Here is a 56509-nt window from a genome sequence, read left to right on the forward strand (position 1 = left end):
CGACCGCCACCGCGGGCCGGACTGGCTCGCCGAGGGCTCGGACTCGGTGTTTATCAACGGACAGCCGGCGGTGCGCAGCGGCGACCGCACCACCTGCGGTGCGACCGTGGCCGCCGGCGCCTCGCCCGACGTGATTATCGGCGGCCGCGCCCGGGTGGTGCGGCAAATCCGCAGCGGCACCACCCCGTGGCTACTGCCGGCCGCGATGCTGCTGCCCCTGATGCGCGGGCGCCCCGGCGCGGTGCTGAAAAACCTGCCCTGCATGCTGTACCGCGCCGGCGGCGGCATGGCGGCGGACCTGCTGATAAACGCCGCCTTCGCCAGTCCGGACCCGGTGCACGCCGCCAGCGGCGCCAAGGTACTTAATGGCGACGACGACCTCGACTTCGTGCTGCCTGGCCGCCTGCCGCTGCGCTGGCAGCGCTGCTACAACAGCCGCTCGCGGACGGCCGGCATTTTCGGCCGCGGCTGGATGACCGCCTTCGACAGCCGCATCGAGCTGCGCGGCGACGACGCGCTGTGGCTGGACGAAACCGGGCGCGGGCTGCGCTTCACGCTGCCGCCGCCTGATGAGCCGCTGTTCAGCCGCGGCGATGGGCTAATTTTTCGCGCCGGACCGGGCGGCGCACTGGCGGTGGCCGACGACGGCGGCCTGTGGCGGCTGTACCGGCCACTGCGCGGCAACCCGGCGCGGCTGCGGCTGGCCTCGCTCAGCGACGAGTACGGCAACCGGCTGGAGTGCGAATACGACGACGACGAACGGCCGGTGCGCATCCGCGACGAGCCGGGGGCGGTTAACCTCACCCTGCACTACGATAGCCCGGACTTCCCGGCGCGCGTCACCGCCCTCAGCCATCACGACGGCGGGCGGCGGTGGCCGCTGGTGCGCTATGGCTACGACGCGGGCGGCCGGCTGGCCTCGGTGACCGACGCCGCCGGGGTGGCCACCCGCGGGTTTCGCTACGACGGGGCGGGCCTGATGGTCTGGCAGCGGCTGCCCGGCGGGCGCGAGTGCGAATACCGCTGGCGGCGGCACGACCACTGGCGGGTGGTCGCCGCCCGCAGCAGCGGCGGCGCGGCCTGCGAAATCAGCTACGACCTGCCCGCCGGGCTGACCACCGTCACCGGCGGTGACGGCGCGGTGCGCCGGCACAGGTGGGATCGGCAGCAGCAGGTCACCCACTATACCGACGCACGCGGCGAAAGCTGGCTGTTCACCCGCGACGACGACGGGCTGCTGACTCGGCTCATCGACCCCGCCGGCCACGCCACGCTGTACCGCTATGACGACGCGGGCAACCTGGTGGAGGAGGAGGATCCCGCCGGTCACGTGCGGGCGACGGAGTGGCTGGCGCACCGCGCGCTGCCGGCCAGCATCACCGACGCCGACGGCGGCGTCACCCGGCTGGCGTACGACGCGCACCACGGGCTGGCGGCGGTGACTGACGCCTGCGGGCAGACCACGCGCCTTGAGCGCGACGAGTACGGGCAAGTGGTGGCGGTGACGGACGCCAACGGCGGGATCAGCCGCCGGGACTACGATGACGCAGGGCAGCTGACGCGCGTCACCGACTGCACCGGCAGCAGCACGCGCTGGCGTTATCATTCGCGGGGCTGGCTGCAGGCTGAAATGCTCGCCGACGGCGAGGAGACCCGGCTGGAGTACGACGCGGCGGGCCGCCCGCTGCGGGTGAGCCGGGCGGAGGGGTGGCAGGAAAGCCGGGAGTACGACGCGCGCGGCCTGCTGAAAACGCTCACCGACGCCACCGGGAAGCGCCACCACTTCCGCCACGACGCCTGCGGCAGGCTGGTGGCCACCCGCAATCCGGAGGGGGGTGAGGTGCGGCGCGAGTACGACGCGCAGGGGCGGCTGGCGGCGCTGGTGAATGAGAACGGCGCGCGGCACCTTTTCCGCTGGCGGCCGGGCGGCCTGCCGGAGAGCGAAACCGCGCCGGACGGCGTCACCACCGCGTACCGCCACGACGCCGCCGGGCGGCTGGTTTCGCGAGCGCTGTCGGCGGAGGGCGCGGCGCCGCTCGCCGAGGAGTATGAGTACGATGCGCGCGGGCTGCTGGCCGCGCGGCACACCGCGGACGGCGTCACCCGCTTTGAGCACTCGCCGGGCGGGCGGCTGCTGCGCGCCGTCACGCACCCGCACGGCGGCGGGCCGCAGGCGTTGGGGCTGGAGTACGACCGCTGCGGCCGCACGGTCGCGGAGTGTGGGGAGAACGGCCGGGTGGAGTACGCCCACGATGCCGCGGGCAGCCGCACGGCGGTGACGCTGCCGGACGGGCGGCGGCTGAAAAACCTGTACTACGGCGGCGGGCACCTGCTCGGCATCGCGCTGGACGGCCTTGCGATAAGCGACTTTCGCCGCGACCCGCTGCACCGCGAGGTGAGCCGCAGCCAGGGGGCGCTGACCAGCCGCACGGCGTACGACCGGCACGGGCGGCTGCGCAGCCGCGAGCTGTTACGCGGCGGGCAGGTGCGCCCGGCGCCGCGCCAATGGTCGCGCAGCTGGCAGTATGACAACGCGCACCGGCCGGTGCGCGAGGAGCATGACGACAACCCGCACGCGTGGCGCAGCTGGCAATACGACGGCGCGGGGCGGCTGCTGGCCCAGGGCGGCGGGCTGGCGGACCATGAGCGCTGGCGGTGGGACGCGGCGTCCAACCCGGTCGACTCGGGCGCGGGGGCGGTTGCCGGCAACCGGGTCACGCAGCTGAACGGCGTGCGCTGGCGGTATGACGCGTACGGGCGGGTGGCGGAGAAGGTCAGCGGGCGCGAGCGCTGGCGCTACCGCTACGACGGGGAGCAGCGGCTGGCAGAGGTGGTGCACGACACCCGCGACGACCGGGGGTTGCGGCTTCACGTCGGCTTCCGCTACGACCCGCTGGGGCGGCGCGTCAGCAAAACCCGCTGGCGGCAGGATGCGTCGGGTGAAGTCTGCGGGGAGCCGCAGACCACGCGCTTCGTCTGGGAGGGGCTGCGGCTGCTGCAGGAAATTGAGGACGGGGTACCGCTGACTTACGTCTGGGCCGGGCCGGGAAGCTACGAGCCGCTGGCGCGGATTGACGGGGCGGAAAACCCGGCGGTTTACTGGTACCACTGCCGCCCGGACGGCACGCCGGAGGCGCTGACCGACGAGGCGGGCGCGGTGCGCTGGCGTGCGGGAAACGGCGCGTGGGGCAAGCTGCTGCGTGAGACGCGGCAGGACGCGCCGGACTTTGCGCAGAGCCTGCGAATGCAGGGGCAGTACCTCGACAGGGAAACCGGGCTTCACTACAATCTATTTCGCTACTACGATCCCGACTGCGCGCGGTTTACCCAGCCGGACCCGATTGGGTTGGCGGGCGGGCTGAATCTGTATCAGTATGCGCCGAATCCGCTAAGCTGGATTGATCCGCTTGGTCTAACAGGTTGGCAAATAGATGGTGATAGAACAACTGCTATTTTGCAAGGTGGTCCTTTTAAAGAGAAATATTATAGAGATGGACAAACTGGATTGTGGTGGTCTAAAGATACTACCGGTCATGGCGGATCTGCCTATAAAGTATTTAGAGAAACATCAACATCCTTAGAATGGATTGCTGACGCTGATAAACATGGTCAGTTCATACCTGATAAACATAAAGGTAATACAGGAAAAAGTATTCCTAAGAAAAGTTGCAATAGTATTACTATTAAATGAGCCAAAGACATGATAAATACAACATCTGAATTCATAAAGTTGAGAAATAGTGACATCCCTGCTGAATATAACAGGACTGGTATAGAAGAAGCACCCATTGATGTTTGGATGGAACTGATTGAAAACCATCCAGACATGAAAGTTTGGGTTGCAAGAAATAAGTCAATCCCTATGGAGATAATTAATATTCTTTCTCTTGATAACGATCCGGTAATTAGGGATGCTATATCCTCAAAATACCCTTTGGATATTGAGATTTATCAATTATTTTCTAAAGATGCAGACGAGGGAATTAGAGCAAAATTAACTTACAATAAAGGTTTGCCACTCTTTATTCTAAAGGATATGGCTAAAAACGACCCAAGCGAATTTGTAAGAACTGAAGCAAAGTCTAAATATGATAAACGAATGAAATAACTTCAAAGATAAGCCAAAAGAACCAGATTCTATGAACTGCGATACAAAAATGATGGTGAATTACAACCGACGCTGATAGTACGATCCGAACGGCGGACGCTTTACTCAACATGACCCTGTGGGGCTGGCGGGGGGATTAAACCTCTACGCCTACGCTCCAAACCCACTCAGTTGGATCGATCCACTGGGTTTAAGTTTTATAGATATTATTGGCGATGCAGCTCAGACAACTGGGAAAAAATATCAAGGGGCTGAGATTTATAAAATCACATCCAAAGTTAAAGTTGGTGATGTTACCTTTAAAAACGGAGATTATTTCTATTTGGATAATTTGCATAAAGATCATTATGAGACATTTTCTTCATTGGGTAAGTCTAAGGGTGTCTTTAATTTAGATGGCTCTTATAATGAGAGAAAATCCGGAAAAGCAGCTAAAAGAAAAGGGCCGGGGTGTTAGATGAATATTGTTCTTAAAGAAGAAATCCTTAAAAACAGAAATGATCTTATTGAGGGTACTTTTTGTTTCTCATTGTTTGAGGAAGCATTGTTCTATCCTTCTTTATTGGATGACTTGATTGATAACTCTATGCTATTTATAAAGGAGAACGGAAGTGATACAGAGGTAAAGGATTTTTTATCCTGGGTGGTTAATTGTGTTGATCAGTGTTTTTTATCACATAAAGATGAAGGTGATCTTTACACTATTAAGAACTATTCATCAGAAATAGAAAAAAATTGGATGAATGTATGGAAGCCAAAAATTAATGAGATAAATAATTAGATATGTTTCAAATAATATCTGAAAAGATCTTCCCGGCTTTTTTTAGCTGCCCGTTATGGCGATAGCATGTCCGGGGCAAAAGTGTACGTCGGGGCTGCCGGGTTAAGCAGCGGCTCCTTACGTGAAAAACCGCCCCTGAAAAGCTATCCCCATCAGTAAGTTAAGTGCAATGAACAACCCCGCCGCAAGCAGCGGGGTATCAAAACCACAGTCAACAGCGAGAGTTGAACGCCCCAAGGGGCGGGGAATTCGACCCTCAGAGATTAAAAAGTACGATGGCACCGGAATCATCCCTATGATCCGATTGGGCTGGGAGGTGGGTTAAACACATACGCCTACGCTCCAAACCCATTGAGCTGGATCGATCCGCTTGGGTTGAGTGGTGATAATGTATTTATACATTATACCGACAAGGCTGGTTTCGAGAGTATAATGAAAACGGGTGTTCTTGAAGCGAATGCTAAGGGCAAGGTTTATATAACGGATATATTAATGTCTCCAAAGGATGTTATGAGGGATATTCTTATCAATGATCCTAAGCACGTAGGAAGAGGAGATTATGCGATTATCTTTAAAGCAGACCCTGTTCAAATGGGCAACATAAAAGCCTCATCAGCCCTTGAATACATACATTCAGGCAGAATAAAATTGAATGACGTACTCTACTCAGGGAGCAACCCTTACTCGTTAACATCCAAAATGGAGTATGAAACTCGTAATAAACTAACTACGAATCAGATGAATGCAAGAGGTAAGTGTAGTGGCTGAGAATGAGAAAAAAATAAATATTACACAAGATGAGATTAGTGCGCTCAAAAAACTCATTATGTATATTAAGTTCTCTTGTGATGATGTCGAGTCATTACAATATGCTGGAAGTTATGCGATCAATAACTTCTTTGATAAGCTTATTGAGGCTGACTATCTTGGTGAGTATGAAAAGAAATTTTATAGTAAAAGAAATTTAGATAATGAAGTTATTGTAATGAGTAAAATCAAAGCACACGAAGATGAATCTATTAATAAAATGAGTGAAGACACATTGCAAGAAGTGTTTAAAGAGTGTCTTCATCCATTTAAGTCTGAGTGAATAACATTATTATGATCTTGTAATAAAAAAGAGAGGGTAAGCATAGAGTTGCTCTCTCATGTTTTTACATCCATTTAATATTGCTGTCAGTTTTAATAACCACCAGGTCGGGGATCTCGCTAATCTCCAGTGATGCCCGGTCAGGTCGATTTGCGTCAGTCAGTCCCCCGCCAGATACAGCTCACCGCTATCCCGCACCCAGTCCGCATTGAGTTGAGTGATATTTCTGTACTCAATAAGTCTGTGCTTAATTTACTATTTGATATTAAATAATTTTATACAGATAAAAACTATCATGGTAGGGCGATAGCATATGAACTATGATACAAAATACCTGACCCATTACGACCCCAATAGGCAGTGCGATCTGCAAATCGGGCGGTTTACGTAACAAGATCCGATTGGGCTGGCGGGCGGGCTGAATCTGTATCAGTATGCGCCGAATCCGCTAAGCTGGATTGATCCTTGGGGATTGACGGCTTGCTCAATTACGAGTCGAGTTAAAGAAGAATCGGCTCTATTGAAAGAAGCCCAGAAATTATCGCAAGATGAAAGTCGAGGGATTAATTCTCTCTTAGCACAGGTTCGTCAAGGAAATATGAATCCTGGCATAGGTACTAAAGTTTTTGATGGTATTACCGAATTCAGACACAGGAGCGGCGGACGTATTTATGCTATTGTGATTGGCAGTAAAGTTCAAATTATTGGTTATTCAGGAAAAGGTAATCAGCCTAAGGTGATTAATATAATTAAAGAAATATATAATGGGAGATTATAATAATGCATTCTAATAATTTTCAACTTGAAGTATGGCGTGAGTTCGGCAATTCTGAAGATATTGAATTCTATATATATTTTAATGGGGTGAGATTTTACGGATGGGCTTTTACTTTAAAAGGAGTAGAGGCAGTAATGAAAAAAGACAAAATTACTGATGAGAGTGCCGGAGGAAAGTATTTCTGGGCAGAGAACTTTATTATAATAGATGTTATCACAGAAGATTGCCTGAAGGCAGTGATTTCTGATCTAATCCGTTCAGACCCTGAAGTATTAGGGACGATTTTTTCAATTGTATAATTTATAACGTGAGTTGTAGGGGCAGAAATGATAATTATGCACCCTGTGAATCTTTACTTTTAACCATCTGTATTCAAGCTCAGTCAAGTCGCTTAGCTACATCAATCTCTTGCGCAGAGCCTGCGAATGCAGGGGCAGTACCTCGACAGGGAAACCGGGCTTCACTACAATCTATTCCGCTACTACGATCCCGACTGCGCGCGGTTTACCCAGCCGGACCCGATAGGGCGGGCTGAATCTGTATCAGTATGCGCCGAATCCGCTGGAGTGGGTGAACCCGCTGGGGTTAGCAAAAGTTATATGTGCAGGAACACCAAAGGATGCACTAAAGAACGTTAATAGAGGTCAGGGACCTAAAGATATCAACCGCATTGATGAGCCAGAACAAAGTGTTCCTCGGTGTCAATGGCATGCTCATCAGACAAAGCCCGAAAAAGGTAAACATCCGGCATCAAACCAGTATGGCTCAATTCATGATGGTCCCCCCTTATTTACTAAGGAGGCTTTAAAATGGCTAGCTTGGGTGAGTATATATTTAAGAATGCTCACATAACTTAAATTGACTATTAAGATGAATGGCAGCCAATAGCCTGGATGTGAGAGAAGTTAAGTGGATTTATGACAGGGAAATGACGATAGTGATTTAGTCTCTCTTCAGGAAATGTCATTACTGGTAAATATTGATAAATCAGAATGCTCATTCAATTTCATCATACATACGATTAACCTGATGGAAGAATATAATGATAACTTTGGTGACGACATAACTCAGATTTTGCAAGCTCAGCAAAGCATCAAGATATTATCATAATCATATAAAATAAGTGGGAAGCGACTCTTTCGATTTTTTAGCTTCAGCCGACTTGACCTGGGCAGAATCTGACAACCTTTCCTCAATATTGATAGATTGGTTCGGCACAACTACCGTCATGGGTTGCCTGAGCTGATATGCAAAATTTTTAATTGAATCTTCCCCCTGTCTTCAACCTTCCCGTGCCACCGTCTTCAGTTTCAGCTACACTTAAACCTCTACAAGATTTAAGGGGTTGTACAACTATGAGCGATAAAATTCCAATTGGCATCAGTGCTTGTCTGCTTGGTGACAGCGTCCGTTTTGACGGCGGTCACAAACGTTTTGCTTTTGCCACTGATGAACTCGCTCCTTTTGTGCGCTTTGAACCGGTTTGCCCTGAAGTCGCCATCGGTTTACAGACGCCGCGTCCGGCGCTGCGGCTGGTGAAAGCGCAACAGGATGAGGTGGCGCTCTGCTACAGCAAGCAGGGTGGTGACGATATCACCGATAAGATGCAGGCATTCTCCAGGGAAAAGGTGGCGCATCTACACCATCTGTGCGGCTATATCGTCTGTGCTAAATCACCCAGCTGCGGGATGGAGCGGGTGCGGATTTATGAATCCGACACGAATAACAATCGAAAAGCCGGGACAGGGATTTTCACCCGCGAGCTGATGCGCGCAATTCCCTGGCTACCGGTTGAGGAAGATGGGCGGCTGCATGACGATGCCATCCGGGAAAATTTTGTCGAGCGGGTTTACGCGCTGTATGAGTTTAATCAGCTGTGTAAGTCAGGCCTGACCCGCCACGGCCTGATGGAATTTCACAGCCGTTACAAGCTTTTGCTGTTGGCGCATTCTCAACCACAATATCGCGAACTGGGCCGTTTTGTTGCCGCGATGGAGCAATGGGAGTCGCTGGAGGAGTATGCGGTTGAGTATCGTAATCGTCTGATGAGCCTGCTGGCACAGCAAGCGACGCGCAGTAATCACACTAATGTGCTGATGCATGTTCAAGGTTATTTCCGTAAGCAGCTGACTTCGCCACAACGGCAGGAGCTGGCGACGCTGATTGACCGCTATCGGCAGGGGATCCAGCCGCTGCTGGCGCCGATTACCTTACTTAAACACTATATGGCGGAATTTCCGGATGCTTATCTGGCTCAGCAGCGCTATTTCGAACCCTATCCGGAAGCGCTGCGTTTGCGCTACGGTCACTGATACGGCAGGAGTTTTATGACCACCCATCTGGTCTGGCTGCGTAATGATTTGCGCGTCAATGATAATACCGCGCTGTACGCCGCGTGCCGCGACACTAAGGCGAAAGTTATCGCCCTGTTTATTGCCACCCCGGTACAGTGGCAGCAACATCAGATGGCGCCGCGTCAGGCGGCGTTTATTTATGACAATCTGCAGTTGATGCAGCAGGAGCTGGCCGGGCGTGGTATCCCGCTGCACTATTTACAGTGCGATGATTTTGCGGCGTCGGTAGAGCAGCTGGCTGAATTTTGCCAGCAACATCAGGTCGATCGCCTGTTCTATAACTATCAGTATGAGGTTAACGAACGGCAACGCGATGCGGCGGCGGAAAAATTATTGTTCGATCAGGATATTATTGCTCAGGGATTTGATGACAGCCTGCTGTTGCCGCCGGGCAGCGTGCAGACGGGTAATCGGGAAATGTACAAGGTGTTTACGCCCTTCAGCAAAGCTTTTGTTAAACGCCTGCACCAGGGCTTGCCGGAGTGCGTGCCCGCACCGCAAGCGCGTGAGGGCGCACCGCTGAAAAAACTCCCCCGGCTGGAGCCGTTCGACTACCCACGACAGTCTTACGATCAGCAGCTTTTTGCTGCCGGCGAGCAGGCGGCAATTAAACAATTGCGTCATTTCTGCCAGCAAGCGGTGACTGACTATCCCAGCCAGCGCGATATTCCGGCGACAGATGGCACCAGCCGACTGTCGGTGTATCTGACCACCGGTGTGTTATCGCCGCGTCAGTGCCTGCATCGATTGCTGAAGCAACATCCGAAGGCGCTGGAAGGTGACGACAGCTTTATCTGGCTGAATGAGCTGATCTGGCGCGAGTTTTATCGCCATTTGCTGGTTGCCTATCCGTCACTGTGCCGCCATCAGCCCTTCACCGTCTGGACTAAAAAGGTCAAATGGCGTCATGATGACAGTCAGCTGAAGGCCTGGCAGCAGGGTAAAACCGGCTATCCGATAGTTGATGCTGCCATGCGTCAGTTGAATACACTGGGCTGGATGCATAACCGTTTGCGGATGATCACCGCCAGTTTTCTGGTTAAGGATCTGCTGATCGACTGGCGCGAAGGCGAGCGCTACTTTATGTCACAGCTGATCGACGGCGATCTGGCGGCTAATAACGGTGGCTGGCAGTGGGCGGCGTCTACCGGCACCGATGCGGCACCCTATTTTCGTATTTTCAACCCGATTACTCAGGGTGAACGCTTTGATAGTAAAGGCGAATTTATTCGCCACTGGCTGCCGGAACTCCAGCAGGTGCCAGACGACGCAATTCATCAGCCGCAGCTGTGGGCAAAGAAAAATCAGCAAAAACTCGATTATCCTGAGCCTTTGGTAGACCATAAGGAAGCACGTAAAAGAACACTGGAAGCCTTTGAGGCAGCAAGAAAATAGGCAGGTAAAACAATGCGCAATTCCGAACTGGAACAGATCGTCAACCAGCAGCTCAACACCGCGGCCTTTAGCGATTACGCACCGAATGGGCTGCAGGTGGAAGGTCGCTGCGAGGTGAAGAAGATTATTACCGGCGTCACCGCTTGTCAGGCATTGCTGGATGAGGCCGTGCGTCTGCAGGCCGACGCGGTACTGGTTCACCATGGTTATTTCTGGAAAAACGAAGCCCCGGTGATCAAGGGGATGAAGCGCAATCGCCTGAAAGCGCTGCTGGCAAATGACATCAACCTTTATGGCTGGCATTTGCCGCTGGATGCCCACCCGCAGCTGGGCAATAACGCCCAATTGGCGAAACTGCTGCAAATAGAGGTGCGCGGTGAGATTATGCCATTGGTGCCATGGGGCGAACTGAAAGAAACGCTGACCGGTGAGCAGCTGGCGCAGCGCATTACTGAGGTTCTCGGCCGCACGCCACTGCACTGTGGTGATAATGCTCCTCAGCATATCCGTCGCATCGCCTGGTGCAGCGGCGGTGGGCAGGGTTTTATTGATGACGCGGCGGAGTTTGGTGTGGATGCATTTATCACCGGTGAAGTCTCGGAAAAGACCATTCACAGCGCGCGCGAAAACGGTCTGCACTTTTTTGCCGCCGGTCACCACGCTACCGAGCGCGCAGGGATTAAAGCGCTGGGCGAGTGGCTGGCGGAAAGCTACGGCCTCGACGTTACCTTCATCGATATCGACAATCCTGCCTGATTCTCGTCTGTTACTCCTTCACTTCTGCCGGAGCTGAAGGAGTAAAATGATTGACACCCATATACTTGTTAAGCATAACTGTTTGCCTTAAATGAATAAGCTAATACCCAAAGGGTCTGATATTGCTGCAATTTCAGGCGTTAAGGATGTGTTTTTAGTCTGTCAGGAGGTGCATATTGCAACGAGCACGCTGTTACCTGTTAGGGGAACGCGCGGTAGTGCTTGAACTGGATCCCCCGGTGTCCCTTGCCAGCCAGCAACGGATTTGGGGGCTGAGCGAGCGCCTGAAGAGTCATCCGGATGTGGTGGAATCCATTCCGGGAATGAACAATTTGACCGTGGTGTTGCATAACCCGCAGCAGACCGCGCTGGATGCGATAGAGCGTCTGCAAAGCTGGTGGGAAGAGAGTGAGGCGGTGCTGCCTGAGTCGCGCCAGATAGAAATTCCGGTGATTTATGGCGGTGAGGCTGGTCCCGATCTTGAAGAAGTGGCGCGTCATCATCAGTTAACCACGCGGCAAGTGGTGGAGTTACACGCTTCAGCGGATTATGTGGTCTATTTTATCGGTTTTCAGCCGGGTTTCCCGTATCTGGGAGGGCTGGACAAACGGCTGCACACCCCGCGTCGTGCCGAACCCAGGGTGGTCGTGCCAGCCGGGTCGGTAGGAATTGGCGGCAGCCAGACCGGTATTTATCCACTGGCCTCACCGGGTGGCTGGCAGCTGATAGGCCGCAGTAATCTGCAGCTGTTTAATCCACAGCATCAGCCGCCAACCGTGCTGCGTCCTGGCGACAGCATTCGCTTTGTGCCTCAGAAGGAGGGCATATGCTGACCATTCTTCGTGCCGGAATCAGCACCTCAATCCAGGACGCGGGCCGTACCGGCTGGCGTCAGTATGGCATTGCCCTCAACGGTGCGCTGGATATTCCGGCGATGAAAACCGCCAATCTGCTGGTGGGCAACGCGCAGGATAGTGCGGTACTGGAGATTACGCTGGGGCAGTTCAGCGCCGAATTTGGCCGTGACGGCTGGATTGCGCTGACCGGTGCCGGATGTCACGCCAGTATTGATGGCAAGCCGGTGTGGACCGGCTGGCGTACGGCGGTTAAAGCCGGGCAAACGCTGACGCTGGCGAAGCCGGTACACGGCATGCGCAGTTATCTGGCGCTGGACGGTGGCTTTGATATCCCGCCGCTGCTTGGCTCAGTCAGTACCGATCTGAAAGCCGGTTTTGGCGGTCAGCACGGGCGTCGGGTTGAAGATGGTGATCAGTTGCCGCTGGGTCAGCCTACTGACCGCTTTCGCAAAGCGGCCGGCGTGCGTCAGCTGCTGTGGGGCAATCGCCTGCGCGCGTTGCCAGGACCTGAGTATCACGAATTCAGCCGTGAATCTCAGGAAGCCTTCTGGCGCACCTCATGGAAGCTAAGCCCGCAAAGTAACCGTATGGGTTACCGCTTGCAGGGGCGTATCCTGGCGCGTGACAGCGATCGTGAGCTGCTGTCGCACGGCCTGCTACCGGGGGTGATTCAGGTTCCGCCAAATGGTCAGCCGATTGTGCTGATGTCTGACGCGCAAACCACCGGGGGCTACCCGCGCATTGCCTGCGTTATCGAAGCCGATCTCTATCATCTGGCGCAAATTCGCCTCGGTGAGCCGATCCATTTTGTGCACTGCACGCTGGATGAAGCGCTGAAAGCCAAACAGCAGCAGCAGCGGGCAATCGACCAGATGGTGTGGGGATTAGAAGATGAAAATTGATCTTAACGCCGATCTGGGCGAGGGCAGCGGCAGCGACCAACAGCTGTTGCAGCTGGTCACCTCCGCTAATATCGCCTGCGGTTTTCATGCCGGCGATGCGCAAACCATGTTGCAGTCAGTTCGTTGGGCGCTGGAGTCTGGAGTAGCGATTGGCGCACACCCAAGCTTTCCCGATCGGGAAAACTTTGGTCGCACCGCGATGCAGCTGCCGCCAGAGACGGTATACGCCCAGGTGGTGTACCAGATTGGGGCACTGAAAGCGATAGTTGAGAGTGAAGGCGGCAAGCTGGTTCACGTCAAGCCGCACGGTATGCTGTATAACCAGGCGGCAGTCGATAGCCAACTGGCGGACGCCATTGCCCGCGCGGTTCAAGCGGTCGATCCTTCACTGATTCTGGTCGGGCTGGCAAACAGCGAACTGATCGGTGCCGCTGAGCGACTGGGGCTGGTGGCGCGTCAGGAAGTGTTCGCCGACCGTGGCTACCAGGCCGACGGCACGCTGGTGCCGCGCAGCCAGCCCGGCGCGATAATTGAAAGCGAGCAGCAGGCCATTGAGCAGACGCTGAACATGGTACAGCACGGAAAAGTGTTGAGCATCAGCGGTGAGGAGGTGGCGGTGCGGGCAGACAGCGTTTGCCTGCATGGTGACGGTGCCCATGCGCTGGTCTTCGCTCGTCGGCTGCGCGCAGCCTTTGCTGAACAGCACATCAGCGTAACCAGCCAACAATAATTATTCTGCTGTATTTTCTCCGGCTATCAGGCCGGAGAGTTTTATTACTCCCTGGAGAGTCATCATGGAAACTGCTGTTAATCTCTGGCCGTTGATTGGTATCGCGGCGATCATTATCGGCTTCTTATTACGCTTTAACCCGGTACTGGTGGTGATTGCTTCCGGTCTTATTACCGGTATTGCCGCCAATATGCCAATTGATACCATTCTGGAAAAGTTGGGATCCGGCTTTCTTAACACCCGTAATCTGGCGTTAATCCTGCTGCTGCCGCTGGCGGTAATTGGTCTGGTCGAGCGTCATGGCCTGAAAGAGCGGGCGCAAGGTTGGATTGCCCATATCAAAAGCGCTACCGCCGGTCGCCTGCTGATTGTCTACCTGTTTGTACGTGAAGCCACTGCGGCGCTGGGCTTAACCAGCCTTGGCGGCCATCCACAAATGGTGCGTCCGCTGCTGGCACCGATGGCCGAAGGCGCAGCTCAAAGCCGCTATGGCGAGTTACCGCCGCAGGTGCGCTACCGTTTGCGTGCCATGTCGGCGGCGACCGATAACGTCGGCCTGTTCTTTGGCGAGGATATCTTTGTAGCTTTTGGTGCCATCATCTTTATGCATAACTTTATGCTGGAGTCCGGCGGGATTCAAACCGAGCCGCTGCATATTGCACTGTGGGGCATTCCGACCGCCATCTGCGCGTTTATCATTCATGCCGTCCGCTTACACCGGCTGGATAAAACCCTCGCCGCTGAACTGGCGTCGCTGAATGCACAAGCGCAGCAAGCGAAAGGAGATCGCTAATGTTCCAGCAACAATATCTTTTCTGGCTGGCAGGGGTGATCCTGCTGATCGTGGCGATCATGTCCTGGCGCGACAAGGCGAATCCACGTCGCCTGACAACCGGACTGTTCTGGGGGCTGTATGGCCTGGTATTTTTGATCGGTGACTGGGCCTATTCGCTGATGAATCAGTTTGCCGGTTCCGCTGCGGAAGGCCAGCGCTGGCTGAATATCACCGTTGGCGTGCTGGTGGTGATTATGGCGCTGGTTGCTGGTCTGGGCGGCGTTAAACTTGGGCGCTATCACCAACGAACGGATGAACAGCGTAAAGAGAGCGCCAGCCGCCTCGGCAATAAACTGTTTCTGCCGGCACTCTCTATTCCGATAGTCACTGTGGTGGGCGTGCTGTCGTTTAACTACATTCCCGGTTTAAAAGAGGCGTTTTTTGGGGAAGGTAATCACTCAACGCTGATTACACTGTTCTCGATGGCCGTTGGCTGTATTGTCGGCTGGCTGGTGGCGATGAAACTGACGCGCGAAGCGCCGGCTCAGTCACTACAGGAAGCGCGCCGCCTGCTCGACTCCATTGGCTGGGCATTTATTCTGCCGCAAATCCTCGCCACTCTTGGCCTGCTGTTTACTACCGCTGGCGTTGGCGTGGCGATTTCTCACCTGACTGAAAGCTATCTGGCGGTCGATAACCGCTTTGTGGCGGTGGCGACCTACGTTATCGGCATGGCGTTACTGACGATGGTGATGGGTAACGCTTTTGCCGCCTTCCCGATTGTGACCGCCGGGATAGGTATTCCGATTCTGATTTTGCAACACGGCGGCAATCCGGCGGTGATGGCGGCTATCGGTATGTTCTCCGGTTATTGCGGCACGCTGATGACGCCGATGGCGGCTAACTTTAATATTGTCCCGGTGGCGCTGCTGGAACTGCCCGATCGCAACGCGGTGATCAAAGCTCAGGTGCCAACCGGCGTGCTATTGTTAATAGTTAACGTATTCCTGCTCTATTTCCTGATGTTCCTGTGAGGGTGTAATGAAAACGGTACTGATTACCGCATTTGAGCCATTTGGTGGCGAACAGATCAACCCGTCCTGGGAAGCGGTGCGTCAGCTTAATGAGCAATTGCTCGGCGGGGCAAAAATTGTCGCCCGCCAGCTACCTTGTGTGTTTGGCGAAGCGCTGAAAGCGCTGTACAAGGAGATGGATGAGCTGCAACCGGCTCTGGTGATTGCCGTGGGCCAGGCGGGCGGGCGCAGTGATATCAGCATCGAACGTGTGGCAATCAATGTCGATGATGCGCGAATCCCGGATAATCAGCAAAACCAGCCGATTGATGAGCCGATTGTGGCCGGGGGGCCAGCGGCCTACTTCTCAACGCTACCGATTAAAGCGCTGGTGGAGGGGATACGCGAAGCGGGTATTCCGGCTTCGGTGTCACAAACTGCCGGAACCTATGTCTGTAACCATGTGATGTATGGCCTGTTGCACCGGCTGGCAGAGCAGGGCGACGGTGTGCGCGGTGGCTTTATTCATATTCCATATCTGCCGGAACAGGCGGCAAAACTGCCCGGAATGCCGAGTATGGCAGCGGCGACGGTGATTCTGGCGCTGGAAATGGCGATCTCTGTCGCATTAAGAACCGAACAGGATATCCGCCTGGTGGGCGGAGCTACGCATTAAAGCAGGGAGTTGTTATGCCAGAAGGTCCGGAAATTCGACGGGCGGCTGATAAACTGGAGCGCGCCATTCTGGGGAAAAAGCTGACCGAGGTCTGGTTTGCTTACCCGCAACTGAAAACCTACGAGCCTGCACTACTGGGAGAGAAGGTGACGGCGATTGAAACGCGCGGTAAAGCGCTGCTGACCCACTTCTCTAATGGCCTGACGCTGTACAGCCATAATCAACTGTATGGCGTCTGGCGGGTGGTGAAGAGTGGCGCTGAGCCAGAGACCAATCGCGTGTTACGCGTGCGGCTGGCCAGTAAGGATCAGGCTATTTTGTTGTACAGCGCCTCGGATATTGAGCTGCTGAATAGCGAAACGCTGGCGACGCATCCGTTTTTACAACGCGTTGGGCCGGACGTGCTGGATATGAGCCTCACCACCCAGCAGGTCGAGCAGCGACTGCTGTCGACACGTTTTCGTCGACGGCAGTTCAGTGGTCTGTTACTGGATCAGGCATTTCTGGCCGGACTGGGCAATTACCTGCGCGCTGAGATTCTCTGGCAGGCGCAGTTGTTGCCGCAACATAAAGCGCAGGATTTAGCGCCGGAACAGCTGGCGGCTTTTGCTGATGCACTGCTGGCCATCCCTCGTCACTCTTATCAGATGCGCGGCACCATGGATGAAAATGTTCATCACGGTGCGGCCTTCCGCTTTAAGGTATTTCACCGCACCGGTAAACCCTGTGAGCGTTGCGGCACCACCATTGAAAAGAGCACGCTGTCATCGCGGCCATTTTATTGGTGTCCGGGATGCCAGCATTAAGAGTTGCCGTAAGTGTGTAATATTTGCCTGATCGCTCAGTTCAGGCAAACCTCATTGTGTGATATCAGTTACCATCTGATTTAATTGATTTTTTCCTTTCTCCAGAACTCTATATGATCAAAAGACTTGGAGCTTTGATTATCAGGAGTTTATCTATGGCTAACAACGGTCTGAGATTTAACGGAGAACGGCGCGATGCCGTCAGTCAGAATTATCATTTGGGCAATGGCTACCGCGCGTATAATCCAGCAACGATGCGTTTTAACTGCCCGGCCAGCTGGAGCCCGTTTGGCGCGGGCGGCATTAATCCGTATGCATATTGTGCCGGCGACCCGGTTAACCGGGCCGATCCATCAGGTCATTTCAGCTGGCAGGCCGGGCTGGGAATGGGGCTGGGAATTCTTGGTATTATCGCGGCAATTTTTACCGGCGGCGCTTCGATTGCTGCGGCAGGGAGCCTTAGCGTAGCACTGGCTGGCGCTGAAACGATGACATTAGCCATCGGCACCTCAGCCTTTGTAGCCGATGTGACCGGAGTCGGCAGTTCCGCCATTGAGCAGAGTCGCCCGCAAGCATCAGCAGTTCTGGGCTGGCTCTCTTTTGCCGGCGGAATGCTCAGTTGTGGCGTTGCGCTGGGCGCGGGTGGATACCGTATGCTCAATGAGGCCAGCAGCGAATTAAGGCAGCGGCTGGGAAATATCCGGGAAGTCGGGCTGAGCGGACGTGGGGCAGCTGGCGGTTCCGCCCTGATCCGCTCCAGCTCCCTGACCGATTTTAATACGCTATACCGCTATGATCAGCGCTCACCCAGGGAAATCATGAGTTCGGGTTTTCAGGGAACCAGAACCCATTTTACGCGACATGTTTATGCTGCTTTCCAGCAAGAAACGGTATTTTCCAGTCGGACGCTAGCCGGTGTGAATGAATTTCACAGTATTATCCAGGATGAATTATATTCTCAGGGATTCAGAGAGTTCACCCATAATCCCAACCGATATTTTTTACTGTATAAGATTAACCCGCAAGGCAGGAACTTCGTTGATTTCTCCAGCGAGTACCTGGTAAAAGGGAAAAGATTTATTAAAGAAATCGCCAGAAATAGTGATATGCATATTTACGGCCATTTGAATTTTTCGGATCTCACCTACAAAAGTCTGCGTTACAAAATACCCGACTCATTTGTTTGGGTGCGTGAGGTTCAGATTCAGGGGCCAATCACCCCCGATAAAATCACGCCAGTTTTCCCACGTCGGCTTGATTATCTGGATCTGGCCTGGTGGTAATGATGCCAGCCTGGCTGACTGCAATGAGCCAGCACTCGATACGCAACAGCAAAAAAAATCCGTAATCCAACGGGATTACGGATTTCTGTTGATAACGATAACGCTGAGGTTATTTTTTCTTCAGCTGTGAAGAGAAATCACGCTTATCGTAACCGGTATACAGCTGACGTGGACGGGCAATTTTAATGCCGTCATCGTGCATCTCTTTCCAGTGAGCAATCCAGCCTACGGTACGCGCCATCGCAAAGATCACGGTGAACATCGAAGAAGGAATACCCATCGCTTTCAGAATAATGCCAGAATAGAAATCGACGTTTGGATAGAGTTTACGCTCGATAAAGTACGGGTCGTTCAGCGCAATATGTTCCAGCTCCATCGCTACTTCCAGCAGGTCATCTTTCATACCCAGCTCGTTCAGCACTTCGTGACAGGTTTCACGCATCACGGTCGCACGCGGATCGTAATTTTTGTAAACGCGATGGCCAAAGCCCATCAGGCGGAAAGAGTCATTTTTGTCTTTCGCACGTTTAACAAACTCAGGAATATGGTCAACGTTGCTGATCTCTTCCAGCATGCGCAGGCAGGCTTCATTGGCTCCACCGTGAGCGGGTCCCCACAGTGAGGCGATGCCTGCCGCGATACAGGCAAAGGGATTCGCTCCGGAGGAACCTGCGGTACGCACCGTTGAAGTAGAGGCATTCTGCTCGTGATCGGCATGCAGTACCAGAATACGATCCATTGCGCGTTCCAGCACCGGATTAACCTTGTACTCTTCGCACGGGGTAGAGAACATCATGTTCAGGAAGTTACCCGCGTAAGAGAGGTCATTACGTGGATAGACAAACGGCTGGCCGATAGAATATTTGTAGCACATCGCGGCGACGGTCGGCATTTTCGACAGCAGGCGGAAGGCGGCGATTTCACGGTGGCGCTCGATGTTAACGTCTAAGGAGTCATGATAAAACGCCGCCAGTGCACCGGTAACACCGCACATCACTGCCATCGGATGAGAATCACGGCGGAAGCCCATAAACAGACGATTAATCTGCTCATGAATCATCGTATGGCGGGTTACGGTCGTGCGGAATTCATCAAATTCCGCCTGAGTTGGCGCTTCACCGTTCAGCAGGATATAGCAGACTTCGAGGTAGTTAGAGTGCAGAGCTAACTGGTCAATCGGGAAACCGCGATGCAGCAGAATGCCTTCTTCACCATCGATATAGGTGATTTTGGATTCACAGGATGCAGTAGACGTAAAGCCAGGGTCAAACGTGAACAGGCCTTTTGAACCCAGGCTTCGGATATCGATTTCGTCTTCGCCAAGCGTACCTTTAAGTACGTCCAGCTCAATCGGAGCTTCGCCTTCCAGGGTTAGTGTCGCTTTTTTATCAGCCATTTACAGTCTCCTTAGCGCCTTATTTGTAGGGATCTTTGACACCTGATTGGCCATCATACCTTGGGCTGCCTGCGAAGAAATGCAGTCTATCGCCTCTGTGACATATTTTATCTTGCAGGGTACAGAGCGATGGGCGCGTACAAGCGAGGGTCCGGCAGGCATGAAATGCTGCGTTACACGGTTGTTAAAGATCCGGTCTGGTCATTATTTTCTCGTAACCTTTATCTGATGCTTTTGAGTAGCTCACTCAATCACTGTTACATAACTTGTGCTTAGGGGAAAGTGTATCCCCATAACTTTTGTGCATCATAGGGTTTTCAATCCCTCGTTTGTAACAGGAATGTTGAACTTTTGTCAAATCAGATAATTAAATTTGTATAAATTGTGAAAACCGTGAGGTTGATCACTGTTCGACCTAAATTATACCAAAGAGATTGTAGGGGAATTGTAATCAGAATGTGATCCCCCTATACTTCGGCCAGGTCTCCGGAACACCCTGCAGTAGGAGCCACCCAGCGTTTCATACGCGTCGTTTTGACACTGGACGTTGTAGTTTAAGTGCCTGGCGCAGTGCTTTATTGTTAACGCTGTCTGACCCCCCTTCAGGACCGGAGGAAGCAAAATAAGAAAAGCTGTGTGGGCAAAACCGTGAAAAAACAAAGACCTGTCAACTTGGATCTCACTACGATCCGGTTTCCCGTTACTGCAATAGCGTCCATTCTCCACCGCGTCTCCGGCGTGATCACCTTCGTGGCGGTCGGTATTCTGCTATGGCTACTTGGTCTCTCTCTCTCATCACCCGAAGGCTTCCTGCAGGCATCCGCCGTCATGGACAGCTTTATCGTTAAATTCATCGTATGGGGCATTCTTACCGCGCTGGCATATCACATTGCCGGTGGCATCCGCCATATGCTGATGGATTTTGGTTACCTCGGCGAAACCTTACAAATTGGTACGCGTTCTGCCCAGGTGACTTTTGGTATCACCGTCGTGCTTTCAATTCTGGCTGGAGTCCTCGTATGGTAAGCAATGCTTCTGCACTGGGGCGCAACGGCGTACATGACTGGCTGCTGTTACGTGCCGCTGCCATGGTTATTACCCTTTATGTGCTCTATATCCTCGGTTTCCTGGTGGTGTCAGATACGCTGACCTACGACATCTGGCGTGGATTTTTTGCCTCCTCCTTCACCAAGGTGTTCACGCTCCTGACGCTGTTATCCATTCTGGTGCATGGCTGGATTGGTATGTGGCAGGTGCTGACTGACTACGTTAAGCCGGTTGCGCTGCGCTTAATGTTGCAACTGGTGGTAGTGGTTGCACTGTTGGTCTATGCAATTTATGGAACTGTTGTGGTTTGGGGTGCTTAATGAAATTGCCAGTCAGAGAATTTGACGCCGTCGTAATCGGCGCTGGTGGTGCAGGCATGCGTGCCGCGCTACAGATTTCCCAATCGGGCCAGAGCTGTGCCCTGTTGTCGAAAGTTTTTCCAACCCGTTCCCATACCGTGTCTGCTCAGGGCGGTATTACCGTTGCGCTGGGTAACAGCCACGAGGACAACTGGGAATGGCACATGTATGACACCGTTAAAGGCTCCGACTATATCGGCGACCAGGACGCGATCGAATATATGTGTAAAACCGGTCCGGAAGCGATTCTGGAACTGGAACATATGGGCCTGCCGTTCTCCCGTCTGGACGATGGCCGCATCTATCAGCGTCCATTCGGCGGCCAGTCACTGAACTTCGGTGGCGAGCAGGCGGCACGTACTGCCGCGGCGGCTGACCGCACCGGTCACGCCTTGCTGCATACGCTGTATCAGCAGAACCTGAAAAACAAAACCACCATTTTCTCCGAATGGTATGCGCTGGATCTGGTGAAAAACGCCGATGGTGCCATTGTCGGCTGTACCGCGCTGAATATTGAAGATGGCGAAGTGGTTTACTTTAAAGCCCGCGCCACGGTGCTGGCGACCGGGGGGGCAGGCCGTATCTATCAGTCCACCACTAACGCCCATATCAATACCGGTGACGGCGTCGGCATGGCGCTGCGCGCCGGTGTGCCGGTGCAGGATATGGAAATGTGGCAGTTCCACCCAACCGGCATCGCTGGTGCCGGGGTGCTGGTCACCGAAGGCTGTCGTGGTGAAGGCGGATATCTGCTGAACAAACACGGCGAGCGCTTTATGGAGCGTTACGCGCCAAATGCCAAAGACCTCGCCGGCCGTGATGTGGTTGCGCGTTCGATTATGATCGAAATTCGTGAAGGCCGTGGCTGTGATGGTCCGTGGGGGCCGCACGCCAAACTGAAACTGGATCACCTGGGTAAAGATGTGCTCGAATCCCGTCTGCCGGGCATTCTGGAGCTGTCACGTACCTTTGCTCACGTCGACCCGGTGAAAGAGCCGATTCCGGTGATTCCAACCTGCCACTATATGATGGGCGGCATTCCAACCAAAGTGACCGGTCAGGCGCTGACGGTAAACGAGCAGGGTGAAGATGTGGTGATCCCGGGCCTGTTTGCGGTCGGTGAAATTGCCTGCGTATCGGTACACGGTGCTAACCGTCTGGGGGGGAACTCGCTGCTCGATCTGGTGGTGTTTGGCCGTTCTGCCGGTCTGCATCTGCAGGAATCTATCGAGCAACAGGGCGAACTGCGTGATGCGACCGAAGAAGAGATTGAAGCGTCACTGGCGCGTATGAATCGCTGGAACAATAACACCACCGGTGAAGACCCGGCGGAACTGCGCAAAGCACTGCAGTCCTGCATGCAGCATAACTTCTCGGTATTCCGTGAAGGTGATGCAATGGCGAAAGGTCTGGAAGAGCTGAAAGCGCTGCGCGAACGTCTGAAAAACGCACGTCTGGATGACCGCTCCAGCGACTTCAACACCCAGCGTGTTGAGTGTCTGGAACTGGATAACCTGATGGAAACCGCCTACGCCACTGCGGTATCCGCTAACTTCCGCACCGAAAGTCGTGGCGCACACAGCCGCTTTGACTTCCCGGACCGTGATGATGCGAACTGGTTATGTCACAGCTTGTATCTGCCGCAAAGCGAAAGCATGACGCGCCGTGAGGTGAACATGCAGCCGAAGCTGCGCGAGGCTTTCCCGCCGAAAGCGCGTACTTACTAAATTTGCGGAGATAAGAAGATGAGACTCGAATTTTCTATTTATCGTTACAACCCGGATGTTGACGATGCTCCGCGTATGCAGGAGTACACACTGGAAAGTGAAGAAGGGCGCGACATGATGTTGCTGGACGCACTGATGCGTCTGAAAGAGAAGGACCCGACGCTGGCATTCCGTCGCTCCTGTCGTGAGGGGGTGTGTGGTTCTGACGGCCTCAATATGAACGGTAAAAACGGCCTGGCGTGTATCACGCCGGTGTCGGCGCTTGGCAATGGCAAACAGAAAATTGTTATCCGCCCACTGCCTGGATTACCGGTAATACGCGATCTGGTAGTAGACATGAGCCAGTTCTACGCTCAGTATGAGAAGATTAAGCCTTACCTGTTGAATAATGGAGAGAATCCGCCAGCACGTGAACATTTGCAACAGCCGGAACAGCGTGAAAAACTCGATGGCCTGTACGAATGTATTCTGTGTGCCTGCTGCTCGACCTCTTGTCCGTCATTCTGGTGGAATCCGGACAAGTTTATCGGTCCGGCTGGCTTACTGGCTGCCTATCGTTTCCTGATCGACAGTCGCGATACCGAGACCAATGCGCGACTGGATGATTTAAATGATGCTTTCAGCGTATTCCGCTGTCACAGCATTATGAACTGTGTGAGCGTATGTCCGAAAGGGCTTAACCCAACGCGCGCCATCGGCCATATTAAGTCGATGCTGTTGCAGAGAAGCGCATAACCGCACAGCCTCCGGGAACCTCGGGGTTCCCGGAGAAACAGGAAGCCGTTAAAAACGCTTGCGTGATACGCGACCGTTTTTAAAGGTTCCCTTACGGGCCGGGCGCCGATAGCGCACAATGCTCGTATCGTTGAACTGTATTTGTACTACGGCAAGCCGTTAACCCGGCAAAAAATGAAACCTCGAAAAAAAGCATAAAATGCTTAAGGGATCACAATGCAGAACAGCGCGATGAAGCCCTGGCTGGACTCTTCCTGGCTGGCCGGCGCGAACCAGTCTTACATAGAGCAGCTCTATGAAGATTTTCTAACCGATCCTGACTCTGTAGATGCTGCATGGCGTGAGATGTTCCAGCAGCTTCCTGGCACTGGGGTTAGACCTGAGCAGTTCCACTCCTCAACGCGCGAGTATTTTCGTCGTCTGGCGAAAGACGCTTCGCGTTACACCTCTTCTGTCACCGATCCTGATACCAACAGCAAACAGGTCAAAGTCCTGCAACTGATCAACGCGTTTCGTTTTCGCGGCCATCAGCATGCCAGCCTTGATCCACTTGGTCTGTGGCAGCAGGAAAATGTGCCGGATCTCGATCCTGCCTTCCACGATCTGAACGACGCAGATTTCCAGGAAAGCTTTAACGTAGGCTCGTTTGCCATCGGCAAAGAGACCATGAAGCTCGCCGATCTGTATGCGGCGCTGAAGCAAACCTACTGTGGATCGATCGGTGCGGAGTATATGCATATCACCAACACCGAAGAGAAACGCTGGATTCAGCAGCGCATCGAATCGGTAGTCGGCCATGCAAACTTCACTACCGATGAGAAAAAAGGTTTCCTGAAACAGCTGACGGCGGCCGAAGGTCTGGAGCGTTATCTTGGGGCGAAATTCCCGGGTGCAAAACGCTTCTCACTGGAAGGTGGCGATGCGCTGGTGCCGATGCTGAACGAAATGATTCGTCACGCCGGTAAAAGCGGAACCCGTGAAGTGGTGCTGGGTATGGCGCACCGCGGTCGTCTGAACGTTCTGATCAACGTGCTGGGTAAAAAGCCGCAGGATCTGTTCGACGAATTCTCCGGTAAGCATAAAGAGCATCTCGGCACCGGTGACGTGAAGTACCACATGGGCTTCTCGTCTGATGTTGAAACCGAAGGCGGCATGGTTCACCTGGCGCTGGCGTTTAACCCGTCTCACCTTGAGATCGTTAGCCCGGTGGTGATGGGATCTGTGCGCGCGCGGCTGGATCGTCTCGACGAGCCGAGCAGCAATAAAGTATTACCGATCACGATTCACGGTGATGCCGCCGTAACCGGTCAGGGCGTGGTTCAGGAAACGCTGAACATGTCGCAGGCGCGCGGTTATGAAGTTGGCGGTACCGTTCGCATCGTGATTAACAATCAGATTGGTTTCACCACCTCCAATCCAAAAGATGCGCGCTCGACCCAGTACTGTACCGATATCGGCAAAATGGTGCTGGCACCGATTTTCCACGTTAATGCTGACGATCCTGAAGCGGTGGCGTTTGTTACCCGTCTGGCGTTGGATTTCCGTAACACCTTCAAACGTGACGTGTTTATCGACCTGGTGTGCTATCGCCGTCATGGTCATAACGAAGCTGATGAGCCAAGTGCGACGCAGCCGATTATGTACCAGAAGATCAAGAAGCACCCGACGCCGCGCAAGTTGTATGCTGACAAGCTGGAAGCCGAAAAAGTTGCCAGCCTTGAAGATGCCACGGAAATGGTCAACCTGTACCGTGATGCGCTGGATGCCGGCGAATGTGTGGTGCCTGAATGGCGTCCAATGAGCCTGCACTCTTTCACCTGGTCACCGTATCTGAACCACGACTGGGATGAAGCGTATCCGGAATCCCTCGATCTTAAGCGTTTGCAGGATCTGGCTAAACGTATCAGTCAGGTGCCGGAAAACGTTGAGATGCAGTCGCGCGTAGCGAAGATTTACAACGATCGTGCGCAAATGGCGGCGGGTAACAAGCCGTTTGACTGGGGCGCAGCTGAAAACCTCGCTTATGCCACGCTGGTAGATGAAGGCATTCCGTGCCGTCTTTCCGGTGAAGATATGGGCCGCGGCACCTTCTTCCATCGCCATGCGGTGATTCATAACCAGGCTAACGGTTCCACCTACACCCCACTGCAGCATGTTCACAGCGGGCAGGGCGTGTTTAAAGTCTGGGACTCCGTGCTGTCTGAAGAAGCGGTACTGGCATTTGAATACGGTTATGCCACTGCTGAACCCCGCACCCTGACCATCTGGGAAGCGCAGTTTGGCGATTTCGCCAACGGTGCGCAGGTGGTTATCGATCAGTTCATCAGTTCTGGTGAGCAGAAGTGGGGCCGGATGTGCGGCCTGGTGATGCTGCTGCCACACGGTTACGAAGGCCAGGGTCCAGAGCACTCCTCTGCGCGTCTGGAGCGTTACCTGCAACTTTGCGCAGAGCAGAATATGCAGGTTTGCGTACCTTCCACCCCGGCACAGGTTTACCACATGCTGCGTCGTCAGGCGCTGCGCGGGATGCGTCGTCCGCTGGTGGTGATGTCACCGAAATCGCTGCTGCGTCATCCGCTGGCCATTTCCAGCCTGGAAGATTTGGCTACCGGTGGCTTTAAACCGGCTATCGGCGAAATTGATGACCTTGATCCGCAAGGTGTTAAACGCGTCGTGCTCTGCTCAGGCAAAGTTTACTATGACCTGTTAGAGCAGCGTCGCAAAAACGAACAAACTGACGTTGCCATTGTGCGTATCGAACAGCTGTATCCTTTCCCGCATAAAGCGGTACAGGATGCATTGCAGCCGTATTCACACGTACATGATTTCGTCTGGTGTCAGGAAGAGCCGCTAAACCAGGGTGCCTGGTATTGCAGTCAGCACCATTTCCGTGAGGTTGTGCCATTTGGTGCTTCATTACGTTACGCCGGTCGCCCAGCATCCGCTTCGCCGGCAGTTGGCTACATGTCCGTTCACCAGAAGCAGCAACAAGACCTGGTTAATGACGCGCTGAACGTTGATTAAATAAAGGATAGATAATGAGTAGCGTAGATATTCTCGTTCCCGACCTGCCTGAATCCGTTGCCGATGCCACCGTGGCAACCTGGCACAAAAAACCAGGCGATGCGGTAACCCGCGACGAAGTGCTGGTAGAAATTGAAACGGATAAAGTTGTGCTGGAAGTGCCTGCTTCTGCTGATGGCATTCTTGAAGCCATTCTGGAAGACGAGGGTGCAACCGTAACCTCCCGTCAGGCGCTGGGTCGTCTGAAAGAAGGTAACAGCGGCGGCAAAGAGACCTCTGCTAAATCAGACACGAAAGAGTCGACTCCGTCTCAGCGCCATACTGCGGCACTGGACGAAGAGAGCAACGATGCGCTCAGCCCGGCGATCCGTCGTCTGATCGCTGAGCACGATCTTGATGCTGCTGCAATTAAAGGCAGTGGTGTTGGCGGTCGTATTACCCGTGAAGATGTTGAGAAGCACCTGGCGAACAGCAAACCAGCTGATAAAAAAGCGGAAGCGAAACCAGCAGCGGCACCAGCAGCAGCCCCATCTCTGGCCGGTCGCAGTGAAAAACGCGTGCCGATGACTCGTCTGCGCAAACGCGTGGCAGAGCGTCTGCTGGAAGCGAAAAACAGCACGGCGATGTTGACCACCTTCAACGAAGTGAACATGAAGCCAATCATGCAGCTGCGTAAGCAGTATGGCGAAGCCTTCGAGAAGCGTCACGGTGTTCGTCTGGGCTTTATGTCCTTCTACATCAAAGCAGTGGTTGAAGCGCTGAAGCGTTTCCCGGAAGTGAATGCGTCAATCGATGGTGAAGATGTGGTTTACCACAACTACTTCGATGTCAGCATCGCGGTGTCTACCCCACGTGGCCTGGTCACGCCGGTACTGCGTGATGTTGATGCGCTGGGTATGGCGGATATCGAGAAGAAAATCAAGGAACTGGCGGTTAAAGGTCGTGACGGTAAACTGACCGTAGACGAACTGACCGGCGGTAACTTCACCATTACTAATGGTGGAGTATTTGGTTCACTGATGTCGACACCAATTATCAACCCGCCGCAGAGCGCGATTCTTGGTATGCACGCCATCAAAGATCGTCCGATGGCGGTCAACGGCCAGGTTGAGATCCTGCCGATGATGTATCTGGCACTCTCTTACGATCACCGCCTGATTGACGGACGCGAATCCGTTGGTTATCTGGTGGCGGTTAAAGAGATGCTGGAAGATCCGGCACGCCTGCTGCTGGACGTTTAACCTCGTCGGGCACGGTTTTTAGCCGTGCCCAACCCTATGTGTGGTCGATCGCTCACTCTGTTATCTGCCGCTGGCGGCAGCGTGACAAAGTGAAGTCGGCCAAATCTTTTCAGATCTGAATGGATAGAACATCATGAACTTACACGAATACCAGGCGAAACAGCTGTTTGCACGGTATGGCCTGCCGGCTCCTACCGGTTACGCCTGCACCACGCCACGTGAAGCGGAAGAAGCAGCCTCTAAAATCGGCGCAGGCCCGTGGGTGGTAAAATGTCAGGTTCATGCCGGTGGCCGTGGTAAAGCGGGCGGTGTGAAGGTAGTGAACAGCAAGGAAGACATTCGTACTTTCGCTGAAAACTGGCTGGGTAAACGTCTGGTGACCTATCAGACTGATGCTCATGGTCAGCCGGTAAACCAGATTCTGGTTGAAGCGGCCACTGACATTGATAAAGAACTGTACCTCGGCGCTGTCGTTGACCGTGGCACCCGTCGTGTGGTGTTTATGGCCTCGACCGAAGGCGGCGTGGAAATTGAGAAGGTGGCGGAAGAGACCCCGCACCTGATTCATAAAATGGCGCTGGATCCTTTAACCGGTCCACAGCCTTACCAGGGCCGCGAGCTGGCATTTAAGCTGGGTCTGACCGGTAAGCAAGTTAACCAGTTCACCAAAATCTTTATGGGTCTGGCGACGCTGTTCCTTGAGCGCGATTTGGCACTGGTTGAGATTAACCCGCTGGTGATCACTAAGCAGGGCGATCTGGTTTGTCTGGATGGCAAACTGACTGCCGACGGCAATGCGCTGTTCCGCCAGCCCGAACTGCGCGAAATGCGCGATCCAAGCCAGGAAGACTCCCGTGAAGCACACGCTGCACAGTGGGAGCTGAACTATGTGGCACTGGAAGGGAACATCGGCTGTATGGTGAACGGTGCCGGTCTGGCAATGGGCACCATGGACATCGTTAAACTGAGCGGTGGCCAACCAGCAAACTTCCTTGACGTGGGCGGCGGCGCGACCAAAGAGCGCGTGACCGAAGCGTTTAAAATCATTCTGTCCGATGATGCGGTTAAAGCGGTATTTGTTAACATCTTCGGTGGCATCGTGCGCTGTGACCTGATTGCAGACGGCATTATCGGCGCAGTCGCCGAAGTGGGTGTCAACGTACCGGTGGTGGTGCGTCTGGAAGGTAACAATGCCGAGCTGGGTGCCAAAAAACTGGCAGACAGCGGTCTGAATATTATTGCAGCAACCAGCCTGAGTGACGCAGCGCAGCGCGTTGTAGCTGCAGCGGAGGGTAAATAATGTCCATTTTGATCGACAAAAACACCAAAGTTATCTGCCAGGGTTTCACCGGCGGCCAGGGTACTTTCCACTCCGAGCAGGCGCTGGCTTATGGCACGCAGCTGGTTGGCGGTGTGACGCCAGGTAAAGGCGGTACTGAGCATCTGGGTCTGCCAGTGTTTAACACCGTGCGTGAAGCGGTGGAAGCGACTGGCGCAACGGCTTCGGTGATTTACGTTCCAGCCCCTTTCTGCAAAGACGGTATTCTTGAAGCGATTGAAGCAGGTATCAAACTGATCATCACCATCACCGAAGGTATTCCTACCCTCGATATGCTGGCGGTGAAAGTGAAGCTGGACGAAGCCGGCGTGCGCATGATCGGGCCAAACTGCCCGGGCGTGATCACCCCAGGTGAATGCAAAATTGGCATTATGCCAGGCCATATCCATCAGCCAGGTCGTATCGGCATCGTTTCACGCTCCGGCACCCTGACTTATGAAGCGGTTAAGCAGACCACCGATATCGGTTACGGTCAGTCTACCTGTGTCGGTATCGGCGGCGATCCAATTCCAGGCTCTAACTTTATCGATATTCTGAAGCTGTTCCAGGACGATCCACAGACTGAAGCGATCGTGATGATCGGTGAAATCGGTGGCAGCGCGGAAGAAGAAGCTGCGGCGTTTATCAAAGATCACGTCACCAAACCGGTAGTGGGTTATATCGCGGGTGTGACTGCGCCGAAAGGCAAGCGTATGGGCCACGCCGGTGCGATTATCGCTGGCGGTAAAGGCACCGCTGATGAGAAATTTGCTGCGCTCGAAGCCGCAGGCGTGAAAACTGTGCGTAGCCTGGCAGATATCGGCGACGCGGTTAAAGCGGTATTACCTCAATAAAAAGCTGTGTCTGAAACCTGCCTGGCAGGTTTAAAATCTCGACTATTGGCCACCTACAGGTGGCCTTTTTTATTGATTTTCCCGCCGGGAGTGCGCCGTGACGGGCTTCAGTGAAGGATGTCAGCCGATTGCATCCTGCTTTTTTTCTGCAAATCAGCAGAAGTCAGCTATGCTTACTTAAAAGGTTAAATATCATTATATTAAGCGTGAACGTTTTGTGAATTAATTAAGAGTATCTACCACTAAAAAGAATAACAGTGGTTATATTAATGCTCAGAACATTCGCTGTTTAATACAGAAGTTTCTTCATAACATTGCTACAGTGACGTTAAAAAAATGTCAGTTACTTTCATTAATACTGATGTCTTGTCACGCAACAGACTCAATTATTTAACACTGAATTTACCCGATGCTGATTCTGCCCATCCCTCATTAACATAGATTAAAAAAAACAATTGATATCAAGGTTTAGGACTGGATCATCGTCTTACTTTTCGTATAAATTGCGTTGCGTCAATTTCGCGTGGATCTGGCATTCAGGCGAAATTCGGGATAACGGCCAAAATTGGATAAGCATCACGCTAATAATTATTTGTCGTTGGCATAAAGCGGCGTATGATATTCATGTCTCATTTAGCCGTAAATTTTACTTTATTTATCCGCTGCACTGACTCTGCCTGTTCTGGGCGGAATTACGCAGTCTTACTGGATCAATATCACCCGTTTTTTATTGGGCATTCACAGTGGCGACTGATAACTGGCACTGGTCGGTTATTTTTGCCATATGTTGGAGTCTTCCTGCGAGGAGCAAGGGGTCAAGATGTTTGATATCGTCGAACTGTCGCGCTTACAGTTTGCTCTGACGGCAATGTATCATTTCCTGTTCGTACCGCTAACGCTGGGTCTGGCGTTTTTGCTGGCGATCATGGAAACCGTATATGTGCTGTCGGGTAAACAAATTTATAAGGATATGACCAAGTTCTGGGGCAAGTTGTTTGCAATAAACTTTGCGCTGGGCGTGGCCACAGGCTTGACCATGGAGTTCCAGTTCGGAACTAACTGGTCATACTTTTCGCACTATGTCGGTGACATCTTCGGAGCACCGCTGGCGATCGAAGGATTGATGGCGTTCTTCCTTGAATCCACCTTCGTAGGTTTATTCTTCTTTGGCTGGGATCGTCTCAGCAAAGTTCAACATATGGCCGTCACCTGGCTGGTGGCACTCGGTTCCAATCTCTCGGCATTGTGGATCCTGGTGGCAAACGGCTGGATGCAAAACCCTATCGCCTCTGATTTCAATTTTGAAACCATGCGTATGGAGATGGTCAGCTTCTCTGAACTGGTGTTCAACCCGGTTGCGCAGGTGAAGTTTGTGCATACCGTTGCGGCGGGTTATACCTGTGGTGCGATGTTCGTGCTCGGTATCAGCTCCTACTACTTATTGCGTGGTCGCGATGTGGCCTTTGCCAAGCGCTCCTTCGCAATCGCTGCCAGCTTTGGTATGGCAGCCATCCTGTCTGTCATCGTGCTGGGTGATGAATCTGGTTACGAAATGGGTGACGTGCAGAAAACCAAACTGGCGGCAATCGAAGCGGAATGGGAAACCCAACCGGCTCCGGCGGCATTTACGCTGTTTGCCCTGCCTGACCAGGAAACTCAGGAGAATAAGTACGCCATTCAGATCCCCTACCTGCTTGGGCTGATCGCTACCCGATCTGTTGATAAGCCAGTTGTCGGCCTGAAAGAACTGATGGTGCAGCATGAAGTGCGCATCCGTAACGGTATGAAAGCCTACCAGCTGCTGGAAGAGCTGCGCTCAGGTAATCAGGATCCCGCCGTACGCGACGCATTCAATCAGCATAAACAGGATCTGGGCTATGGTCTGTTGCTGAAACGCTATACGCCGAACGTCGCTGACGCGTCTGAAGCGCAGATTCAGCAGGCAACCAAAGATTCGATTCCACGCGTTGCGCCACTCTACTTCTCCTTCCGCATTATGGTTGGCTGTGGTGTGCTGATGCTGATCATTATCGGTCTGTCGTTCTGGAGCGTCATTCGTAATCGTATTGGCAAAAACCGTCTGTTGCTGAAAGCGGCGCTGTACGGCATTCCATTACCGTGGATTGCCATCGAAGCCGGCTGGTTTGTTGCGGAGTATGGCCGTCAGCCGTGGGCAATCGGTGAAGTGTTGCCGACTGCGGTAGCGAACTCCTCGCTGACCGTTGGTGACCTGCTGTTCTCGATGGGGCTGATTTGCGGTCTGTATACGCTGTTCCTGGTGGCTGAAATGTATCTGATGTTCAAATATGCGCGCCTCGGCCCAAGCAGCCTGAAAACGGGTCGTTATCACTTCGAACAGTCAACGCTTTCGTCAAAGCCGCTGTGATAAACAGGAGTCGGTAAATGTTAGATTACGAAGTATTGCGTTTTATCTGGTGGCTGTTGATTGGCATCTTGCTAATTGGCTTTGCCGTCACCGATGGTTTCGATATGGGCGTCGGCATGCTGTCACGCGTTATCGGCCGCACGGACACCGAACGCCGGGTCATGATTAACTCGATTGCACCGCACTGGGATGGAAACCAGGTGTGGCTGATCACCGCAGGTGGCGCGCTGTTTGCCGCCTGGCCGATGGTGTATGCCGCTGCCTTCTCCGGTTTCTATGTGGCGATGATTCTGGTGCTGGCGTCGCTGTTCTTCCGTCCGGTCGGTTTTGACTACCGCTCGAAGATTGAAGATATGCGCTGGCGCGGCATGTGGGACTGGGGCATTTTCATCGGCAGCTTTGTGCCGCCGTTAGTGATTGGGGTGGCGTTCGGTAACCTGCTGCAGGGCGTACCGTTCCATGCTGATGAATATCTGCGTCTGTTCTACACCGGCAATTTCTTCCAGCTGCTGAATCCGTTTGGCCTGCTGGCCGGTATTGTCAGCCTGACTATGATTCTGACGCAGGGCGCAACTTACCTGCAAATGCGTACCACCGGTGAAGTGCATCTGCGCGCGCGCATTGCGGCGCAAATCTCCGCGCTGGTCATGATGGTCGGCTTTGCAGTGGCAGGTATCTGGGTAATTTATGGTATTGACGGTTATGTCGTGACCTCAGCCCTCGACCATGCAGCACCATCCAATCCGCTGACGAAAGAGGTGGCGCGTGAAGCCGGCGCCTGGCTGGTTAACTTTAACCAGACACCGATTCTGTGGCTGATCCCGGCGCTTGGCGTGGCATTGCCGTTACTGACTATCCTCTGTTCCCGACTGGAGAAGGGCGCCTGGGCGTTTATCTTCTCTTCACTGACGGTGGCCTGTGTGATCCTGACGGCGGGCGTGGCGATGTTCCCGTTTATTATGCCGTCCAGCACCGTGCCCAACGTCAGCCTGACGATGTGGGATGCGACGTCCAGCTTGCTGACGCTGAAACTGATGACCTTCGTGGCGATAGTTTTCGTGCCAATTATCCTGGCGTACACCAGCTGGTGTTACTACAAAATGTTCGGTCGCATCACTAAAGAGCAGATCGAAAACAATAAACATTCTCTCTATTAATTAAGGAGCAGAACAATGTGGTATTTTGCCTGGATTCTCGGCACGCTGCTGGCCTGTTCATTTGGCATCATCACCGCGCTGGCGCTTGAGCACATCGAAGAGAGTGCTGAGGCGAAAGAGCAGAAGTGATGGCGAAGCTGATTGCACGCTTGTATGACGTGATGGATAAGAGCCCGTTACGGGCTCTTTCTCTGGTGCTGGCACTGTTGTTGGCGGGTTGCATGTTCTGGGAACCGTCACGCTTTGCCGCTAAAACCAGTCCACTTTACATCTGGCAGGGATTGCTGATGATGTGGGCAGTGTGTACCGGCGTTATTCACGGCGTTGGTTTTCGCCAGCGTCGCCTGCTCTGGCGTACACTGTTTTCACCGTTACTGGCACAGATTATCCTGGTGCTGGGGCTGGCTTTCTTCTTCCTGTAAGACTGATTTCAATGGCCGGGCGACTGACGGCCATTTAAAAAGTAGATAAATCTCTTTTTTTGTCAGGACTTGTCTAAGATTCATCCCGAAAATCCTTCCAGTTGTTTCCTGCAGATAATTATTTTCGTAACCCTCTGGCAATCCATTCCAAAGCCGATCGCTCTTGCGTATAGTAGCAACGTTTAAGAGCATTACCGGGATGTAGAGTGAGTACAACGCTGTTTAGATGGCCGGTTCGCGTCTATTACGAAGATACGGATGCCGGCGGCGTGGTTTACCATGCCAGCTATGTCGCTTTTTATGAACGAGCACGTACTGAAATGCTGCGCCAGCAACATTTCAACCAACAAGCACTGCTGGAACAGCAGCTTGCTTTTGTGGTGCGTCGAATCACAGTTGACTACCTTGCGCCAGCGCGCCTTGATGATTTGCTGGAAGTGCAAAGCGAGATAGTAGCCATGCGCAGGACAACTATGACATTCGCACAACGTATCGTTAATGCTGAAGGCAAGGTTCTGAACGAAGCGGAAGTTCTGATCGCCTGCATCAACCCACATCTAATGAAGCCGATAGCGCTTCCCAAGTCTATTGTCGCGGAGTTCAAGCAGTGGCTGACATGAACGTTCTTGATTTGTTCCTGAAGGCAAGCCTTCTGGTCAAACTTATCATGTTGATTTTGATTGGATTTTCTATTGCCTCATGGGCAATCATTATCCAGCGTACCCGTATACTCAACGCCGCAGGGCGTGATGCTGAGGCTTTTGAAGATAAATTTTGGTCCGGTATTGAACTGTCTCGTCTGTATCAGGAGAGCCAGGCACGTCGTGATGAGCTTGGCGGCTCTGAGCAAATTTTCTATGCCGGCTTTAAAGAGTTTGCGCGACTGCATCGTGCCAATAACCATGCGCCAGAAGCGGTGGTGGAAGGTGCCAGCCGTGCAATGCGTATTTCTATGAACCGTGAGCTGGAAACGCTGGAAAACCATATTCCGTTTCTTGGCACCGTCGGTTCCATCAGCCCGTATATCGGTCTGTTTGGTACTGTCTGGGGGATTATGCATGCCTTTATCGCGCTGGGCGCGGTGAAGCAGGCCACCTTGCAGATGGTTGCACCGGGTATTGCCGAAGCACTGATCGCTACCGCAATCGGCCTGTTTGCCGCAATTCCGGCGGTTATGGCCTTCAACCGCCTGACCCTGCGGGTCAACAAGCTTGAGCAGAACTACGACAACTTTATGGAAGAGTTCACGGCTATCCTGCATCGTCAGGCGTTCTCCAGCGAGAACAGCAAGTAATCGGAGGTTACCCATGGCCAGAACGCGTGGTCGCGGTCGCCGCGATCTCAAGTCCGAGATCAACATTGTTCCGCTGCTCGACGTGTTACTGGTGCTGCTGCTGATTTTTATGGCTACAGCACCGATCATTACTCAAAGCGTGGAAGTTGATCTGCCGGATGCGACAGATTCAAAAACGGTCTCCAGTGATGATAATCCACCGGTGATCGTTGAAGTGTCAGGTGTCGGTCAGTACAGCCTGGTGGTGGATCACGATCGTATGGAGCAGCTGCCTTCCGAGCAGGTGGTGGCTGAAGCGCAGCGTCGACTTCAGGAGAACCCGAAAACGGTGTTCCTGATTGGCGGCGCAAAAGACGTGCCTTATGACGAAATCATCAAAGCGCTGAATCTGCTGCACCAGGCGGGCGTGAAGTCCGTCGGATTAATGACGCAGCCGATCTAATTCATTCGAACCGTTTTTTGGGAACCGAGAGTGTCGAAGGCAACCGAGCAGAACGATAAGTTAAAACGCGCCATTATCATCTCAGTGATACTGCATATCATTCTGATTGCATTGCTGATCTGGAGCTCGTTTGACGAAAAAATCGACGCCAGCGCTGGCGGTGGCGGGAGCGATATAGATGCCGTGATGGTCGATTCTGGCGCGATGGTTGAACAGTATAATCGTCAGCAGAATCAACAAAATGACAGCAAGCGGGCTGAGCAGCAGCGTAAAAAACAGGCTGAACAGCAGGCAGAGGAGCTTCAGCAGAAGCAGGCTGCGGAACAACAGCGGTTGAAAGAGCTGGAGAAAGAGCGTTTGCAGGCTCAGGAAGAAGCGAAACAGCAGGCTAAGGATCAGGCCGAGCAGCAGAAACAAGCGCAGGCAGCCGCTAAAGAAGCGCAGGAGCAGCAGAAACAGGCGGAAGCGGCAGCAGCGAAGGCGAAAGCCGATGCTAAAGTGGAAGCGGATGCTCAGGCCAAAGCCGCTGCTGAGGCGAAGAAGAAGGCTGACGAAGAAGTGAAGAAAGCGGCTGCTGATGCGAAGAAAAAAGCGGAAGAGCAGGCGAAAGAGGCCGCGGCAAAAGAGGCTGCGGCAGAAGCGGCTAAAGTGAAGGCGGCGGAAGACGCGAAAGCGAAAGCCGATGCTAAAGCGAAGGCAGCAGCCGATGCGAAAGCCAAAGCGGCAGCAGATGCTAAAGAGGCGCAGGAGAAAGCGGCTCAGGAAGCGAAAGAGAAAGCGGCTGAAGCAGCTAAAGAGAAAGCCGCTGCTGACGCGAAGAAAAAAGCGGATGCTGCGGCGAAAGCCAAAGCGGCTGCCGATGCGAAGAAGAAGGCGGCTGCTGATGCTGCGGCGTCCAGTGACGTCGACGATCTTCTTGGCGGGCTGACTTCCGGTAAGAATGCCCCGAAAGAAGGTAAAAGCGGGGCGGCAGGGCAGGGAAATCAGAAAACAGCCGGTGCGTCAGGTGCTGAGATTAATGGATATTTAGGCCAGATCGTCGGCGCGATTCAAAGCAAGTTCTATGATGCAGATTTATACCGTGGCAAAAGCTGTGATTTACGCATTAAACTGGCACCGGATGGTTTGTTGATAGATGTGAAAGCGGAAGGTGGCGACCCGGCACTTTGTCGTGCAGCGATTGCAGCAGCCAGACAGGCCCGCATTCCTAAGCCACCAAGCCAGGCAGTGTATGAAGTGTTTAAAAATGCACCGATGACTTTTAAACCTCAGTAACGCAGTAACATTCGGCATGTTGAACTATGTTAAACATGCCGTACTCTAAATTGCTTTGCATTAATGGTTCGTTGAAACACTGCTAATTATCGAGAACTACGCGTTCAGATAAGGGAGAAATGATGAAGCAGGCACTTCGTGTAGCGTTAAGCTTTTTACTTCTGTGGGCAGCCGTGCTGCATGCTGAAGTCCGTATTGAGATTACCCAGGGTGTTAACTCCGCGCGTCCTATCGGCGTTGTGCCGTTTAAATGGGAAGGCCCGGGTGCGGCACCAGAAGATATTGGCGGTATTGTCGCTGCCGATTTGCGCAACAGTGGTAAATTTAACCCACTGGATCGCGCGCGTTTACCACAGCAGCCGACTTCACCATCTGAAGTTCAGCCTGCCGCGTGGAGCGCACTGGGCATTGACGCTGTTGTGGTCGGTCAGGTACAGCCTGGCGCCGATGGCAGCTACACGGTCTCTTATCAACTGGTCGATACTGCCGGTTCTCCGGGTACTGTACTGGCACAGAACTCATTCAAGGTGACTAAGCAGTGGCTGCGTTTTGCTGCCCATACTGCCAGTGATGAAGCGTTTGAGAAGCTGACCGGGATTAAGGGCGCGTTCCGTACCCGTATCGCTTACGTGGTCACCACCAACGGCGGTCAGTTCCCGTATGAGCTGCGTGTCTCTGACTACGATGGCTACAATCAGGCCGTGGTTCACCGTTCTCCACAGCCGCTGATGTCACCGTCATGGTCACCGGATGCCAGCAAACTGGCTTACGTGACGTTTGAAAGCGGTCGTTCAGCGCTGGTGGTGCAGACACTGGCAACCGGAGCAACGAAACAAATTGCTTCGTTCCCGCGTCACAACGGTGCGCCAGCGTTCTCACCGGACGGCAGCAAGCTGGCATTCGCGCTGTCTAAAAGCGGTAGCCTGAATATTTATGTCACCGACCTTGCTTCTGGTCAGATGCGTCAGATAACCGATGGTCGCAGCAACAATACTGAGCCGACCTGGTTCCCGGATAGCCAGAACCTGGCCTATACCTCGGATCAGGCAGGTCGCCCTCAGATTTATAAAGTAAATATTAACGGCGGCGCGCCACAGCGTCTGACCTGGGAAGGTTCTCAGAATCAGAACTCTGATGTCAGCTCCGACGGTAAATCTTTGGTGATGGTAAGCACCAATGGCGGTGCGCAGCATATCGCCAGACAAGATCTGGAAACGGGAGCCGTTCAAACATTAACGGACACGTTCCTGGATGAGACGCCAAGTCTCGCACCTAACGGCACGATGGTGATCTACAGCTCTACTCAGGGTATGGGTTCCGTGTTGCAGTTGGTTTCGACCGATGGGCGTTTCAAAGCGCGTCTTCCGGCAACTGATGGACAGGTCAAATCTCCTGCCTGGTCGCCGTATCTGTGATGCATGTGTAAATGTGTATAGCAAACAATAATAGGATTTTAGAAATGCAACTGAACAAAGTGCTGAAGGGTTTACTGCTGGCACTGCCAGTGATTGCTGTGGCTGCATGTAGCTCACATAAAAACAACAACAACGATCAGACCGGTATGGGTGCTGATGGTAATGGTTCTAACAGCGGCATGAACAACGGTAACATGTCTTCTGAAGAACAAGCACGTCTGCAGATGCAAGAACTGCAGAGAAACAACATTGTCTACTTCGGTCTGGACAAATACGACATCGGTTCTGACTTCTCTCAGATGCTGGATGCACACGCAGCATTCCTGCGTAGCAACCCGTCTTATAAAGTCACCGTTGAAGGCCATGCGGATGAGCGCGGTACTCCTGAGTACAACATTTCCCTGGGCGAGCGTCGTGCTAACTCGGTGAAAATGTACCTGCAGGGTAAAGGCGTTTCTGCTGACCAGATCTCTATCGTTTCTTACGGTAAAGAAAAACCAGCTGTACTGGGTCATGACGAAGCGGCTTATGCCAAAAACCGTCGTGCCGTACTGGTATACTAAGAGAATCACATGATTAGTAGCTTCAGAACTCACCTGTTGAGTCTGTCGTTACTGATTGGCGTAGCGGCCCCCTGGGCCGCTAATGCCCAGGCGTCAATCAGTAGCGTTGGCTCTGGCTCGGTAGAAGACCGTGTCACTACACTTGAGCGTATTTCTAATGCTCAGGGGCAACTCCTTCAACAACTTCAGCAGCAGCTAAATGATAATCAGCGCGATATCGACTCATTGCGTGGTCAGATTCAGGAAAGTACTTACCAACTGAATCAGGTTGTTGAGCGGCAGAAACAGATCTATCAACAAATCGACAGTATCAGCAGCAACGGTGGCGCACAGGCCGCGTCAGGTGGCGATGCAGCTTCTGCTGGTGCGGGTGCTGCGGCAGCGGCTACCGGGGCGTCTACAGGCGGCGACAGCAGCACTGCTGCCCCAACGCAGAGCGGTGATGCCAACACGGATTACAATGCTGCGGTATCGCTGGTGCTGGAGAAGAAGCAATACGATCAAGCGATTGCGGCTTTTCAGGCATTCATTAAGAAATACCCGGACTCTACTTACCAGCCGAATGCCAATTACTGGCTCGGTCAGTTGAATTACAACAAAGGTAAGAAAGACGACGCTGCTTATTATTTCGCTACTGTTGTCAAAAATTACCCTAAATCACCGAAAAGCTCGGAAGCGCTGTATAAGGTGGGGGTGATCATGCAGGACAAAGGTGACAATGCGAAAGCCAAAGCGGTTTATCAGCAGGTCATCAAACAGTATCCAAATACTGAATCAGCAAAGCAGGCGCAAAAACGCGCTGCGAGCCTGTAATCGTCGCGGTTTGACCAGATATCGAGTGATTTCTGGTCTTGCCGCACGAAAGGCAAGCAGTTGAACCACTTATTGGAAAATAGTGGTTGCGCTGAAAATTCAAATCAGTAATATATGCCGCCGTTGACAGGGCATAAGTGAAAGCGCGCTGACAGCATAAAAGTGGGTCGTTAGCTCAGTTGGTAGAGCAGTTGACTTTTAATCAATTGGTCGCAGGTTCGAATCCTGCACGACCCACCAATTTTAAAGTTGTACCCGGTGTCAAATCGGAAAGGATGAGAACCGTAAAGGTTCGGGTCGAGCGAAAGCGAGACAACGTTGCCTCCGGCAACGGCCCGAAGGGCGAGGCCACAGGCCGAGTCATCCTGCACGACCCACCACTTCGAAGAGTAAAGTTTAAACCGCACTGCGGGTCGTTAGCTCAGTTGGTAGAGCAGTTGACTTTTAATCAATTGGTCGCAGGTTCGAATCCTGCACGACCCACCAATTTTAAAGTTGTACCCGGTGTCAAATCGGAAAGGATGAGAACCGTAAAGGTTCGGGTCGAGCGAAAGCGAGACAACGTTGCCTCCGGCAACGGCCCGAAGGGCGAGGCCACAGGCCGAGTCATCCTGCATGACCCACCACTTCGAAGAGTAAAAGTTTAAACCGCACAGCGGGTCGTTAGCTCAGTTGGTAGAGCAGTTGACTTTTAATCAATTGGTCGCAGGTTCGAATCCTGCACGACCCACCAATTTAAAAGTTGTACCCGGTGTCAAATCGGAAAGGATGAGAACCGTAAAGGTTCGGGTCGAGCGAAAGCGAGACAACGTTGCCTCCGGCAACGGCCTGAAGGGCGAGGCCACAGGCCGAGTCATCCTGCACGACCCACCACTTCGAAGAGTAATAGTTTAAACCGCACAGCGGGTCGTTAGCTCAGTTGGTAGAGCAGTTGACTTTTAATCAATTGGTCGCAGGTTCGAATCCTGCACGACCCACCAAATTCAGGAAAAAGCACCCAATGGGTGCTTTTTTCGTTTCTGATGCCATTGTAGTGGCGGTGATGTTTTCATTGCCGGTTCCCTGGGTGGCATGAGAAAGGGAGTTGCAAACGCCCCCACTCAAATATCCCATTAAATCGCCGGAATTATTTCTCGCCGGTCAGCGTCCAACCTGAACCGTATTGATTCTACTTCAGAACGGATAATGATATTCCACAGCAGAAGTTAGGTACGCGGATGACCGGCCAGTCGGCGATAACTGTCATCAGATGCCGCATATAGCTCTCAAAATCTACGCCATTCAGTTTGCTGTACATCAGCGCAACGCGATCGCCGCCGTGATCTGAGCCGAAGAATAGCCAGTTTTTCCGCGCCAGGCTCACCATCTGCAGAGCGTTTTCTGCGATATTGTTGTCTGGCTCTGCCCAGCCGTCCCCGCTTTAATACGCCAGCGCCTCCTCCACCGGGGCCATCAGGCAGCAGCAGGCGCTCATCCAGCCCGGCAGCACTCGCGCCCGCACCGTGCTGATAACCCGGAAGGTACTGCGCATCAGCTCAAGCTGCTATCAGGGTGATAGTCTGCTACAGGGAGTCCAGTTGCTTCTGAATCGCCGCGAGCTGCGAATTTTCCGCCGAAATATCACCTTTTGACGGTCCCTTTCTGTGCCGCCGCGGTGTCGCACTCGTATTGAGATCACCGTTGATCCGTATCAGTTCACTGGTTTCAAACTCACCGTGTTGATCCTTGCCTGTCCGGTAGCTGATTTCGGTTATGTCATGCGTGGTGTATGATGGGGAGATAACCACCATAAAAACAGGGGCATGGTTTCCGGTCAGCCGGTCAGCCTCTCCTGACAGGAAAAGGAACTGACTCATCATGAGCAACGCGAAGGGATGCAAATTCTGCCGGCGCTACGGTTTACCCGTCTTGCCTGTTCGTCCGGCAGTCATGGAAAAAGGCGACAGGCTGCCGACGCTGCCTGGCAGCATCACTGTGCCGGTGGCGGCGGAAGGCGAGGCCGACTACACCGCCCGGCTGATGCGGCAGGGCTATCTGTATATCCTGGCGGAACGCTCACAGCGCTGGATGAACTATTACGCCACCGGCGACGGTTATTTTTACCCGCTGCCGGAAGACGGCAGCGTACCGCCGCGCGTGGAAAGCGGGGAGATGAAACCCTGTATTACCCAGCCGGCAGAGCTGGCCACCGCGTCGCTGGTGACGCTGCCGGTAAAACCGCCGGGTATGCTGAACGGGGTGTACTGGTTTGCCTGGTCAGAAGAGCAGTGGACGCCTGCAGTGCGCCGGCAGCATGAGGAGGCGACTTTCCGCCGCCGGTACATGCAGCCATTTGATATGGATGCGTGGCTTGCCAGGCACAGCGGACAGCAGGCGCTGCCGTTCAGCCAGCTCAGCAGCGTGGCGGAGTACAGCCCGGGGCTGAGCCGCAGCACCCTTAAACACTGGACACCGTCACCCCTCAGGGCCGTTAGCCGGCATTCAGCAACCGACCTGCAGCAGGCCGCCGAGAGCCTGAGCGCCGGCAACGGCGCGATTCTGGTGCTTTCCGATCCGGTCGGGGTGGCGACGGAGATTTCGGCGCTGGCGCGCTACCGGATGCAGCAGGCCATTGCCACTAACCCGGCGCTGAGCCGGGGTATTGCGCTGCAGACGATGCTCGGCAGCGTTGAGCTGGCGATGCGCAATCATTTTTATCTGTCTGCAGAGACCGGCGACGCGCATTTTGAGCAGCAGATGCGCTACGGCTGGGACAGCCCGGCGGGACCGCATTTTCCGGCCCCGGCCGTGGCCGACAGGATGCACGCGCTGAACGATGTCAGCCGGGATGACCGGGTGGACGAGGCGTGGCAGAGCGGTTACGAAAAATACATCGACCGGACGCAGGAGCAGGCGTTCAGCCAGACCCTGGAAGACTGGCTGACAGCGTACGACAATAGTTCAGTCATTCCCGTTACCCGGATGTACCTGGCCTGGCTGCAGGGGCCGGCGATGGCCGATTACTTTGTGCAGCATTTTGACCCGACCTGTGCGCACAGCGGCGGGCGCTATATCCAGACGGTGGCGAAAGTGCTGGCGGGGATGAGTGACAAAGGTGGGGTAATCACCCACATCGACCAGCAGCTGAATCAGGCCGCGCTGACCCCGGAAAACTTCCTGCAGCGGGCGGCATTCTTTAATCATGACGGGTGGATAGCGCAGGTAGATGCACAACTGAAAACCGGCGGGCCGGACTGGTGGCTGGGGATGAGCTGGGATCGCCTGGCAGACGGGGCCAAGGGATACAGCGGCAACTATGCCGGTGCCATTCTGACGGGGCTGGAAAAGCTCAGCCTGCTGTGGTCTGAGGCGATGATGAAATCGGTGGACCTGATGGTGAAGGGTACGCCGGTGCGCTTTGCCATCGGGATGCTGGCGATGCAGGGCAAGGCGTTCTCGGCGGTCAGCGTGATGCCGGGGACGAAAAACTTTGTCGGGGCCATGACCCGGGGAATGGCCGGGATGCTGGAGATGAGCGGAAAAAGCGGCGGCCAGCTGTATACCGCGATGCGTAAGCTGGCTGAGCGGCTGGTGAAAGAATTGCCGGAGAGCGCGGGTGGGCAGATACAGCTGCCGCGCATCCTGGATGTGGCGGCGGCGAAAGCGCTGGCAGCCCTGCCGGTTAAAGAACGGCTGGCGAAGCTCAGTACGGTGATGCTCACGGAGGATGAACTGGCGCGGATGCTGTTCCCGACTTCACTGAATGCATCGGTGGCGAAGCTGAGTGGGATGAAACCCGGTACGCTGGCGACGGAGATGGCGGCGAAAGGCATGACGTTTGGCGGGACGGTGTTTTCGGCGTACTTCCAGTGGATGGTGCTGAGCTATGGTCTGAAAAATAGCGGCCTGCCGGTTGAAGGGAAGGCTGCGACGGTGTTCGGGGCCAATGCCGGCATGGCGGTGGCGTCAACGGCGGAGGCGCTGAAACTGGCGATGACGCCGCTGATGAGGCTGGAGCTGCCTTCGGTCATATCGCTGGTCAGGAACGGCGCGATGAGGGTTGTGGGGGCGGGTATCTGGGGCTGGACAGGGTATAGTGGCGGTGTAATTTATTCCGGTATTGAATTTTGGAATGGATTGTCTGATGCCTTCGAAGGAAAAGTCGGCACTGGCCTGGGGCATTTGATTAATTCCGCGGGGGTCGGGATGATGACCGTTGGTGGAGGCAGCAGAATATCTGTAGCGCTCCTCACCTCATTGTTTGGCGTATCGCGGGCCACTCTGGCCGGCTCTCAACTGGCGGCGTTTCTGCTGGGACCTGCGGGGATTTTTGTCGGGATGCTGCTGGCTCTGGGGGCGGGAGCCTGGCTGTTAATCCACAGCCGCAATAATATACAGAGCTGGCTGCTCAGCACGCAGTGGCGGCGGGTGCCGCCGGGCGAGAGTGATATTCCGGCTATTTATCCGGACGCCCGTATGGAAAAAGACGGCTATATGGCCCTCACCGCACAGGGGGCCGCACATGTTTAATCCCTTTAAACGATTCCCTGCCGACCCGTCAACGCGGTTTTACACCGGGTTTCTCCGGCTGAGTGATAAAGGCGTCTCTCGAGTTTATTCGCAGCAGACAGGCGACCCGGATGTGAAAGGGATTTATGGGTTCGACAGCGTGGTCCGGCTGAACTCGACTTATCTGGAGCTGGTTGACCGTTATTACAACTGGCGCGGTACGAAGACGTTGGCAGGGACCTTCTTTTTTTGCATGTTCTTTGGTTTGTTTTGTTACGGCACCATCGGAGCTGTGCTGGGATGGGGGGGATACAGTTTTGGCATCTGGTTTGCGGCTATTTTAACGTGGGTTATTACATTGCCGCTCTCTCTACTCACATACCGAATGATGACTTCTGAGGCGTTGTTAAGCACCTACTATCCGATCCGCTTTAACCGTAAAAACGGGATGGTGTATGTCTACCGATCCTGTGGGACGGTTTTGTCTGTGCCGTGGAGAGATATTCACTTTGTTCTGACCAGTGGAAAGGTATCCCCTACCACCACTGAATGGACCATTATCGGATGTGTTACGGAGGACGACGGAGATACGGTAGCGGAGGCGATCCCTCTTCCAGTCAATTTAAACTTGGATCCCGAAGACCTGACCATGTACTGGGAGTTTATCCGCTGCTATATGGAGGAGGGCGATGAGTACCTCCCGGACCTGGTGGACACCATTCCCTGGTGCCCGCCGGTGGAAAAACAGAAGGAAGGCTGGCTGTTCGGGCTGCTCTACCTCAGCAAGCAGTTGTTCGGGCGGCTCGGTCTGATTGTGAATGCGCTGCAGCTGCCCATTTTCTTCGTGATCAGCTTTCCGCGCTGGCTGGTGATGGCGACCAGTAAAATTCCGGCATGGCCGGCGGAGGTGGTTGCGGCCTGTCAGCCGGCTGCAGACGATCCGGTGAATAAGGGGGCGGAGAATAACCCGCCGCAGGTCTGGCGGCCGATGCTGGGGCTACAGGGTAAAACGCGCTATGCACAAAGCTTTGCCCGGGAGCGCGAGGCGATGGACCGGATTACCGCCCGCCTGAGAGCCAAATATGGTGGGCAGGAGAGCGCAGACTGAAAGGTTTCCCGGTCACGAACCGAAAAGGATCTCCTCGAGATCCTTTTTCTTTGTGCGTAATCTCCTGCTCTGTAAACGAAAAAAGCTGGCAGGTGATTTTTCCGATGGACAGAAAATCCGGGCAGATTTTCTAGCCGAGGTAACTGGGTGTACCAGGCCGCAATTACCAAAACTGCTTTTCCGGTGCAGCTGTACTCCAGCCACAACTTCAGGACCTCTTTAGTACTCCTTAGTTGCACACCCCTGTTACCAATGGCTGCTGCCACTGGCGCGTTGTCGTGCCTTACCGGGTTGGACTCAAGATGATAGTTACCGGAAAGGGCGCAGCAGTCGGACTGAACGATAGGGTCGTTCACCCGGCCGCTGTAAGCGTCACCTTCGCGCTCTGTCCCGCACCTGTCGCTGGATGCATCGCAGATGCCTTTGCGAGAAGGATTTTGTCCGTTTCTCTTTTCCGGAGGTCGTCAGTCCTTTGCCTCTCATCGTGTGCCTTCAGGTATCCAGTAAATTTCGCTTATGTCATGCGTGGTGTATGATGAGGAGATAACCACCATAAAAACAGGGGCATAGTTTCCGGTCAGCCGGTCAGCCGGTCAGCCGGTCAGCCTCTGCTGACAGGAAAAGGAACTGACTCATCATGAGCAACGCGAAGGGATGCCAATTCTGCCGGCGCTACGGTTTACCCGTCTTACCGGTTCGTCCGGCAGTCATGGAAAAAGGCGACAGGCTGCCGACGCCGCCAGGCAGCATCACTGTGGCGGTGGAAGGCGAGGCCGACTACGCCGCCCGGCTGATGCGGCAGGGCTATCTGTATATCCTGGCGGAACGCTCACAGCGCTGGATGAGCTATTACGCCACCGGCGACGGTTATTTTTATCCGCTGCCGGTGTCTGGATGATGACCGTTGGTGGAGGCAGCAGAATATCCGTTGCGCTCCTCACCTCATTGTTTGGCGTATCGCGGGCCACTCTGGCCGGCTTCCAACTGGCGGCGTTTCTGCTGGGACCAGCGGGGATTTTTGTCAGGATGCTGCTGGCTCTGGGGGCCGGAGCCTGGCTGTTAATCCACAGCCGCAATAATATACAGAGCTGGCTGCTCAGCACGCAGTGGCGGCGGGTGCCGCCGGGCGAGAGCGATATTCCGGCTATCTATCCGGATGCACGTATGGAAAAGGATGGCTATATGAGTCTGATCCCAAAGGGAGGCGCACATGTTTAATCCTTTTAAGCGGCTGCCTGGAGACCCGTCAAAACGGTTCAATGCGCCTTTTTTAAATCTGAGTGATAATAGTATATCCCGGATTTATTCGCAGCAGACAGGCGACCCGGATGTGAAAGGGATTTACGGGTTCGACAGCGTGGTGCGGCTGAACTCGACCTATCTGGAGCTGGTTGACCGTTCTTACAACTGGCGCGGAACGTGGACGCTGGCCGGGGCTTTCTTTTTTTGTCTGATATTTATAGGCACCTTTCTCTCATTGATAGTTCCTATGCTCTGGGAGGGCGGGTATCCGCTTCAGACTTGGATATATTTGATTGTGGTCTGGTGCTTAATATCACTTCCGCTCTCTTGGGTGACATATCGATTAATGACCTCTGAGATATTTTTCAGCACCTACTATCCGATCCGTTTTAACCGTAAAAACGGGATGATGTATGTGTATCAGTCAGGTGGAACGGTGCTGTCCGTTCCGTGGCGGGATATCCACTTTGTTCTGTGTTCAGCAAAAATGCCATTATCAACGCAGTGGACCATTGTGGGGTGTACTACGGAAGAAGACGGGGACACGGTAGCGGAAACTATTCCCCTTCCGATTGATTTGAGCCAGGGCCCTGAGGTCATACTCATGTACTGGGAGTTTATCCGCTGTTATATGGAAGAGGGGGATGAGTACCTCCCGGACCTGGTGGACACCATTCCCTGGTGCCCGCCGGTGGAAAAACAAAAGGAAGGCTGGCTGTTCGGTCTGCTCTACCTCAGCAAGCAGTTGTTCGGGCGGCTCGGTCTGATTGTGAATGCGCTGCAGCTGCCCATTTTCTTCGTGATCAGCTTTCCGCGCTGGCTGGTGATGGCGACCAGTAAAATTCCGGCATGGCCGGCGGAGGTGGTTGCGGCCTGTCAGCCGGCTGCAGACGATCCGGTGAATAAGGGGGCGGAGAATAACCCGCCGCAGGTCTGGCGGCCGATGCTGGGGCTTCAGGGGAAAGCTCGCTACGCGCAAAGCTTTGCCCGGGAGCGCGAGGCGATGGACCGGATTACCGCCCGCCTGAGAGCCAAATATGGTGGGCAGGAGAGCGCAGACTGACGGCATACCAGGTCACGAGCCGAAAAAGGATCTCCTCGAGATCCTTCTTCTTTGTGCGTAATCTCCTGCTCTGTAAACGAAAAAAACTGGCAGGTGATTTTTCCGATGGACAGAAAATCCAGGCAGATTTTCTAACCGAGGTAACTGGGTGTACAAGGCCGCAATTACCAAAACTGCTCTTCCGGTGCAGCTGTACTCCAGCCACAACTTCAGGACCTCTTTAGTACTCCTTAGTTGCACCCCCCTGTTACCAATGGCTGCTGCTACTGGCGCGTTGTCGTGCCTTACCGGGTTGGACTCAAGATGATAGTTACCGGAACGGGCGCAGCAGTCGGACTAAACGATGGGTTCGTTCACCCGGCCGCTGTAAGCGTCACCTTCGCGCTCTGTCCCGCACCTGTCGCTGGATGCACCGCAGGTGCCTTTGCGAAAAGAATTTTGTCCGTTTCTCTTTTCCGGAGGTCGTCAGTCCTTTGCCTCTCATCGTGTGCCTCAGGGACAGTCAGGTATTCAGTAAATTTCGCTTATGTCATGCGTGGTGTATGATGAGGAGATAACCACCATAAAAACAGGGGCATGGTTTCCGGTCAGCCGGTCAGCCTCTCCTGACAGGAAAAGGAACTGACTCATCATGAGCAACGCGAAGGGATGCCAATTCTGCCGGCGCTACGGTTTACCCGTCTTGCCTGTTCGTCCGGCAGTCATGGAAAAAGGCGACAGGCTGCCGACGCCGCCTGGCAGCATCACTGTGCCGGTGGCGGCGGAAGGCGAGGCCGACTACACCGCCCGGCTGATGCGGCAGGGCTATCTGTATATCCTGGCGGAACGCTCACAGCGCTGGATGAACTGTTACGCCACCGGCGACGGTTATTTTTATCCGCTGCCGGTGTCTGGATGATGACCGTTGGTGGAGGCAGCAGAATATCCGTTGCGCTCCTCACCTCATTGTTTGGCGTATCGCGGGCCACTCTGGCCGGCTTCCAACTGGCGGCGTTTCTGCTGGGACCTGCGGGGATATTTGTCGGGATGCTGCTGGTTTTGGGGGCGGGAGCCTGGCTGTTAAGCCATACCCGGAACGACATACAGAACTGGCTGCTTAGCACGCAGTGGCGGCGGGTGCCGCCGGGGGAGAGTGATATCCCGGCTATCTATCCGGATGCACGTATGGAAAAGGACGGCTATATGGCCCTGAACGCACAGGGAGCGGCACATGTTTAATCCTTTTAAGCGACTCCCTGTCGACCCATCCTCAGGGCGGTTCTATAAGGGGTTTCTTCGTCTGAGTGATAAAGGGGGGCAGTTTGGATATAAAGGCGTTTCCCGGATTTATTCGCAGGAAAAAGGCGACCCGAATGTGAAAGGTATTTCTGGGTTTGACAGCGTGGTCCGGCTGAACTCGACCTATCTGGAGCTGGTTGACCAGTCCTACAACTGGCGTGGAACGTGGACGCTGGCCGGGGTAATCTTTTTTTGTATGTTCTTTGGTTTGTTTTGCTACAGCTTCATTGGAGTGATGATGGGATGGGGGGGGTACAGTTTTGGTTTCTGGTTTGGAACCCTTTTAATCTGGGCTATCACATTGCCGCTCTCTCTACTCACATATCGAATGATGACCTCTGAGGTTTTTTTCAGTACCTACTATCCGATCCGATTTAACCGTAAAAATGGGATGGTGTATGTGTATCAGTCCGGTGGAACGGTGCTGTTTGTACCGTGGAGGGATATCCACTTTGTCCTGACTTCAGCAAAGATGGGGTCCTCAACACAATGGACCATTGTGGGGTGCACCACGGAAGAGGACGGGGACACGGTCGCGAAGGCGATTCCCCTCCCGATTGATTTGAGCCAGGGCCCTGAGGTCATCCTCATGTACTGGGAATTTATCCGCTGTTATATGGAAGAGGGGGATGAGTACCTCCCGGACCTGGTGGACACCATTCCCTGGTGCCCGCCGGTCGAAAAACAGAAGGAAGGCTGGCTGTTCGGGCTGCTCTATCTCAGTAAGCAGTTGTTCGGGCGGCTCGGTCTGATTGTGAATGCGCTGCAGTTGCCCATTTTCTTCGTGATTAGTTTTCCACGCTGGCTGGTTATGGCTACCTGTAACATTCCGGTGTGGCCGGCGGAGGTGGTTTCAGCCTGTCAGCCGGCAGAAAACGATCCGGTCAATATAGGGGCGGAGAATAACCCGCCGCAGGTCTGGCGGCCGATGCTGGGGCTGCAGGGGAAAACGCGCTATGCACAAAGTTTTGCCAGAGAGCGTGAGGCGATGGACCGGATCATCGCCCGGCTGAAAGTCAAATATGGCGGGCAGGAGAGCACAGACTGACGGTATACCGGGTCACGAACCGAAAAGGATCTCCTCGAGATCCTTTTTCTTTGTGCGTAATCTCCTGCTCTGTAAACGAAAAAAGCTGGCAGGTGATTTTTCCGATGGACAGAAAATCCGGGCAGATTTTCTAACCGAAGTAACTGGGTGTACCAGGCCGCAATTACCAAAACTGCTTTTCCGGTGCAGCTGTACTCCAGCCACAACTTCAGGACCTCTTTAGTACTCCTTAGTTGCACACCCCTGTTACCAATGGCTGCTGCCACTGGCGCGTTGTCGTGCCTTTCCGGGTTGAACTCAAGATGATAGTTACCGGAAAGGGCGCAGCAGTCGGACTGAACGATAGGGTCGTTCACCCGGCCGCTGTAAGCGTCACCTTCGCGCTCTGTCCCGCACCTGTCGCTGGATGCATCGCAGGTGCCTTTGCGAGAAGGATTTTGTCCGTTTCTCTTTTCCGGAGGTCGTCAGTCCTTTGCCTCTCATCGTGTGTCTCAGGGACAGTCAGGTATCGAGTAAATTTCGCTTATGTCATGCGTGGTGTATGATGAGAAGATAACCACCATAAAAACAGGGGCATAGTTTCCGGTCAGCCGGTCAGCCTCTGCTGACAGGAAAAGGAACTGACTCATCATGAGCAACGCGAAGGGATGCCAATTCTGCCGGCGCTACGGTTTATCCGTCTTACCGGTTCGTCCGGCAGTCATGGAAAAAGGCGACAGGCTGCCGACGCCGCCAGGCAGCATCACTGTGGCGGTGGAAGGCGAGGCCGACTACACCGCCCGGCTGATGCGGCAGGGCTATCTGTATATCCTGGCGGAACGCTCACAGCGCTGGATGAACTATTACGCCACCGGCGACGGTTATTTTTATCCGCTGCCGGAAGGCGGCAGCGTACCACCGCGCGTGGAAAGTGGGGAGATGAAATCCTGTATCACCCAGCCGGCAGAGCTGGCCACCGCGTCGCTGGTGACGCTGCCGGTGTCTGGATGATGACCGTTGGTGGAGGCAGCAGAATATCTGTAGCGCTCCTCACCTCATTGTTTGGCGTATCGCGGGCCACTCTGGCCGGCTCTCAACTGGCGGCGTTTCTGCTGGGACCCGCGGGGATTTTTGTCGGGATGCTGCTGGCTCTGGGGTCGGGAGCCTGGCTGTTAATTCACAGCCGCAATAATATACAGAACTGGCTTCTCAGCACGCAGTGGCGGCGGGTGCCGCCGGGTGAGAACGATATTCCGGCTATTTATCCGGACGCCCGCATGGAAAAAGAGGGCTATATGAGCCTGATCCCAAAGGGAGGCGCACATGTTTAATCCTTTTAAGCGGCTGCCTGGAGACCCGTCAAAACGGTTCAATGCGCCTTTTTTAAATCTGAGTGATAATAGCATATCCCGGATTTATTCGCAGCAGACAGGCGACCCGGATGTGAAAGGGATTTACGGGTTCGACAGCGTGGTGCGGCTGAACTCGACCTATCTGGAGCTGGTTGACCGTTATTACAACTGGCGCGGAACGTGGACGCTGGCCGGGGCTTTCTTTTTCTGCTGGTCATTTTTCGGTTTCTTTCTTTGGCAACTGATTACAATCCTGATGCAGGAAGGATCCGTTTTTTCTGACTGGCTTTTTTTTATATGTATGTGGAGTATTGCCCTTCTTATTTCTTGGGCAACATATCGATTAATGACCTCTGAGATATTTTTCAGCACCTACTATCCGATCCGTTTTAACCGTAAAAACGGGATGATGTATGTGTATCAGTCAGGTGGAACGGTACTGTCCGTTCCGTGGCGGGATATCCACTTTGTTCTGTGTTCAGCAAAAATGCCATTATCAACGCAGTGGACCATTGTGGGGTGTACTACGGAAGAAGACGGGGACACGGTAGCGGAAACTATTCCCCTTCCGATTGATTTGAGCCAGGGCCCTGAGGTCATACTCATGTACTGGGAATTTATCCGCTGTTATATGGAAGAGGGGGATGAGTACCTCCCGGACCTGGTGGACACCATTCCCTGGTGCCCGCCGGTCGAAAAACAGAAGGAAGGCTGGCTGTTCGGGCTGCTCTACCTCAGCAAGCAGTTGTTCGGGCGGCTCGGTCTGATTGTGAATGCGCTGCAGCTGCCCATTTTCTTCGTTATCAGCTTTCCGCGCTGGCTGGTGATGGCGACCAGTAAAATTCCGGCATGGCCGGCGGAAGTGGTTGCGGCCTGTCAGCCGGCTGCAGACGATCCGGTGAATAAGGGGGCGGAGAATAACCCGCCGCAGGTCTGGCGGCCGATGCTGGGGCTTCAGGGGAAAGCTCGCTACGCGCAAAGCTTTGCCCGGGAGCGCGAGGCGATGGACCGGATTACCGCCCGCCTGAGAGCCAAATATGGTGGGCAGGAGAGCGCAGACTGACGGCATACCAGGTCACGAGCCGAAAAAGGATCTCCTCGAGATCCTTTTTCTTTGTGCGTAATCTCCTGCTCTGTAAACGAAAAAAACTGGCAGGTGGTTTTTCCGATGGATAAAAAATTCAGGCAGATTTTCTAGCCGAGGTAACTGGGTGTACCAGGCCGCAATTACCAAAACTGCTCTTCCGGTGCAGCTGTACTCCAGCCACAACTTCAGGACCTCTTTAGTACTCCTTAGTTGCACACCCCTGTTACCAATGGCTGCTGCCACTGGCGCGTTGTCGTGCCTTTCCGGGTTGAACTCAAGATGATAGTTACCGGAACGGGCGCAGCAGTCGGACTAAACGATAGGGTCGTTCACCCGGCCGCTGTAAGCGTCACCTTCGCGCTCTGTCCCGCACCTGTCGCTGGATGCATCGCAGGTGCCTTTGCGAGAAGGATTTTGTCCGTTTCTCTTTTTCCGGGGGTCGTCAGTCCTTTGCCTCTCATCGTGTGCCTTCAGGTATCCAGTAAATTTCGCTTATGTCATGCGTGGTGTATGATGAGGAGATAACCACCATAAAAACAGGGGCATAGTTTCCGGTCAGCCGGTCAGCCTCTGCTGACAGGAAAAGGAACTGACTCATCATGAGCAACGCGAAGGGATGCCAATTCTGCCGGCGCTACGGTTTACCCGTCTTGCCTGTTCGTCCGGCAGTCATGGAAAAAGGCGACAGGCTGCCGACGCTGCCTGGCAGCATCACTGTGGCGGTGGAAGGCGAGGCCGACTACGCCGCCCGGCTAATGCGGCAGGGCTATCTGTATATCCTGGCGGAACGCTCACAGCGCTGGATGAACTATTACGCCACCGGCGACGGTTATTTTTATCCGCTGCCGGTGTCGGGATGATGACCGTTGGTGGAGGCAGCAGAATATCCGTTGCGCTCCTCACCTCATTGTTTGGCGTATCGCGGGCCACTCTGGCCGGCTCTCAACTGGCGGCGTTTCTGCTGGGACCTGCGGGGATTTTCGTCGGGATGCTGCTGATTCTGGGAGCCGGGGCCTGGCTGTTAAGCCATACCCGGAACGATATACAGAGCTGGCTGCTCAGCACGCAGTGGTGGCGGGTGCCGCCGGACGAGAGTGATATTCCGGCAATCTATCCGGATGCACGTGTGGAAAAGGATGGCTATATGGCCCTGAACGCACAGGGAGCGGCACATGTTTAATCCCTTTAAACGATTCCCTGCCGACCCGTCAACGCGGTTTTACACCGGGTTTATCCGGCTTAGTGATGAAAATGTTAGCCGGATATATTCTCACAAAGCAGGCGACCCGGATGTAAAAGGGATTTATGGGTTCGACAGCGTGGTCCGGCTGAACTCGACTTATCTGGAGCTGGTTGATCGTTATTACAACTGGCGCGGTACGAAGACGTTGGCAGGAGCTTTCTTTTTTTGCATGAGCTTTAGTTTGTTTTGCTACAGCTTCATTGCGGTGATGATGGGATGGGGGGGGTATAGTTTTGGCATCTGGTTTGGAACCGCTTTAATCTGGGCTGTCACATTGCCGTTCTCTCTACTCACATACCGAATGATGACTTCTGAGGCGTTGTTAAGCACCTACTATCCGATCCGCTTTAACCGTAAAAACGGGATGGTGTATGTCTACCGATTCTGTGGGACGGTTTTGTCTGTGCCGTGGAGAGATATTCACTTTGTTCTGACCAGTGGAAAGGTATCCCCTACCACCACTGAATGGACCATTATCGGATGTGTTACGGAGGACGACGGAGATACGGTAGCGGAGGCGATCCCTCTTCCAGTCAATTTAAACTTGGATCCCGAAGACCTGACCATGTACTGGGAGTTTATCCGCTGCTATATGGAGGAGGGCGATGAGTACCTCCCGGACCTGGTGGACACCATTCCCTGGTGCCCGCCGGTGGAAAAACAGAAGGAAGGCTGGCTGTTCGGTCTCCTCTACCTCAGCAAGCAGTTGTTCGGGCGGCTCGGTCTGATTGTGAATGCGCTGCAGCTGCCCATTTTCTTCGTGATCAGCTTTCCGCGCTGGCTGGTGATGGCGACCAGTAAAATCCCGGCATGGCCGGCGGAGGTGGTTGCGGCCTGTCAGCCGGCTGCAGACGATCCGGTAAATAAGGGGGCGGAGAATAACCCGCCGCAGGTCTGGCGGCCGATGCTGGGGCTACAGGGTAAAACGCGCTATGCACAAAGCTTTGCCCGGGAGCGCGGGGCGATGGACCGGATAGTTGCCCGCCTGAAAGCCAAATATGGTGGGCAGGAGAGCGCAGACTGAAAGGTTTTCCGGTCACGAACCGAAAAGGATCTCCTCGAGATCCTTTTTCTTTGTGCGTAATCTCCTGCTCTGTAAACGAAAAAAAACTGGCAGGTGGTTTTTCCGATGGACAGAAAATCCGGGCAGATTTTCTAACCGAGGTAACTGAGTGTACCAGGCCGCAATTACCAAAACTGCTCTTCCGGTGCAGCTGTACTCCAGCCACAACTTCAGGACCTCTTTAGTACTCCTTGTTGCACACCCCTGTTACCAATGGCTGCTGCTACTGGCGCGTTGTCGTGCCTTACCGGGTTGGACTCAAGATGATAGTTACCGGAACGGGCGCAGCAGTCGGACTGAACGATGGGTTCGTTCACCCGGCCGCTGTAAGCGTCACCTTCGCGCTCTGTCCCGCACCTGTGGCTGGATGCACTTCAGGTGCCTTTGCGAAAAGAATTTTGTCCGTTTCTCTTTTCCGGAGGTCGTCAGTCCTTTGCCTCTCATCGTGTGCCTCCGGGACAGTCAGGTATCCAGTAAATTTCGCTTATGTCATGCGTGGTGTATGATGAGGAGATAACCACCATAAAAACAGGGGCATAGTTTCCGGTCAGCCGGTCAGCCTCCCTGACAGGAAAAGGAACTGACTCATCATGAGCAACGCGAAGGGATGCAAATTCTGCCGGCGCTACGGTTTATCCGTCTTACCGGTTCGTCCGGCAGTCATGGAAAAAGGCGAGGCCGACTACGCCGCCCGGCTGATGCGGCAGGGCTATCTGTATATCCTGGCGGAACGCTCACAGCGCTGGATGAACTATTACGCCACCGGCGACGGTTATTTTTATCCGCTGCCGGAAGGCGGCAGCGTACCACCGCGCGTGGAAAGTGGGGAGATGAAATCCGGCACGCTGGCGACGGAGATGGCGGCGCAAGGCATGACGTTTGGCGGGACGGTGTTCTCGGCGTACTTCCAGTGGATGGTGCTGAGCTATGGTCTGAAAAATAGCGGCCTGCCGGTTGAAGGGAAGGTTGCGACGGTGTTCGGGGCCAATGCCGGCATGGCGGTGGCGTCAACGGCGGAGGCGCTGAAGCTGGCGATGACGCCGCTGATATCGCTGGAGCTGCCTTCAGCCATGTCGGTGATAAGGAACGGTGCGATGAGGATTGTGGGGACAGTTATCTGGGGCTGGATAGGGTATGGCGGCGGACTGATTTATGCCGGGGCTGAAGTAGATAGCGCTTTGGATGCGTGGAATAACGGAAAGAAAGATATCGGTATTGCGCATGCAATTAATGCCTTAGGTGTTGGTATGATGACCGTGGGTGGTGGCAGCAAAATATCGTTCGCAATCCTTGGTCGTTTGGGGTTATCAGCAACAATGCTTGGCAGTTCAGAACTGGCAGTGTTCTTCCTGGGACCAGCGGGGATTTTTGTCGGGATGCTGCTGGCTCTGGGAGAGGGAGCCAGGATGTTAATTCATAGCCGCAATAATATACAGACCTGGCTGCTCAGCACGCAATGGCGGCGGGTACCGCCGGGTGAGAACGATATTCCGGCTATTTATCCGGACGCCCGCATGGAAAAAGAGGGCTATATGGCCCTGACAGTACAGGAAGACGCACATGTTTAACCCTTTTAAGCGGGTACCAGCCGACCCGTCAAAACTGTTCCATAGGGGTCTTTCTTGTCTCAGTGATAAAGGCGTCTCCCGTGTTTATTCGCAGAAAACCGGTGACCCGGATGTGAAAGGAATTTACGGATTCGACAGCGTGGTGCGGCTGAACTCGACCTATCTGGAGCTGGTTGACCGTTATTACAACTGGCGCGGAACGTGGACGCTGGCCGGGG

55 protein-coding genes, 4 tRNA genes, 3 other RNA genes and 7 pseudogenes (2 of these 69 only partly in view) are annotated in these 56509 nt (G+C 54.0%); 63 read left to right on the forward strand and 6 right to left on the reverse strand.

The window, feature by feature from the left end:
* From RIN69_RS06990 to RIN69_RS07090, 21 genes and pseudogenes are all read left to right on the forward strand, one after another.
* On the forward strand, window positions 1–3691 hold the 3' portion of the coding sequence (locus tag RIN69_RS06990; RefSeq protein ID WP_313856452.1) for an RHS repeat-associated core domain-containing protein. Its footprint begins 137 nt before the window's first position; the window shows 3691 of its 3828 coding nt (coding positions 138–3828); its start codon lies off the left edge, out of view; it ends in the stop codon at window positions 3689–3691.
* 9 nt (window positions 3692–3700) lie between these two features.
* A complete protein-coding gene (locus RIN69_RS06995; RefSeq protein WP_313856453.1) occupies window positions 3701–4108 on the forward strand; it encodes a hypothetical protein in 408 nt (135 codons plus the stop codon).
* A 79-nt stretch (window positions 4109–4187) separates the two neighbouring features.
* Window positions 4188–4304 (forward strand): annotated as a pseudogene (locus tag RIN69_RS22910) (RHS repeat-associated core domain-containing protein); the annotation flags it as partial.
* Between the two features lie 261 nt (window positions 4305–4565).
* Window positions 4566–4889, forward strand: a complete 324-nt coding sequence (locus RIN69_RS07005) for a hypothetical protein (protein WP_313856456.1) — start codon at window positions 4566–4568, stop codon at window positions 4887–4889.
* A gap of 297 nt (window positions 4890–5186) precedes the next feature.
* A pseudogene (locus tag RIN69_RS07010) lies at window positions 5187–5657 on the forward strand (type IV secretion protein Rhs); the annotation flags it as partial.
* Window positions 5650–5979: a hypothetical protein gene (locus RIN69_RS07015; RefSeq protein WP_313856459.1), complete on the forward strand. Its 330-nt coding sequence runs from the start codon at window positions 5650–5652 to the stop codon at window positions 5977–5979. The pseudogene RIN69_RS07010 and the gene RIN69_RS07015, both read left to right, overlap by 8 nt.
* A 370-nt stretch (window positions 5980–6349) precedes the next feature.
* Window positions 6350–6464: pseudogene (locus tag RIN69_RS07020) on the forward strand (RHS repeat-associated core domain-containing protein); the annotation flags it as partial.
* Between the two features lie 35 nt (window positions 6465–6499).
* Window positions 6500–6757, forward strand: a complete 258-nt coding sequence (locus RIN69_RS07025) for a hypothetical protein (RefSeq protein WP_313857857.1) — start codon at window positions 6500–6502, stop codon at window positions 6755–6757.
* A 2-nt stretch (window positions 6758–6759) separates the two neighbouring features.
* Window positions 6760–7056, forward strand: a complete 297-nt coding sequence (locus tag RIN69_RS07030) for a hypothetical protein (RefSeq protein WP_313856460.1) — start codon at window positions 6760–6762, stop codon at window positions 7054–7056.
* A gap of 111 nt (window positions 7057–7167) precedes the next feature.
* Window positions 7168–7349, forward strand: a pseudogene (locus tag RIN69_RS07035) (RHS repeat-associated core domain-containing protein); the annotation flags it as partial.
* A 763-nt stretch (window positions 7350–8112) separates the two neighbouring features.
* Window positions 8113–9069, forward strand: a complete 957-nt coding sequence (locus RIN69_RS07040) for a YbgA family protein (protein WP_313856462.1) — start codon at window positions 8113–8115, stop codon at window positions 9067–9069.
* Window positions 9070–9084: 15 nt separating this feature from the next.
* Complete coding sequence (gene phrB / locus RIN69_RS07045) at window positions 9085–10506, forward strand: deoxyribodipyrimidine photo-lyase (protein ID WP_313856463.1); 1422 nt, start codon at window positions 9085–9087, stop codon at window positions 10504–10506.
* Between the two features lie 12 nt (window positions 10507–10518).
* The gene (locus RIN69_RS07050) at window positions 10519–11262 is read left to right on the forward strand and encodes a type 2 GTP cyclohydrolase I (RefSeq protein WP_313856464.1); all 744 of its coding nucleotides are present in this window, start codon (window positions 10519–10521) and stop codon (window positions 11260–11262) included.
* 176 nt (window positions 11263–11438) lie between these two features.
* On the forward strand, window positions 11439–12095 hold the full coding sequence (gene pxpB / locus RIN69_RS07055; RefSeq protein ID WP_313856466.1) for a 5-oxoprolinase subunit PxpB: 657 nt from the start codon (window positions 11439–11441) through the stop codon (window positions 12093–12095).
* Window positions 12089–13021: a 5-oxoprolinase subunit PxpC gene (gene pxpC / locus RIN69_RS07060; RefSeq protein WP_313856468.1), complete on the forward strand. Its 933-nt coding sequence runs from the start codon at window positions 12089–12091 to the stop codon at window positions 13019–13021. Before pxpB ends, pxpC begins: the two co-directional genes overlap by 7 nt.
* On the forward strand, window positions 13011–13751 hold the full coding sequence (pxpA, locus tag RIN69_RS07065) for a 5-oxoprolinase subunit PxpA (protein ID WP_313856469.1): 741 nt from the start codon (window positions 13011–13013) through the stop codon (window positions 13749–13751). The genes pxpC and pxpA overlap by 11 nt, the downstream gene beginning before the upstream one ends.
* Before the next feature lie 64 nt (window positions 13752–13815).
* A complete protein-coding gene (locus tag RIN69_RS07070) occupies window positions 13816–14544 on the forward strand; it encodes a DUF969 domain-containing protein (RefSeq protein ID WP_313856470.1) in 729 nt (242 codons plus the stop codon).
* Window positions 14544–15560: a DUF979 domain-containing protein gene (locus tag RIN69_RS07075; protein ID WP_313856471.1), complete on the forward strand. Its 1017-nt coding sequence runs from the start codon at window positions 14544–14546 to the stop codon at window positions 15558–15560. The genes RIN69_RS07070 and RIN69_RS07075 overlap by 1 nt, the downstream gene beginning before the upstream one ends.
* Before the next feature lie 7 nt (window positions 15561–15567).
* The gene (gene pcp, locus RIN69_RS07080) at window positions 15568–16215 is read left to right on the forward strand and encodes a pyroglutamyl-peptidase I (RefSeq protein ID WP_313856472.1); all 648 of its coding nucleotides are present in this window, start codon (window positions 15568–15570) and stop codon (window positions 16213–16215) included.
* A gap of 14 nt (window positions 16216–16229) precedes the next feature.
* Complete coding sequence (gene nei, locus RIN69_RS07085; RefSeq protein WP_313856473.1) at window positions 16230–17021, forward strand: endonuclease VIII; 792 nt, start codon at window positions 16230–16232, stop codon at window positions 17019–17021.
* 155 nt (window positions 17022–17176) lie between these two features.
* Window positions 17177–18304: an RHS repeat-associated core domain-containing protein gene (locus tag RIN69_RS07090; protein WP_313856474.1), complete on the forward strand. Its 1128-nt coding sequence runs from the start codon at window positions 17177–17179 to the stop codon at window positions 18302–18304.
* Window positions 18305–18413: 109 nt separating this feature from the next.
* Here the strand turns inward: RIN69_RS07090 and RIN69_RS07095 are convergent, their stop codons facing one another.
* The gene (locus RIN69_RS07095; RefSeq protein WP_313856475.1) at window positions 18414–19700 is read right to left on the reverse strand and encodes a citrate synthase; all 1287 of its coding nucleotides are present in this window, start codon (window positions 19698–19700) and stop codon (window positions 18414–18416) included.
* A gap of 636 nt (window positions 19701–20336) precedes the next feature.
* Here RIN69_RS07095 and sdhC point away from each other — a divergent pair.
* The 26 genes from sdhC to RIN69_RS07225 all read left to right on the forward strand — a co-directional run bounded on the left by sdhC (window position 20337) and on the right by RIN69_RS07225 (window position 40752).
* The gene (gene sdhC / locus RIN69_RS07100) at window positions 20337–20726 is read left to right on the forward strand and encodes a succinate dehydrogenase cytochrome b556 subunit (protein WP_313856476.1); all 390 of its coding nucleotides are present in this window, start codon (window positions 20337–20339) and stop codon (window positions 20724–20726) included.
* Window positions 20720–21067, forward strand: a complete 348-nt coding sequence (sdhD, locus tag RIN69_RS07105) for a succinate dehydrogenase membrane anchor subunit (RefSeq protein WP_052896893.1) — start codon at window positions 20720–20722, stop codon at window positions 21065–21067. Before sdhC ends, sdhD begins: the two co-directional genes overlap by 7 nt.
* The gene (sdhA, locus tag RIN69_RS07110) at window positions 21067–22833 is read left to right on the forward strand and encodes a succinate dehydrogenase flavoprotein subunit (RefSeq protein ID WP_313856479.1); all 1767 of its coding nucleotides are present in this window, start codon (window positions 21067–21069) and stop codon (window positions 22831–22833) included. Before sdhD ends, sdhA begins: the two co-directional genes overlap by 1 nt.
* 18 nt (window positions 22834–22851) lie before the next feature.
* Window positions 22852–23568, forward strand: coding sequence for a succinate dehydrogenase iron-sulfur subunit (locus tag RIN69_RS07115; protein ID WP_052896889.1), 717 nt, complete (start codon window positions 22852–22854; stop codon window positions 23566–23568).
* Window positions 23569–23784: 216 nt separating this feature from the next.
* On the forward strand, window positions 23785–26592 hold the full coding sequence (sucA, locus tag RIN69_RS07120) for a 2-oxoglutarate dehydrogenase E1 component (RefSeq protein WP_313856480.1): 2808 nt from the start codon (window positions 23785–23787) through the stop codon (window positions 26590–26592).
* 14 nt (window positions 26593–26606) lie between these two features.
* Window positions 26607–27833, forward strand: coding sequence for a 2-oxoglutarate dehydrogenase complex dihydrolipoyllysine-residue succinyltransferase (odhB, locus tag RIN69_RS07125; RefSeq protein ID WP_313856481.1), 1227 nt, complete (start codon window positions 26607–26609; stop codon window positions 27831–27833).
* A gap of 133 nt (window positions 27834–27966) precedes the next feature.
* Window positions 27967–29133 (forward strand): ADP-forming succinate--CoA ligase subunit beta, encoded by a 1167-nt coding sequence (gene sucC / locus RIN69_RS07130; RefSeq protein WP_313856482.1) that lies wholly within the window; start codon window positions 27967–27969, stop codon window positions 29131–29133.
* Window positions 29133–30005, forward strand: coding sequence for a succinate--CoA ligase subunit alpha (sucD, locus tag RIN69_RS07135; RefSeq protein ID WP_313856483.1), 873 nt, complete (start codon window positions 29133–29135; stop codon window positions 30003–30005). The genes sucC and sucD overlap by 1 nt, the downstream gene beginning before the upstream one ends.
* 820 nt (window positions 30006–30825) lie before the next feature.
* Complete coding sequence (cydA, locus tag RIN69_RS07140; RefSeq protein ID WP_313856485.1) at window positions 30826–32391, forward strand: cytochrome ubiquinol oxidase subunit I; 1566 nt, start codon at window positions 30826–30828, stop codon at window positions 32389–32391.
* Window positions 32392–32408: 17 nt separating this feature from the next.
* A complete protein-coding gene (gene cydB, locus RIN69_RS07145) occupies window positions 32409–33548 on the forward strand; it encodes a cytochrome d ubiquinol oxidase subunit II (protein ID WP_313856486.1) in 1140 nt (379 codons plus the stop codon).
* A gap of 15 nt (window positions 33549–33563) precedes the next feature.
* Window positions 33564–33677: a cytochrome bd-I oxidase subunit CydX gene (gene cydX / locus RIN69_RS07150; RefSeq protein ID WP_313856488.1), complete on the forward strand. Its 114-nt coding sequence runs from the start codon at window positions 33564–33566 to the stop codon at window positions 33675–33677.
* Window positions 33677–33970 carry a cyd operon protein YbgE gene (ybgE, locus tag RIN69_RS07155; protein WP_313856489.1) on the forward strand — a complete coding sequence of 98 codons (294 nt, stop codon included), beginning with the start codon at window positions 33677–33679 and terminating at the stop codon, window positions 33968–33970. The genes cydX and ybgE overlap by 1 nt, the downstream gene beginning before the upstream one ends.
* 206 nt (window positions 33971–34176) lie before the next feature.
* A complete protein-coding gene (ybgC, locus tag RIN69_RS07160; protein ID WP_313856490.1) occupies window positions 34177–34590 on the forward strand; it encodes a tol-pal system-associated acyl-CoA thioesterase in 414 nt (137 codons plus the stop codon).
* Entirely contained in the window at window positions 34587–35264 is a 678-nt protein-coding gene (gene tolQ, locus RIN69_RS07165) for a Tol-Pal system protein TolQ (protein ID WP_313856491.1), read from the forward strand. Before ybgC ends, tolQ begins: the two co-directional genes overlap by 4 nt.
* A 13-nt stretch (window positions 35265–35277) precedes the next feature.
* Complete coding sequence (gene tolR / locus RIN69_RS07170; RefSeq protein WP_052896869.1) at window positions 35278–35706, forward strand: colicin uptake protein TolR; 429 nt, start codon at window positions 35278–35280, stop codon at window positions 35704–35706.
* Between the two features lie 30 nt (window positions 35707–35736).
* Window positions 35737–36981 (forward strand): cell envelope integrity protein TolA, encoded by a 1245-nt coding sequence (tolA, locus tag RIN69_RS07175; RefSeq protein WP_313856494.1) that lies wholly within the window; start codon window positions 35737–35739, stop codon window positions 36979–36981.
* Between the two features lie 122 nt (window positions 36982–37103).
* Complete coding sequence (tolB, locus tag RIN69_RS07180; RefSeq protein ID WP_313857629.1) at window positions 37104–38396, forward strand: Tol-Pal system beta propeller repeat protein TolB; 1293 nt, start codon at window positions 37104–37106, stop codon at window positions 38394–38396.
* 44 nt (window positions 38397–38440) lie between these two features.
* Window positions 38441–38959, forward strand: coding sequence for a peptidoglycan-associated lipoprotein Pal (gene pal, locus RIN69_RS07185; protein ID WP_313856495.1), 519 nt, complete (start codon window positions 38441–38443; stop codon window positions 38957–38959).
* A gap of 9 nt (window positions 38960–38968) precedes the next feature.
* Complete coding sequence (gene cpoB / locus RIN69_RS07190; protein WP_313856496.1) at window positions 38969–39772, forward strand: cell division protein CpoB; 804 nt, start codon at window positions 38969–38971, stop codon at window positions 39770–39772.
* A gap of 164 nt (window positions 39773–39936) precedes the next feature.
* Window positions 39937–40012: transfer RNA gene (locus RIN69_RS07195), tRNA-Lys, on the forward strand.
* A 14-nt stretch (window positions 40013–40026) separates the two neighbouring features.
* Window positions 40027–40152: non-coding RNA, RtT sRNA (locus RIN69_RS07200), on the forward strand.
* 30 nt (window positions 40153–40182) lie between these two features.
* Window positions 40183–40258: transfer RNA gene (locus RIN69_RS07205), tRNA-Lys, on the forward strand.
* Between the two features lie 16 nt (window positions 40259–40274).
* A non-coding RNA gene (locus RIN69_RS07210) (RtT sRNA) lies at window positions 40275–40398 on the forward strand.
* 31 nt (window positions 40399–40429) lie between these two features.
* Window positions 40430–40505 (forward strand) — tRNA-Lys (locus tag RIN69_RS07215).
* A 14-nt stretch (window positions 40506–40519) separates the two neighbouring features.
* Window positions 40520–40645, forward strand: a non-coding RNA gene (locus tag RIN69_RS07220) — RtT sRNA.
* Between the two features lie 31 nt (window positions 40646–40676).
* A tRNA-Lys gene (locus RIN69_RS07225) sits at window positions 40677–40752 on the forward strand.
* Between the two features lie 192 nt (window positions 40753–40944).
* On the opposite strand, the pseudogene RIN69_RS07230 reads toward RIN69_RS07225, so the two are convergent.
* A pseudogene (locus tag RIN69_RS07230) lies at window positions 40945–41186 on the reverse strand (IS66 family transposase); the annotation flags it as partial.
* Between the two features lie 148 nt (window positions 41187–41334).
* Window positions 41335–41631 (reverse strand): hypothetical protein, encoded by a 297-nt coding sequence (locus RIN69_RS07235; RefSeq protein WP_313856497.1) that lies wholly within the window; start codon window positions 41629–41631, stop codon window positions 41335–41337.
* Here RIN69_RS07235 and RIN69_RS07240 point away from each other — a divergent pair.
* Both RIN69_RS07240 and RIN69_RS07245 read left to right on the forward strand, forming a co-directional pair.
* Window positions 41630–44281, forward strand: coding sequence for a T6SS effector BTH_I2691 family protein (locus RIN69_RS07240; RefSeq protein ID WP_313856498.1), 2652 nt, complete (start codon window positions 41630–41632; stop codon window positions 44279–44281). The two genes, RIN69_RS07235 and RIN69_RS07240, sit on opposite strands and share 2 nt — an antisense overlap.
* Window positions 44274–45368 (forward strand): DUF6708 domain-containing protein, encoded by a 1095-nt coding sequence (locus RIN69_RS07245; RefSeq protein ID WP_313856499.1) that lies wholly within the window; start codon window positions 44274–44276, stop codon window positions 45366–45368. The genes RIN69_RS07240 and RIN69_RS07245 overlap by 8 nt, the downstream gene beginning before the upstream one ends.
* A 236-nt stretch (window positions 45369–45604) precedes the next feature.
* Here the strand turns inward: RIN69_RS07245 and RIN69_RS23025 are convergent.
* Window positions 45605–45724 (reverse strand): annotated as a pseudogene (locus RIN69_RS23025) (replication initiation protein); the annotation flags it as partial.
* Window positions 45725–46005: 281 nt separating this feature from the next.
* On the opposite strand from RIN69_RS23025, the gene RIN69_RS07255 reads away from it, so the two are divergent.
* Genes RIN69_RS07255 through RIN69_RS07265 form a run of 3 tightly spaced genes read left to right on the forward strand, consistent with a single transcriptional unit; the run spans window position 46006 to window position 47673 of the window.
* Window positions 46006–46266 (forward strand): toxin VasX, encoded by a 261-nt coding sequence (locus RIN69_RS07255; RefSeq protein ID WP_313856501.1) that lies wholly within the window; start codon window positions 46006–46008, stop codon window positions 46264–46266.
* The gene (locus RIN69_RS07260) at window positions 46263–46586 is read left to right on the forward strand and encodes a hypothetical protein (RefSeq protein WP_313856502.1); all 324 of its coding nucleotides are present in this window, start codon (window positions 46263–46265) and stop codon (window positions 46584–46586) included. Before RIN69_RS07255 ends, RIN69_RS07260 begins: the two co-directional genes overlap by 4 nt.
* Window positions 46579–47673, forward strand: coding sequence for a DUF6708 domain-containing protein (locus RIN69_RS07265; protein WP_313856503.1), 1095 nt, complete (start codon window positions 46579–46581; stop codon window positions 47671–47673). Before RIN69_RS07260 ends, RIN69_RS07265 begins: the two co-directional genes overlap by 8 nt.
* A 243-nt stretch (window positions 47674–47916) precedes the next feature.
* On the opposite strand, the pseudogene RIN69_RS07270 reads toward RIN69_RS07265, so the two are convergent.
* Window positions 47917–48006: pseudogene (locus RIN69_RS07270) on the reverse strand (replication initiation protein); the annotation flags it as partial.
* Window positions 48007–48304: 298 nt separating this feature from the next.
* On the opposite strand from RIN69_RS07270, the gene RIN69_RS07275 reads away from it, so the two are divergent.
* The 9 genes from RIN69_RS07275 (at window position 48305) to RIN69_RS07320 (ending at window position 54684) form a co-directional block, all read left to right on the forward strand.
* Window positions 48305–48571: a toxin VasX gene (locus tag RIN69_RS07275; protein ID WP_313856505.1), complete on the forward strand. Its 267-nt coding sequence runs from the start codon at window positions 48305–48307 to the stop codon at window positions 48569–48571.
* Complete coding sequence (locus RIN69_RS07280) at window positions 48568–48891, forward strand: hypothetical protein (protein WP_313856506.1); 324 nt, start codon at window positions 48568–48570, stop codon at window positions 48889–48891. The genes RIN69_RS07275 and RIN69_RS07280 overlap by 4 nt, the downstream gene beginning before the upstream one ends.
* Complete coding sequence (locus RIN69_RS07285) at window positions 48884–49999, forward strand: DUF6708 domain-containing protein (RefSeq protein ID WP_313856507.1); 1116 nt, start codon at window positions 48884–48886, stop codon at window positions 49997–49999. The genes RIN69_RS07280 and RIN69_RS07285 overlap by 8 nt, the downstream gene beginning before the upstream one ends.
* A gap of 630 nt (window positions 50000–50629) precedes the next feature.
* Complete coding sequence (locus RIN69_RS07295) at window positions 50630–50989, forward strand: toxin VasX (RefSeq protein ID WP_313856508.1); 360 nt, start codon at window positions 50630–50632, stop codon at window positions 50987–50989.
* On the forward strand, window positions 50986–51309 hold the full coding sequence (locus tag RIN69_RS07300) for a hypothetical protein (protein WP_313856509.1): 324 nt from the start codon (window positions 50986–50988) through the stop codon (window positions 51307–51309). The genes RIN69_RS07295 and RIN69_RS07300 overlap by 4 nt, the downstream gene beginning before the upstream one ends.
* Window positions 51302–52393, forward strand: a complete 1092-nt coding sequence (locus RIN69_RS07305) for a DUF6708 domain-containing protein (RefSeq protein WP_313856510.1) — start codon at window positions 51302–51304, stop codon at window positions 52391–52393. The genes RIN69_RS07300 and RIN69_RS07305 overlap by 8 nt, the downstream gene beginning before the upstream one ends.
* Before the next feature lie 623 nt (window positions 52394–53016).
* Entirely contained in the window at window positions 53017–53277 is a 261-nt protein-coding gene (locus tag RIN69_RS07310) for a toxin VasX (RefSeq protein ID WP_313856512.1), read from the forward strand.
* The gene (locus RIN69_RS07315; protein WP_313856514.1) at window positions 53274–53597 is read left to right on the forward strand and encodes a hypothetical protein; all 324 of its coding nucleotides are present in this window, start codon (window positions 53274–53276) and stop codon (window positions 53595–53597) included. The genes RIN69_RS07310 and RIN69_RS07315 overlap by 4 nt, the downstream gene beginning before the upstream one ends.
* The gene (locus RIN69_RS07320) at window positions 53590–54684 is read left to right on the forward strand and encodes a DUF6708 domain-containing protein (protein ID WP_313856517.1); all 1095 of its coding nucleotides are present in this window, start codon (window positions 53590–53592) and stop codon (window positions 54682–54684) included. The genes RIN69_RS07315 and RIN69_RS07320 overlap by 8 nt, the downstream gene beginning before the upstream one ends.
* 209 nt (window positions 54685–54893) lie before the next feature.
* Here the strand turns inward: RIN69_RS07320 and RIN69_RS07325 are convergent, their stop codons facing one another.
* A complete protein-coding gene (locus RIN69_RS07325; RefSeq protein WP_313856518.1) occupies window positions 54894–55040 on the reverse strand; it encodes a replication initiation protein in 147 nt (48 codons plus the stop codon).
* 273 nt (window positions 55041–55313) lie between these two features.
* On the opposite strand from RIN69_RS07325, the gene RIN69_RS07330 reads away from it, so the two are divergent.
* Window positions 55314–56291, forward strand: coding sequence for a toxin VasX (locus RIN69_RS07330; protein WP_313856519.1), 978 nt, complete (start codon window positions 55314–55316; stop codon window positions 56289–56291).
* Window positions 56284–56509, forward strand: the 5' end (the start) of a protein-coding gene (locus RIN69_RS07335; protein ID WP_313856520.1) for a DUF6708 domain-containing protein. Its footprint extends 863 nt past the window's final position; 226 of the gene's 1089 nt are visible here — the first part of the coding sequence; the start codon lies at window positions 56284–56286; the stop codon falls past the right edge of the window. The genes RIN69_RS07330 and RIN69_RS07335 overlap by 8 nt, the downstream gene beginning before the upstream one ends.

Origin of the sequence: Winslowiella toletana, from assembly GCF_032164335.1 — a bacterium.
GTDB classification, from domain to species: Bacteria; Pseudomonadota; Gammaproteobacteria; order Enterobacterales; family Enterobacteriaceae; genus Erwinia; species Erwinia toletana_A.

What these genes read in the sequence shown, in the direction of transcription:
- tolB (WP_313857629.1), top strand. Translation starts at nt 37,104, where the DNA reads ATGAAGCAGGCACTTCGTGTAGCGTTAAGCTTTTTACTTCTGTGGGCA.
- RIN69_RS07265 (WP_313856503.1), top strand. Translation starts at nt 46,579, where the DNA reads ATGTTTAATCCTTTTAAGCGGCTGCCTGGAGACCCGTCAAAACGGTTC.
- pcp (WP_313856472.1), top strand. Translation starts at nt 15,568, where the DNA reads ATGAAAACGGTACTGATTACCGCATTTGAGCCATTTGGTGGCGAACAG.
- tolQ (WP_313856491.1), top strand. Translation starts at nt 34,587, where the DNA reads ATGAACGTTCTTGATTTGTTCCTGAAGGCAAGCCTTCTGGTCAAACTT.
- RIN69_RS07240 (WP_313856498.1), top strand. Translation starts at nt 41,630, where the DNA reads ATGAGCAACGCGAAGGGATGCAAATTCTGCCGGCGCTACGGTTTACCC.
- RIN69_RS07280 (WP_313856506.1), top strand. Translation starts at nt 48,568, where the DNA reads ATGATGACCGTTGGTGGAGGCAGCAGAATATCCGTTGCGCTCCTCACC.
- sucA (WP_313856480.1), top strand. Translation starts at nt 23,785, where the DNA reads ATGCAGAACAGCGCGATGAAGCCCTGGCTGGACTCTTCCTGGCTGGCC.
- RIN69_RS07115 (WP_052896889.1), top strand. Translation starts at nt 22,852, where the DNA reads ATGAGACTCGAATTTTCTATTTATCGTTACAACCCGGATGTTGACGAT.
- odhB (WP_313856481.1), top strand. Translation starts at nt 26,607, where the DNA reads ATGAGTAGCGTAGATATTCTCGTTCCCGACCTGCCTGAATCCGTTGCC.
- cydA (WP_313856485.1), top strand. Translation starts at nt 30,826, where the DNA reads ATGTTTGATATCGTCGAACTGTCGCGCTTACAGTTTGCTCTGACGGCA.
- RIN69_RS07260 (WP_313856502.1), top strand. Translation starts at nt 46,263, where the DNA reads ATGATGACCGTTGGTGGAGGCAGCAGAATATCCGTTGCGCTCCTCACC.
- RIN69_RS07070 (WP_313856470.1), top strand. Translation starts at nt 13,816, where the DNA reads ATGGAAACTGCTGTTAATCTCTGGCCGTTGATTGGTATCGCGGCGATC.
- RIN69_RS07090 (WP_313856474.1), top strand. Translation starts at nt 17,177, where the DNA reads ATGGCTAACAACGGTCTGAGATTTAACGGAGAACGGCGCGATGCCGTC.
- RIN69_RS07030 (WP_313856460.1), top strand. Translation starts at nt 6,760, where the DNA reads ATGCATTCTAATAATTTTCAACTTGAAGTATGGCGTGAGTTCGGCAAT.
- cpoB (WP_313856496.1), top strand. Translation starts at nt 38,969, where the DNA reads ATGATTAGTAGCTTCAGAACTCACCTGTTGAGTCTGTCGTTACTGATT.
- RIN69_RS07310 (WP_313856512.1), top strand. Translation starts at nt 53,017, where the DNA reads ATGAGCAACGCGAAGGGATGCCAATTCTGCCGGCGCTACGGTTTACCC.
- RIN69_RS07285 (WP_313856507.1), top strand. Translation starts at nt 48,884, where the DNA reads ATGTTTAATCCTTTTAAGCGACTCCCTGTCGACCCATCCTCAGGGCGG.
- pxpA (WP_313856469.1), top strand. Translation starts at nt 13,011, where the DNA reads ATGAAAATTGATCTTAACGCCGATCTGGGCGAGGGCAGCGGCAGCGAC.
- RIN69_RS07315 (WP_313856514.1), top strand. Translation starts at nt 53,274, where the DNA reads ATGATGACCGTTGGTGGAGGCAGCAGAATATCCGTTGCGCTCCTCACC.
- RIN69_RS07075 (WP_313856471.1), top strand. Translation starts at nt 14,544, where the DNA reads ATGTTCCAGCAACAATATCTTTTCTGGCTGGCAGGGGTGATCCTGCTG.
- RIN69_RS07255 (WP_313856501.1), top strand. Translation starts at nt 46,006, where the DNA reads ATGAGCAACGCGAAGGGATGCCAATTCTGCCGGCGCTACGGTTTACCC.
- RIN69_RS07235 (WP_313856497.1), bottom strand. Translation starts at nt 41,631, where the DNA reads ATGATGAGTCAGTTCCTTTTCCTGTCAGGAGAGGCTGACCGGCTGACC.
- sucC (WP_313856482.1), top strand. Translation starts at nt 27,967, where the DNA reads ATGAACTTACACGAATACCAGGCGAAACAGCTGTTTGCACGGTATGGC.
- ybgE (WP_313856489.1), top strand. Translation starts at nt 33,677, where the DNA reads ATGGCGAAGCTGATTGCACGCTTGTATGACGTGATGGATAAGAGCCCG.
- RIN69_RS07005 (WP_313856456.1), top strand. Translation starts at nt 4,566, where the DNA reads ATGAATATTGTTCTTAAAGAAGAAATCCTTAAAAACAGAAATGATCTT.
- RIN69_RS07095 (WP_313856475.1), bottom strand. Translation starts at nt 19,700, where the DNA reads ATGGCTGATAAAAAAGCGACACTAACCCTGGAAGGCGAAGCTCCGATT.
- RIN69_RS07330 (WP_313856519.1), top strand. Translation starts at nt 55,314, where the DNA reads ATGAGCAACGCGAAGGGATGCAAATTCTGCCGGCGCTACGGTTTATCC.
- pxpC (WP_313856468.1), top strand. Translation starts at nt 12,089, where the DNA reads ATGCTGACCATTCTTCGTGCCGGAATCAGCACCTCAATCCAGGACGCG.
- phrB (WP_313856463.1), top strand. Translation starts at nt 9,085, where the DNA reads ATGACCACCCATCTGGTCTGGCTGCGTAATGATTTGCGCGTCAATGAT.
- sdhA (WP_313856479.1), top strand. Translation starts at nt 21,067, where the DNA reads ATGAAATTGCCAGTCAGAGAATTTGACGCCGTCGTAATCGGCGCTGGT.
- RIN69_RS06995 (WP_313856453.1), top strand. Translation starts at nt 3,701, where the DNA reads ATGATAAATACAACATCTGAATTCATAAAGTTGAGAAATAGTGACATC.
- pal (WP_313856495.1), top strand. Translation starts at nt 38,441, where the DNA reads ATGCAACTGAACAAAGTGCTGAAGGGTTTACTGCTGGCACTGCCAGTG.
- RIN69_RS07305 (WP_313856510.1), top strand. Translation starts at nt 51,302, where the DNA reads ATGTTTAATCCTTTTAAGCGGCTGCCTGGAGACCCGTCAAAACGGTTC.
- RIN69_RS07245 (WP_313856499.1), top strand. Translation starts at nt 44,274, where the DNA reads ATGTTTAATCCCTTTAAACGATTCCCTGCCGACCCGTCAACGCGGTTT.
- RIN69_RS07300 (WP_313856509.1), top strand. Translation starts at nt 50,986, where the DNA reads ATGATGACCGTTGGTGGAGGCAGCAGAATATCTGTAGCGCTCCTCACC.
- cydX (WP_313856488.1), top strand. Translation starts at nt 33,564, where the DNA reads ATGTGGTATTTTGCCTGGATTCTCGGCACGCTGCTGGCCTGTTCATTT.
- RIN69_RS07040 (WP_313856462.1), top strand. Translation starts at nt 8,113, where the DNA reads ATGAGCGATAAAATTCCAATTGGCATCAGTGCTTGTCTGCTTGGTGAC.
- tolR (WP_052896869.1), top strand. Translation starts at nt 35,278, where the DNA reads ATGGCCAGAACGCGTGGTCGCGGTCGCCGCGATCTCAAGTCCGAGATC.
- RIN69_RS07295 (WP_313856508.1), top strand. Translation starts at nt 50,630, where the DNA reads ATGAGCAACGCGAAGGGATGCCAATTCTGCCGGCGCTACGGTTTATCC.
- sdhD (WP_052896893.1), top strand. Translation starts at nt 20,720, where the DNA reads ATGGTAAGCAATGCTTCTGCACTGGGGCGCAACGGCGTACATGACTGG.
- RIN69_RS07320 (WP_313856517.1), top strand. Translation starts at nt 53,590, where the DNA reads ATGTTTAATCCCTTTAAACGATTCCCTGCCGACCCGTCAACGCGGTTT.
- RIN69_RS07275 (WP_313856505.1), top strand. Translation starts at nt 48,305, where the DNA reads ATGAGCAACGCGAAGGGATGCCAATTCTGCCGGCGCTACGGTTTACCC.
- sucD (WP_313856483.1), top strand. Translation starts at nt 29,133, where the DNA reads ATGTCCATTTTGATCGACAAAAACACCAAAGTTATCTGCCAGGGTTTC.
- cydB (WP_313856486.1), top strand. Translation starts at nt 32,409, where the DNA reads ATGTTAGATTACGAAGTATTGCGTTTTATCTGGTGGCTGTTGATTGGC.
- nei (WP_313856473.1), top strand. Translation starts at nt 16,230, where the DNA reads ATGCCAGAAGGTCCGGAAATTCGACGGGCGGCTGATAAACTGGAGCGC.
- RIN69_RS07050 (WP_313856464.1), top strand. Translation starts at nt 10,519, where the DNA reads ATGCGCAATTCCGAACTGGAACAGATCGTCAACCAGCAGCTCAACACC.